At 27.7% G+C, this 57,671-nt stretch carries 54 protein-coding genes and 5 tRNA genes (2 of these 59 cut by a window edge); 27 read left to right on the forward strand and 32 right to left on the reverse strand.

Features of this window, described 5'->3' with window-relative positions:
• From QZ306_RS05760 to QZ306_RS05790, 7 genes are all read right to left on the reverse strand, one after another.
• A protein-coding gene (locus tag QZ306_RS05760; RefSeq protein ID WP_295162044.1) for a BspA family leucine-rich repeat surface protein crosses the window boundary here: on the reverse strand, window positions 1–219 show its start. It extends 291 nt beyond the left edge of the window; the window shows 219 of its 510 coding nt (coding positions 1–219); it begins with the start codon at window positions 217–219; its stop codon lies off the left edge, out of view.
• A gap of 42 nt (window positions 220–261) precedes the next feature.
• Window positions 262–1,104: a segregation/condensation protein A gene (locus tag QZ306_RS05765; protein ID WP_295162045.1), complete on the reverse strand. Its 843-nt coding sequence runs from the start codon at window positions 1,102–1,104 to the stop codon at window positions 262–264.
• A 90-nt stretch (window positions 1,105–1,194) separates the two neighbouring features.
• A complete protein-coding gene (locus QZ306_RS05770; protein WP_295162047.1) occupies window positions 1,195–1,698 on the reverse strand; it encodes a GNAT family N-acetyltransferase in 504 nt (167 codons plus the stop codon).
• Between the two features lie 100 nt (window positions 1,699–1,798).
• Window positions 1,799–2,377 (reverse strand): Holliday junction branch migration protein RuvA, encoded by a 579-nt coding sequence (ruvA, locus tag QZ306_RS05775; RefSeq protein ID WP_295162049.1) that lies wholly within the window; start codon window positions 2,375–2,377, stop codon window positions 1,799–1,801.
• Between the two features lie 13 nt (window positions 2,378–2,390).
• Window positions 2,391–2,600, reverse strand: a complete 210-nt coding sequence (locus QZ306_RS05780; protein WP_295162050.1) for a cation transporter — start codon at window positions 2,598–2,600, stop codon at window positions 2,391–2,393.
• 72 nt (window positions 2,601–2,672) lie between these two features.
• Window positions 2,673–4,448: a HAMP domain-containing sensor histidine kinase gene (locus tag QZ306_RS05785; protein ID WP_295162052.1), complete on the reverse strand. Its 1,776-nt coding sequence runs from the start codon at window positions 4,446–4,448 to the stop codon at window positions 2,673–2,675.
• A gap of 15 nt (window positions 4,449–4,463) precedes the next feature.
• The gene (locus tag QZ306_RS05790; RefSeq protein WP_295162054.1) at window positions 4,464–5,147 is read right to left on the reverse strand and encodes a response regulator transcription factor; all 684 of its coding nucleotides are present in this window, start codon (window positions 5,145–5,147) and stop codon (window positions 4,464–4,466) included.
• Between the two features lie 184 nt (window positions 5,148–5,331).
• Here QZ306_RS05790 and QZ306_RS05795 point away from each other — a divergent pair, with 184 nt between their 5' ends.
• Window positions 5,332–5,754: a metal-dependent transcriptional regulator gene (locus tag QZ306_RS05795; RefSeq protein WP_295162056.1), complete on the forward strand. Its 423-nt coding sequence runs from the start codon at window positions 5,332–5,334 to the stop codon at window positions 5,752–5,754.
• 8 nt (window positions 5,755–5,762) lie between these two features.
• Here the strand turns inward: QZ306_RS05795 and lysA are convergent, their stop codons facing one another.
• The gene (gene lysA, locus QZ306_RS05800) at window positions 5,763–7,001 is read right to left on the reverse strand and encodes a diaminopimelate decarboxylase (protein WP_295162058.1); all 1,239 of its coding nucleotides are present in this window, start codon (window positions 6,999–7,001) and stop codon (window positions 5,763–5,765) included.
• A 502-nt stretch (window positions 7,002–7,503) separates the two neighbouring features.
• On the opposite strand from lysA, the gene QZ306_RS05805 reads away from it, so the two are divergent.
• Window positions 7,504–9,087 carry a helix-turn-helix domain-containing protein gene (locus QZ306_RS05805; protein ID WP_295162059.1) on the forward strand — a complete coding sequence of 528 codons (1,584 nt, stop codon included), beginning with the start codon at window positions 7,504–7,506 and terminating at the stop codon, window positions 9,085–9,087.
• Between the two features lie 32 nt (window positions 9,088–9,119).
• On the opposite strand, the gene QZ306_RS05810 is transcribed toward QZ306_RS05805, so the two are convergent.
• The 3 genes from QZ306_RS05810 to QZ306_RS05820 form a co-directional block, all read right to left on the reverse strand.
• Complete coding sequence (locus QZ306_RS05810; RefSeq protein ID WP_295162061.1) at window positions 9,120–9,734, reverse strand: DUF1318 domain-containing protein; 615 nt, start codon at window positions 9,732–9,734, stop codon at window positions 9,120–9,122.
• A gap of 25 nt (window positions 9,735–9,759) precedes the next feature.
• Window positions 9,760–12,987 carry an AsmA family protein gene (locus QZ306_RS05815; protein WP_295162062.1) on the reverse strand — a complete coding sequence of 1,076 codons (3,228 nt, stop codon included), beginning with the start codon at window positions 12,985–12,987 and terminating at the stop codon, window positions 9,760–9,762.
• 102 nt (window positions 12,988–13,089) lie between these two features.
• Window positions 13,090–14,583, reverse strand: a complete 1,494-nt coding sequence (locus tag QZ306_RS05820) for a peptidase (RefSeq protein WP_295162064.1) — start codon at window positions 14,581–14,583, stop codon at window positions 13,090–13,092.
• A gap of 146 nt (window positions 14,584–14,729) precedes the next feature.
• Between QZ306_RS05820 and QZ306_RS05825 the strand changes: the two genes are divergently transcribed.
• Together QZ306_RS05825 and QZ306_RS05830 are read left to right on the forward strand one after the other, a co-directional pair.
• A tRNA-Tyr gene (locus QZ306_RS05825) sits at window positions 14,730–14,812 on the forward strand.
• A 39-nt stretch (window positions 14,813–14,851) separates the two neighbouring features.
• Complete coding sequence (locus tag QZ306_RS05830; protein WP_295162066.1) at window positions 14,852–15,175, forward strand: STAS domain-containing protein; 324 nt, start codon at window positions 14,852–14,854, stop codon at window positions 15,173–15,175.
• A gap of 31 nt (window positions 15,176–15,206) precedes the next feature.
• Here QZ306_RS05830 and QZ306_RS05835 read toward each other — a convergent pair whose 3' ends face one another.
• Window positions 15,207–16,406, reverse strand: coding sequence for a pyridoxal phosphate-dependent aminotransferase (locus tag QZ306_RS05835; protein ID WP_295162068.1), 1,200 nt, complete (start codon window positions 16,404–16,406; stop codon window positions 15,207–15,209).
• A gap of 117 nt (window positions 16,407–16,523) precedes the next feature.
• Complete coding sequence (locus QZ306_RS05840) at window positions 16,524–17,720, reverse strand: pyridoxal phosphate-dependent aminotransferase (RefSeq protein ID WP_295162070.1); 1,197 nt, start codon at window positions 17,718–17,720, stop codon at window positions 16,524–16,526.
• Window positions 17,721–17,891: 171 nt separating this feature from the next.
• Between QZ306_RS05840 and QZ306_RS05845 the strand changes: the two genes are divergently transcribed.
• From QZ306_RS05845 to QZ306_RS05860, 4 genes are all read left to right on the forward strand, one after another.
• Entirely contained in the window at window positions 17,892–19,496 is a 1,605-nt protein-coding gene (locus tag QZ306_RS05845) for a PEGA domain-containing protein (RefSeq protein WP_295162220.1), read from the forward strand.
• Window positions 19,497–19,588: 92 nt separating this feature from the next.
• Window positions 19,589–20,146 (forward strand): adenylate kinase, encoded by a 558-nt coding sequence (locus QZ306_RS05850; RefSeq protein WP_295162072.1) that lies wholly within the window; start codon window positions 19,589–19,591, stop codon window positions 20,144–20,146.
• A gap of 212 nt (window positions 20,147–20,358) precedes the next feature.
• The gene (nusB, locus tag QZ306_RS05855) at window positions 20,359–20,904 is read left to right on the forward strand and encodes a transcription antitermination factor NusB (protein ID WP_295162074.1); all 546 of its coding nucleotides are present in this window, start codon (window positions 20,359–20,361) and stop codon (window positions 20,902–20,904) included.
• Window positions 20,876–22,768 (forward strand): tetratricopeptide repeat protein, encoded by a 1,893-nt coding sequence (locus QZ306_RS05860; RefSeq protein ID WP_295162076.1) that lies wholly within the window; start codon window positions 20,876–20,878, stop codon window positions 22,766–22,768. Before nusB ends, QZ306_RS05860 begins: the two co-directional genes overlap by 29 nt.
• A gap of 107 nt (window positions 22,769–22,875) precedes the next feature.
• On the opposite strand, the gene QZ306_RS05865 is transcribed toward QZ306_RS05860, so the two are convergent.
• From QZ306_RS05865 to QZ306_RS05880, 4 genes are all read right to left on the reverse strand, one after another.
• Window positions 22,876–22,949: transfer RNA gene (locus tag QZ306_RS05865), tRNA-Glu, on the reverse strand.
• 22 nt (window positions 22,950–22,971) lie between these two features.
• A tRNA-Lys gene (locus tag QZ306_RS05870) sits at window positions 22,972–23,044 on the reverse strand.
• An 85-nt stretch (window positions 23,045–23,129) separates the two neighbouring features.
• Window positions 23,130–23,843, reverse strand: coding sequence for an RluA family pseudouridine synthase (locus QZ306_RS05875; RefSeq protein ID WP_295162078.1), 714 nt, complete (start codon window positions 23,841–23,843; stop codon window positions 23,130–23,132).
• 57 nt (window positions 23,844–23,900) lie between these two features.
• Window positions 23,901–23,973, reverse strand: a tRNA-Phe gene (locus QZ306_RS05880).
• 180 nt (window positions 23,974–24,153) lie between these two features.
• Between QZ306_RS05880 and QZ306_RS05885 the strand changes: the two genes are divergently transcribed.
• A complete protein-coding gene (locus QZ306_RS05885; protein ID WP_295162079.1) occupies window positions 24,154–26,175 on the forward strand; it encodes a Gldg family protein in 2,022 nt (673 codons plus the stop codon).
• A 43-nt stretch (window positions 26,176–26,218) separates the two neighbouring features.
• Here the strand turns inward: QZ306_RS05885 and QZ306_RS05890 are convergent, their stop codons facing one another.
• A complete protein-coding gene (locus QZ306_RS05890; RefSeq protein ID WP_295162081.1) occupies window positions 26,219–27,295 on the reverse strand; it encodes a tetratricopeptide repeat protein in 1,077 nt (358 codons plus the stop codon).
• A gap of 6 nt (window positions 27,296–27,301) precedes the next feature.
• Window positions 27,302–27,961 carry an HAD-IB family hydrolase gene (locus tag QZ306_RS05895; RefSeq protein ID WP_295162083.1) on the reverse strand — a complete coding sequence of 220 codons (660 nt, stop codon included), beginning with the start codon at window positions 27,959–27,961 and terminating at the stop codon, window positions 27,302–27,304.
• Window positions 27,962–28,350: 389 nt separating this feature from the next.
• Between QZ306_RS05895 and def the strand changes: the two genes are divergently transcribed.
• The 5 genes from def (at window position 28,351) to QZ306_RS05920 (ending at window position 32,755) form a co-directional block, all read left to right on the forward strand.
• The gene (gene def / locus QZ306_RS05900; protein ID WP_295162084.1) at window positions 28,351–28,914 is read left to right on the forward strand and encodes a peptide deformylase; all 564 of its coding nucleotides are present in this window, start codon (window positions 28,351–28,353) and stop codon (window positions 28,912–28,914) included.
• A gap of 5 nt (window positions 28,915–28,919) precedes the next feature.
• Complete coding sequence (locus tag QZ306_RS05905; RefSeq protein WP_295162222.1) at window positions 28,920–29,585, forward strand: HAD family hydrolase; 666 nt, start codon at window positions 28,920–28,922, stop codon at window positions 29,583–29,585.
• Window positions 29,586–29,683: 98 nt separating this feature from the next.
• Entirely contained in the window at window positions 29,684–30,910 is a 1,227-nt protein-coding gene (locus QZ306_RS05910; RefSeq protein ID WP_295162086.1) for a M23 family metallopeptidase, read from the forward strand.
• Window positions 30,911–30,952: 42 nt separating this feature from the next.
• Entirely contained in the window at window positions 30,953–31,780 is an 828-nt protein-coding gene (locus tag QZ306_RS05915) for a GGDEF domain-containing protein (protein ID WP_295162088.1), read from the forward strand.
• Between the two features lie 144 nt (window positions 31,781–31,924).
• Window positions 31,925–32,755 carry a class I SAM-dependent methyltransferase gene (locus tag QZ306_RS05920; protein ID WP_295162090.1) on the forward strand — a complete coding sequence of 277 codons (831 nt, stop codon included), beginning with the start codon at window positions 31,925–31,927 and terminating at the stop codon, window positions 32,753–32,755.
• 9 nt (window positions 32,756–32,764) lie between these two features.
• On the opposite strand, the gene QZ306_RS05925 is transcribed toward QZ306_RS05920, so the two are convergent.
• On the reverse strand, window positions 32,765–33,115 hold the full coding sequence (locus tag QZ306_RS05925) for a hypothetical protein (RefSeq protein WP_295162092.1): 351 nt from the start codon (window positions 33,113–33,115) through the stop codon (window positions 32,765–32,767).
• Window positions 33,116–33,271: 156 nt separating this feature from the next.
• On the opposite strand from QZ306_RS05925, the gene QZ306_RS05930 reads away from it, so the two are divergent.
• The 3 genes from QZ306_RS05930 to csrA all read left to right on the forward strand — a co-directional run bounded on the left by QZ306_RS05930 (window position 33,272) and on the right by csrA (window position 35,317).
• Complete coding sequence (locus QZ306_RS05930) at window positions 33,272–34,525, forward strand: flagellar hook-associated protein 3 (RefSeq protein ID WP_295162094.1); 1,254 nt, start codon at window positions 33,272–33,274, stop codon at window positions 34,523–34,525.
• 82 nt (window positions 34,526–34,607) lie between these two features.
• Window positions 34,608–35,066 carry a flagellar assembly protein FliW gene (gene fliW, locus QZ306_RS05935; protein WP_295162095.1) on the forward strand — a complete coding sequence of 153 codons (459 nt, stop codon included), beginning with the start codon at window positions 34,608–34,610 and terminating at the stop codon, window positions 35,064–35,066.
• 5 nt (window positions 35,067–35,071) lie between these two features.
• Entirely contained in the window at window positions 35,072–35,317 is a 246-nt protein-coding gene (gene csrA / locus QZ306_RS05940; protein WP_295162097.1) for a carbon storage regulator CsrA, read from the forward strand.
• A gap of 80 nt (window positions 35,318–35,397) precedes the next feature.
• On the opposite strand, the gene QZ306_RS05945 is transcribed toward csrA, so the two are convergent.
• A complete protein-coding gene (locus tag QZ306_RS05945; protein ID WP_295162099.1) occupies window positions 35,398–36,306 on the reverse strand; it encodes a hypothetical protein in 909 nt (302 codons plus the stop codon).
• A gap of 193 nt (window positions 36,307–36,499) precedes the next feature.
• On the opposite strand from QZ306_RS05945, the gene QZ306_RS05950 reads away from it, so the two are divergent.
• The 5 genes from QZ306_RS05950 (at window position 36,500) to QZ306_RS05970 (ending at window position 42,815) form a co-directional block, all read left to right on the forward strand.
• Window positions 36,500–37,588 carry a cell surface protein gene (locus tag QZ306_RS05950; RefSeq protein WP_295162101.1) on the forward strand — a complete coding sequence of 363 codons (1,089 nt, stop codon included), beginning with the start codon at window positions 36,500–36,502 and terminating at the stop codon, window positions 37,586–37,588.
• Window positions 37,589–37,678: 90 nt separating this feature from the next.
• The gene (locus QZ306_RS05955; protein ID WP_295162103.1) at window positions 37,679–41,077 is read left to right on the forward strand and encodes a DUF4132 domain-containing protein; all 3,399 of its coding nucleotides are present in this window, start codon (window positions 37,679–37,681) and stop codon (window positions 41,075–41,077) included.
• 48 nt (window positions 41,078–41,125) lie between these two features.
• Window positions 41,126–41,899, forward strand: a complete 774-nt coding sequence (locus QZ306_RS05960; RefSeq protein WP_295162105.1) for an EFR1 family ferrodoxin — start codon at window positions 41,126–41,128, stop codon at window positions 41,897–41,899.
• A gap of 132 nt (window positions 41,900–42,031) precedes the next feature.
• Window positions 42,032–42,117 (forward strand) — tRNA-Ser (locus QZ306_RS05965).
• Window positions 42,118–42,134: 17 nt separating this feature from the next.
• Complete coding sequence (locus QZ306_RS05970; RefSeq protein ID WP_295162107.1) at window positions 42,135–42,815, forward strand: flagellar biosynthetic protein FliO; 681 nt, start codon at window positions 42,135–42,137, stop codon at window positions 42,813–42,815.
• 27 nt (window positions 42,816–42,842) lie between these two features.
• Here the strand turns inward: QZ306_RS05970 and QZ306_RS05975 are convergent, their stop codons facing one another.
• Together QZ306_RS05975 and fliS are read right to left on the reverse strand one after the other, a co-directional pair.
• Entirely contained in the window at window positions 42,843–43,577 is a 735-nt protein-coding gene (locus tag QZ306_RS05975; protein WP_295162109.1) for a protein kinase, read from the reverse strand.
• A 7-nt stretch (window positions 43,578–43,584) separates the two neighbouring features.
• Window positions 43,585–44,037 (reverse strand): flagellar export chaperone FliS, encoded by a 453-nt coding sequence (fliS, locus tag QZ306_RS05980; protein ID WP_295162111.1) that lies wholly within the window; start codon window positions 44,035–44,037, stop codon window positions 43,585–43,587.
• A gap of 167 nt (window positions 44,038–44,204) precedes the next feature.
• Between fliS and QZ306_RS05985 the strand changes: the two genes are divergently transcribed.
• From QZ306_RS05985 to QZ306_RS06000, 4 genes are all read left to right on the forward strand, one after another.
• Complete coding sequence (locus QZ306_RS05985; protein ID WP_295162113.1) at window positions 44,205–45,026, forward strand: aldo/keto reductase; 822 nt, start codon at window positions 44,205–44,207, stop codon at window positions 45,024–45,026.
• 87 nt (window positions 45,027–45,113) lie between these two features.
• The gene (locus QZ306_RS05990) at window positions 45,114–45,830 is read left to right on the forward strand and encodes a 5'-methylthioadenosine/adenosylhomocysteine nucleosidase (protein WP_295162115.1); all 717 of its coding nucleotides are present in this window, start codon (window positions 45,114–45,116) and stop codon (window positions 45,828–45,830) included.
• A gap of 96 nt (window positions 45,831–45,926) precedes the next feature.
• The gene (ptsP, locus tag QZ306_RS05995; RefSeq protein ID WP_295162117.1) at window positions 45,927–47,678 is read left to right on the forward strand and encodes a phosphoenolpyruvate--protein phosphotransferase; all 1,752 of its coding nucleotides are present in this window, start codon (window positions 45,927–45,929) and stop codon (window positions 47,676–47,678) included.
• 6 nt (window positions 47,679–47,684) lie between these two features.
• A complete protein-coding gene (locus QZ306_RS06000; RefSeq protein ID WP_295162119.1) occupies window positions 47,685–49,127 on the forward strand; it encodes a hypothetical protein in 1,443 nt (480 codons plus the stop codon).
• Window positions 49,128–49,207: 80 nt separating this feature from the next.
• On the opposite strand, the gene QZ306_RS06005 is transcribed toward QZ306_RS06000, so the two are convergent.
• From QZ306_RS06005 to QZ306_RS06015, 3 genes are all read right to left on the reverse strand, one after another.
• The gene (locus tag QZ306_RS06005; RefSeq protein ID WP_295162121.1) at window positions 49,208–50,071 is read right to left on the reverse strand and encodes a hypothetical protein; all 864 of its coding nucleotides are present in this window, start codon (window positions 50,069–50,071) and stop codon (window positions 49,208–49,210) included.
• Between the two features lie 16 nt (window positions 50,072–50,087).
• On the reverse strand, window positions 50,088–51,500 hold the full coding sequence (locus QZ306_RS06010) for a fibronectin type III domain-containing protein (RefSeq protein ID WP_295162123.1): 1,413 nt from the start codon (window positions 51,498–51,500) through the stop codon (window positions 50,088–50,090).
• Between the two features lie 184 nt (window positions 51,501–51,684).
• Window positions 51,685–52,392, reverse strand: a complete 708-nt coding sequence (locus tag QZ306_RS06015) for a thioesterase family protein (RefSeq protein ID WP_295162125.1) — start codon at window positions 52,390–52,392, stop codon at window positions 51,685–51,687.
• A gap of 117 nt (window positions 52,393–52,509) precedes the next feature.
• Between QZ306_RS06015 and QZ306_RS06020 the strand changes: the two genes are divergently transcribed.
• Window positions 52,510–53,454 carry an alpha/beta hydrolase gene (locus tag QZ306_RS06020; protein WP_295162127.1) on the forward strand — a complete coding sequence of 315 codons (945 nt, stop codon included), beginning with the start codon at window positions 52,510–52,512 and terminating at the stop codon, window positions 53,452–53,454.
• Between the two features lie 15 nt (window positions 53,455–53,469).
• On the opposite strand, the gene pgeF is transcribed toward QZ306_RS06020, so the two are convergent.
• From pgeF to QZ306_RS06050, 6 genes are all read right to left on the reverse strand, one after another.
• The gene (gene pgeF / locus QZ306_RS06025; RefSeq protein ID WP_295162129.1) at window positions 53,470–54,186 is read right to left on the reverse strand and encodes a peptidoglycan editing factor PgeF; all 717 of its coding nucleotides are present in this window, start codon (window positions 54,184–54,186) and stop codon (window positions 53,470–53,472) included.
• Window positions 54,179–54,415 carry a hypothetical protein gene (locus QZ306_RS06030; RefSeq protein ID WP_295162131.1) on the reverse strand — a complete coding sequence of 79 codons (237 nt, stop codon included), beginning with the start codon at window positions 54,413–54,415 and terminating at the stop codon, window positions 54,179–54,181. The genes pgeF and QZ306_RS06030 overlap by 8 nt, the downstream gene beginning before the upstream one ends.
• A 140-nt stretch (window positions 54,416–54,555) precedes the next feature.
• On the reverse strand, window positions 54,556–55,644 hold the full coding sequence (gene leuB, locus QZ306_RS06035) for a 3-isopropylmalate dehydrogenase (protein ID WP_295162133.1): 1,089 nt from the start codon (window positions 55,642–55,644) through the stop codon (window positions 54,556–54,558).
• Between the two features lie 5 nt (window positions 55,645–55,649).
• Entirely contained in the window at window positions 55,650–56,141 is a 492-nt protein-coding gene (gene leuD / locus QZ306_RS06040) for a 3-isopropylmalate dehydratase small subunit (RefSeq protein WP_295162135.1), read from the reverse strand.
• 24 nt (window positions 56,142–56,165) lie between these two features.
• The gene (gene leuC, locus QZ306_RS06045; RefSeq protein ID WP_295162137.1) at window positions 56,166–57,413 is read right to left on the reverse strand and encodes a 3-isopropylmalate dehydratase large subunit; all 1,248 of its coding nucleotides are present in this window, start codon (window positions 57,411–57,413) and stop codon (window positions 56,166–56,168) included.
• Window positions 57,414–57,451: 38 nt separating this feature from the next.
• Window positions 57,452–57,671, reverse strand: the 3' portion of a protein-coding gene (locus QZ306_RS06050; RefSeq protein ID WP_295162139.1) for a 2-isopropylmalate synthase. 1,277 nt of this gene lie beyond the right edge of the window; 220 of the gene's 1,497 nt are visible here — the last part of the coding sequence; the start codon falls outside the window, past its right edge; its stop codon occupies window positions 57,452–57,454.

Here is a 57,671-nt window from a genome sequence, read left to right on the forward strand (position 1 = left end):
TACATTGGAAGTATCCCATTTATCTATACCCGAAAAATCTATTCTTATATTATAATTTTCATATTCATTATAAGATCCGTCAAAACATGCAAAATTAGGCTTCTCAAAAAGCAAAGACATATCATCTATCAAAGAAGTATCAATATATCCTAAATATATATTATTGTTTTCTATAAGACTTCTAAGCTCAATTTTATTTCTTGGTTTATATTTAATCATAATTGACCATACTTTAAAATTTAATTATTATATTTTATATTATTAATTATCTTTTTTATATTCTTTTACAGATTCAGCCATAAAACTGCCGTTTCTTTTAAATACATAAATATCTTTAAACTTCATCTCCTGCTTTAATAAAATTTCTTTTTCTTTTACAAGCTCTAAAATAGCTAAAAAAAATGTAACAAGCTGTCTTTTAGTAACTCCGTCTTTGAAAAGCATAATAAAAGGGAAAAAAGCTGATTCGGATAATTTTATTCTTATCATATCAATGGCATTATCTATATGAAAATTGGACATTCCAGAAAGAACAGCTAAATCTGTTTCAGGCACAAACTGCACTTTAGTAAAAGCATATACCAAATCGTAAAGCCTTATATCCTTCCAAGCTATTTCATTATCATCTGAATCATTATTTTTAAAGAATTTAACTCTCTCTGTATCTTTTCTTTCAAATACAGTATCCGAAGTATCCTGAAGCCTGTCAAGTTCTTCCGAAACAATTTTATATCTTTGAAACTCAAGCATCTGCTCCACAATCTCAAATTTAAGCTTATCCGTAAACTTATCATCATCCATATCATGAGGAAGAAGCATTCTTGATTTATAAAGATGAAACTCTGAAGCAACAACTAAAAAATCGCCCGTAGAATCTAAATTCAAGGCAGCCTGAGACTTAAGATAATCTATAAACTGATCTATAATTTCTAAAATAGAAACTTCATATATGCTCTTTTCGCTTCTTTTAAGCATATCAAAAAGCAAAGATAAAGGTCCCTCATAATCTATGCTTGATAATGAAACTGTAAACTCTTTATAATAGACATTATTATTTTCTGTATTATTTTCTGTTTTTTTCTGAGTATCTATATTATTTTCCATAACAGAATATAATATATTATAAAAATATAAAAATTCAAGTATACAAAGATTTAATTATACTGACAATAAATAAAATATATTAACAGATTTTTATATATTATAAATATAGATACTTTCCTCTATATCTTTTTCACCTATTTTTAAACTATTTTTTTTACCCGAATATTTAAATCCGTTTTTCTCATAAAATTTTTTTGCTTTTTCATTTTTATCAAAAACGCAAAGACATATATTGCTGTATCCCAAATCTTTTATATATTTAACTGCATGCTCTAATAATAAACTTCCTATACCCGAACCCTGATATATAGGGTGAATATAAAGAGATATTATCTCCCCATAGCCTTCCATATTGCTTCTGCTTTTGCCATGAGATATAACCCCTATAGGATTATTATCAATATATGCTATATGCGCTTCTCTTGTTTTATTATTAATGCCGTCTTCAAATTCTCCGCACCAGTCATCTAAATATATTCTTTTCAAATATGAATGCGGTATAATATCTTTATAAGCATCTTTCCAGCATATTGCATGAAGTTTGCTTATATCAAATACATCTTTTATTTCAGCTTTTTTTATAGTTACATCCATTAAATTATGCCTTTTTATATTGCTAATTAATATTAAATAACATAAATTATATATTTGTAATAAGTTATTTTCAATTATTTCTTTTTTATTTATGATGAAATTATAAACTGCTTAAATTTCTTAAAGCATTGCTTATTAAATCTTCCGTACTCATATTATCTTTATTTTCTACTTCAGACAAAGCCTTAATAGCTTCGGCATTTGAAAAACCAAGTGATATAAGAGCTTTTACAACATCGCTTTCATTACCGCTTCCTATTTCAGATGAAGAAACATTAATATCTATTTTTTCTATCTTATCCCTGAGTTCAAATAAAAGCTTCTCAGCCTTTTTTATGCCCATACCTGATACCTTCTTCAAAAGACTAATATCTCTATTAAATAGTATATGCATCAAATCGGTGATAGAGTAAGTGGAAAGTATCTCCATAGCAAGCTTTGGTCCTACACCAGATGCAGACATAAGAATATTAAACATATTTTTTTCTTCTCTGGTAAGAAAACCGTAAAGCATCATAGCATCTTCTCTATGTATAAGCTTAGTATAAAGTCTTATATTATCATCATTTTTTACTTCAAGCTTCTTCGATACTACAATCTCATATCCAATGCCTCCGCAAAGTACAGCAATAATGCCTTCTGATATTATACAAACTTTTCCTTCTATAAAAGCAAACATATTAAATTAAAAACTATAAACTAGGCTCATATTCCAATTCTTTTATAGCTTCAAGCATTTTATCTGTACTTATTCTGCTTTCATCATATTCAACTTGAGCACAGGCATTTTCCAGACTTACATCAACTTTGTTTATACCGTTTAAAGCATTCAATTCTTTGGTAACAGCATTAACGCAATTTTGACATCCCATGCCTTTTATTTTTATAGTTACATTTTTCATTTTAACTCCTTTATTATACTATTCAGTTATTATATACCATACAAGGGTATTATTCAAGTGCTTAATATTAAATTATATCATTTTTATATTTCTGCTGATATTATATACTTCATCTTCATTAAACAAATTAAATACAACGCTCATTTCGGTACCTGTATTCTCTTCGCTTTTTATATTTATATCTGCATTATAATAATTGCAGATATTTTTCACTATTGTAAGACCTAGTCCCGTACCATTCACTTTTAAATATTTATTATTTTTAACTCTAAAAAATCTTTCAAATATTCTATTTAAATACTGAGGAGCTATACCGCATCCTGTATCTTTTACTGTAAATACCGCTTTATTAGAATTATTTTTTAAATATATATTAACCTTTCCTCCGTCATCGGTATATTTTATAGCATTATCAACCAAATTATTAACAACTTCGGTAATCTTTTCTCTATTAGCCATTATAACAGCCGATTCAATATCCAACTGAACATCTATGTTTCTCTGCTCAGCCTTTATTCTATTGCTTTCAAACACATCAAGAATGATATCTTTAATATCTATTTTTTCATCAATAGTTTCCTTCCAATTAGCTTCTATTCTGCTTAATGTAAGCATATCTATAACAAGGTCTTTCATTCTTAAAGCCTCATTATTTATTCTTTTAATAAAATCAGACTGATTCTTTCCTCCTCCTGTGGCTATAAGAAGTTCGGAATATCCTATTATTGAAGTGAGAGGAGTTTTTAATTCATGAGAAGCATTTATAAAGAAATCCTGTTTTTCTATCTCTACTTTTCTTATATCTGTAACATCTTCAAATTTTATTAATGCCGATATATTTTTATTATTGAGTATAGGTATAGTAGTAATTTCTATATCCATAGTATGTTCTTTGATATCAAATTTAGAAAATCTATTTAAATCTATGGCATCATTAATTTTTTCTATTACATCTTCGCTTTTTATAATTTCATTTAATTTTTTTATATTATTATCATATATCTCAAGCAAATCTACAGCATACTGATTAATAAAAAATATTTCTTTATTCTTATTTACGGCTATAATACCCTGTTCTATATTCTCAAGAACATATTTAAGTTTTTCTTTCTCCTTCTGATATCCTGTAATATTTTCATTTAAATTAATTGCAAGCCTGTTAATATCATACAATACTTCATTTATATCATTATATCTTGTAAGATTTTTAGGTGCAATAGATTTATTATTATATATATTATCAAGAGTTTCTTTTATTGTATAGAAAGGTATCATAATATTGCGGCTCATAAGAGGAATAACCAAAGACATAATGATAATAACAACTCCTATTACCATGACAGCAGTAAATAAAAAACTTATTAAATATTTATTAACAGAATCTATAGGTATTGCAATTCTCAAAATATAATCTCTGTTGTCGTCCGCTTTAATTTTTTTGGATACATACATATAAGGTATTTTATGACTGATAGAAGTATTGATTGAAAAAGCAGGCTTATTATCAACGCTGTGAAGTGCCTCTATAACATCGCTTCTGTTAGTATGATTTCCGATAGGATTTTTAGATATATCAGTCATAGTGTCTGCAACCACAACACCGTTAGTAGATATTATGCTTATTCTTAATTCTTCTTTATCCGACTGAAGCACGAACTTTCTGAAAGCATCTTCAGTCTGTATATCATATAAATCTATCTCTTTCTCAAGCATCTCCATAATATTTACTATCATAAACTGACTATACATAATATTATTATACTGCACAGTAAATAGTATACCAATAAACATTAAAGCGCTTGATAATATCAAAATAAGAAGCGAGTTATAAAATATATTCTTAATCATATTTTAATACATTTATTATGCATCTGTTAATTTATATCCCATTCCTCTGACAGTGATAATATTTTCTTTAGTTAAATCAAGTTTCTGTCTGATGGATTTTATATGCATATCAATAGTCCTTGTTTCTATTGCATGCTCACCCCCCCATACCTCTCCAAGCATAGTTTCTCTTTCAACCACATTATTTACATTTTCCATTAAAAGTTTAAGCAAATCAAATTCTTTCTGCGTTAAAACAACCTGCCTTTCTCCAACAAATACATTTCTCTTTTTAACTACAAGTTTTATATCTCCGAAAGTAAGCTCTTCCGTATCTAATCTCGCATCTTTTTTTCTTAAATTAGCTTTTATTCTTGCAAGAAGCTCAAGTACGGAAAAAGGCTTAGGCATATAATCATCGGCGCCTAAATTTAACCCTGTAACAATATTTATTTCACTGGTTTTAGCGGTAAGCATTATAACTTTAATAGGAAGATGTGCATAATCCGTCCTTATAATTTTTAATATTTCAGTACCTTCTATATCTGGAAGCATTATATCTAAAAGCACCAAATTAGGAGTTTGTTTTTTAAGCGCCTCAAGTATATCTCTGCCGTTTGAAAAACATTCTATAGTATATCCTGCCTCTTCAACTGTATATTTAATTAGATCCCTGATATTATTATCATCTTCCACTGAGTAAATAAGTTCTTTATTCATAATAAACGCTGCCAAAAATAATATTTTTTGAAAAAATCAGATATTTTTATATTATTAAGTATAATAAAAAATTAATTTTTGTCAAAATTTTTTATTAATATTTAAAACTGTATAAAATTAATATAGAATAAAAATTATTAATATAAATATTGACTTATAATATTTTTATATTAAAATTATTTATATGAAACAAGAAATAACGCCTATTTTAGAAAATTATTTAGAAACTATCTACAATCTTGAAATGGAAAAAAATTCTAAAGAATCTATCAGAATAACAGATATAGCAGATGTAGCGGGACGCTCTAAAGCAAGCGTTAATACGGCAATTAAAACATTATCAAAATTAGGGCATATTAAGCACGAACATTACGGGGATATAGAACTTACAAATTCTGGAAGAGCCATAGGCAAGGATATTGCGGAAAGACATGCAATATTCTATTATTTTCTGACTAAAGTATTAAATATAGATGAGAAAATAGCGGATAAAGAAGCCTGTCTGATAGAACATGCTATGAGTAAGGATACCGTATATAAGTTTAAAGAATTTCTCTGCGGATACTGTAAAAAAGAAAATATATTTAATAATTCTAAAAAAAATTAAAAAAACTTTTATATCATCTCATTTTCTATCATTTGCTCAAAACTCTGTTTTCTCCGTATAATATAATGTCTGTCTTTATCTACCATAACCTGCGCTATTAAAGGTCTGGAATTATAATTACTTGACATACTAAATCCGTAAGCTCCCGCATCAAGCAAGGCAACATAATCTCCCTCATGAAGTACAAAGCATTCTCTATTATAGGCAAAAAAATCCGAACTTTCGCATATAGGTCCTACAAAATCATAATAGGCTTTATATTCATTTTTTACCAAAGGATATATTTCATTATAAGCGTCGTACATAGCAACTCTCAAATAATCATTCATACCCCCGTCAAGAACGGCATATTTTTTTCCGAACTCTTCTTTAATGTATTCAACTCTCATTATTAAAGCTCCCGATTCGGCTACAAAATATCTTCCGGGCTCTGCTGTTACTTTGAGATTCATATCTTTTAATAAACTAATGCTTTCTTTTTTAAAATTTTCAAAATCAAATCCTAAACTGTTTTTATTATATCTTACTCCGTAGCCTCCTCCTATATCGATATTTGTAATATTAAATCCTATTTCTCTAATTTCATTAATAAAATCTTTCATCACTGAAATAGCCTTATAAAAAGGCTCAGAATCTGTAATTTGAGATCCTATATGCATTGACAGAGATTCTATTTCTATATTATATAAAGACTTTAATAAATCAGAGTTTTCTTTTATTTTTTGAATGCTTATGCCGAATTTATTCCCATGAACTCCTGTAGTTATTTTTTTATGTGTATGCGCATCAATATTCGGATTAACTCTTACAGAACATTTTACTTTCTTTTTTAATTCTTTTGCTGCATTGTTTATTCTCAAAGCTTCTGAAACAGATTCTATATTAAAGCGTCTTATATTAAGTTCTATTGACTTTCTTATCTCTTCTTCGGTTTTGCATATTCCAGAAAAAACTATATCAGAAGCCTTTCCCCCAGCCTTTATATATTTTAAGCTCTCTCCTATAGATACAACATCAGCCCCGATACCCTCATCTGCCATAAGTTTCAGTATTGATAAATTATTCTCAGCCTTAACAGCATAAACTATAAAAATATCTTCCAAAGAAGAAAACACATCTTTAAAAAACCGTATTTTATTTAAAATATCATTCTTAGAATAAATATAAAAAGGACTTCCGTAAGTTTCCGCAATTTCCCTAACAGCAACATCTTCGCACATTAATATATTATCTTTATATGAAATCATTATAAAATATTCTCCTAATTTTTTTAATTATATAATTATTTTTTCTTATAAATTGACATTTCTAATACAGAAACAATTATCTTATTACCATACGCTTTATTATTTCTTATTATAAATATAATTATACATCAATATTATAACAAATCAATAAGTTATGTACAAAAACATTTTAAAAATTATATATTTTTTAGTATTAAACAGATAATAATATTCAATAAAAAAATATTAAATCGAAAAAAACACTTATATAAGATATATAAAATATTTATATAAAACAATAATAATTAACTAAATTTTTACATATATAATAAAAATATATCTAAAAAATTTTATCTTTTTTAATATTTTATACTTAAAAATTTAATAAAAAATGCTTTATTAAATTTGAAATAAAATATATGTAACTTTAATATACAAATTATATTCAATACTCTTGAAATTATAAATAATATTACTTATAATTAGTATAAATAAAAATAATTAAGAATAAGAAAAGAAAAATATGATTGATTTTAATTTAAAAGACATTAGAGAAAAAATTTTAAAGCTGACACAAAGCCAATTTGCAAAAATGCTGGGCGTGCGTCAGGATTATATTTCAAGACTGGAGAGAAATGCCAATAATATAACGCTTGATTTATTAGATAAGCTTGCGGAAAATACAGGACTTACTATTGACGAATTAACAAAATACAAGAAAAATTCATTTGAAAATGAAACGCCTTATCTTTATGAAAACCTTATTAATATTCAGGCTGTAACAGATAAAATTAATGAAGAAATAAACACTATTGATAAAAAAAACAGTGAAAAAATAATTGAAATAGCATCTGATATATATAATAAAATCAATGAAACTTTTAATATTATTGTCTATGGAAGATACAGTTCAGGAAAAACATCATTTATTAATGCAATATTTGATAAAAATATAGATACCAATCCCTACACTGAAGAAGCAAGCAATGATGAATATTATCTTCAAGATGATTCCGATTTATTCAGAATTATTGAATACAAAGAAAATATTCTTAATACTAGAAAATATAATAATCAGAATATGTTTATTTATATGTGCGATATAAATGCATTTTCTCAGGAAGATATTACAAATATAAATGCTCTTTCAAATTTTATAGATGATTTCAACAATATATTTATAATATTTTCAAAAGCTAATATTTTTGATGAAAATGAATTGGAAAGCGTTATTAATAAAAAATTTAATATATTGCAGAATTTTATAGAATCGTCTTGCAATATTAAAAAAATTGATTATTCTCATTTAAGAAAAAGATTCTTTCCTTTCTCCATTAACAATACTAATTTGGTTAAAGATATAAAAGAAGATTTTGCCCAAAATATAAAATATGCCTATTACAGCAGAATACTGACAAATATTAATTTCATAACGGAAATAATCAATAGTAAAAATGAATTCCAAGAAAATGACAAACTGGACATAAATATAAATAAAATAAAAATAGCTGCTAAAGAACAATTCAATGAAATATATATAAATACTTTAAATATAGATAATATAATTAAGGCTATTGACGATAACAATGTATATAGAAAAAAAGATGATATAAAAGTATTATGCAACAGCATTAATTTAAAGCTTGATACCCAGGTTTACAATATGCTTGCAATAACTAAAGATGATTTTAATAATAAAGACAATAATAAAATTAAAAGCAATATTGTAAATGTTTCGCTTGGAATTATACCTAAATTCAATTTACTAAAAAACAGCGGAATGAAAATAATAAATCTTATAGGAGTATCATTATCATTCCTTCCAAGCGTAGTATTTATATTATCAGGATTTATGTCGTTTTCAGGAAATTGGAAAAAAACTCTTTCTAAAAAAGTTATAAAAGCTTATGAAGAAGAAAATACAGTATCAAAATACAATAAAACTATAGATGAATATTTTAATAATTATCTGGCAAATATAAAAGATATAAATATAAAAACAGAAAAAACATTAAAATACTATCAAGATGCTAAGTTCTATAAAAATATAAAAACTATATTAAATAATTTTTACAATTTTATAGAAAATGAAAGAAATAAAATATAATTTATCATTATAAAAATATATACTATATTCTATCAGCCGTTTGTATTATTAGTATAAAATGTCCAAGTATTATCAGGAAGCTGATAATAAGAATTATTTATTAATTTTTGTATATTTCTTCTATATAAAGCAGTTTCAACTTCTTTTATATTAGCCATACTAAGTTTAGGATCTGAAAGTATTAAATATTCTGCTATAGTTCTTCTATCAGTGTTTTCTTTATTAATTATTTCTCTTATATACTTTATTCTCTCTTCGCTGTATGCCGTTTTAGGATTGGAGACATCAAAAGCTATATAAGATAAATACCCTCCGTTATTCTCTCCTATATAATAATTAGTTTTATAAAGATTGATTTCATCTTGATTAAACATACTTCTTATTAAAGCTTCTTTATATCCCTGAGCAAGTTCATCTGAAACATTTGTGCTTACCATAATGAGATTTAAATCATCTTCACCCGACAATGTGGATATTTGATATGCACTTTCATCTATTTGCCTGTACCTTCCCAAAACCTGTGCTTCTATAAGCGTCTTTCCTCCAAGCACACGCATTTCAGGCTCCTGAACCAATACAAGTTTTGAGCAGCTTTCCGAAAATACTGCTGTAATCAATAAAATAAATATAATATAATAAAACTTCATAAAATTATCTCCGTATATATAAACATTATTTTATTCCCTCTAAATATGACACCACATCTGAAAAAGGCATAGGTTCAAGTCCGAATTTATCGCCTTCAAAAGCCACAAGCTGCTGTTTCTGCTGATTAGGCTTATCCAAATTCTGATCTCTGAAATAGAATGTTGTAAATACTTTATTTGCAGATATGCTGAACTCTACGGAATTAGGATCATACCCGAAACGCACTATATTTTCAACTGCAGATATACCTGGGTTAATAGGTTTTATCATCTCTATTAAAAACTTAGAAAACTCTGTAGACATCTTGCTTATTCCTACAAAAAATGTAGCAGGCTTTATATTATTCAAAGGACTTATACCAATGCCTGCAATATCAGCTGTGAGATTAACCAATAATTTTTCATCATTTATTTTTTCTCTGTTTTCAGGCGCAAGCAGATATTTAAAATTTATATCGCTTGCCAAAGCTCTTATATCATACTTTATAGTGCTGGCATTGAAGCTTCCCAAATCCACATTAAGCCAAGGCAAATGTATAGCTCCTCTTCTAGGCGCCGTATTATTCGATATGGAAGCTAAAAATAAATTATCGTCAAATTTTTCTCCGCCTATATAAAGAGATGATTTTAAATCCTGAATAGTTAATCCATGACCTTGAACTTTAACAGAAGAAGAAAAATCCATTATTCTTATGCTGTCATCTATAAAAGGAGGAATTTTTAAATATACTCTTAATTGTTCAAAAAATATATTAGGAACCTGAGCAATGAGAGGAGTATATCTGGCAGCAGTTGATGAAGCTTCATTTTTTGTTGGGGTTAAATCAAAACGATAATCTATATTGGAAGTAAGCCCTTTTAATAATATAGACATTTTATCAGGAGAATCCATATTGGCGGAGAATTTATCGGTTTTGAAAACCCCGTCAGCAATATTATTTTTTAAATTACCGTTTACATTAAACAATCCGCCTATCTCTATTCCAAAAGGCAGATACAAAGTATCCGTATCCAAGCCTAATTCATAATTTAAATCTGCATTTTTTATTATAGGCGTAAAATATCCGTTCAAATACACTTTTAATTTATTAGCGGGACTTTGTAAGCTAAACTCTCTTATATCAGCATATAAATTATTTCCGAAATTAATATCAGCATCAATTTTCATAGCCACATCTTGAAGCTTATATTGTTTTTCTGTTACATAAAATGTACTGAAATTAGTGACAGATGCAAATGTATCTTCTAAAGATAAATTATATCCCAAAGCGCTTGTAATCTTTATATCATCTTCAAAAGGCAGACTCTCTAAAGCTTCGGCAAACTTGTCGGAAAGCCAATTTTTCATTGAATAAGGAGCTATTCTGAATGAAGTTATATTAATAAATCCTTTTTTTAATCCCATACCCTCTAAATCAAGATTGGATCTGAAATTAAGAAAGTTATCTAAATCTAAATTAAACTCGGATACTTTTATATTCTGAGTAAGCAAATCAGCATTTGCAAGAATATTCAATTCAGCATCAGCTGAAGAGGATACCTCTCCATTCAAATTATAAGAAAAATTATTTATTATGCCTTTAATAGATGCATTTATATTATTTATCATTTCTCCGAAAATATTAACATCTAAATTTAATGCTCCTCTGGCTAAACCTCCTGAAAAAACTGCTATAGGAAGAGATTTTATATTTATATTTAAATCCGTAGGCTCATCAAATTTCAAGGCGCCATTTAAAGTTATATCGGAATTAATATATTTTGCAGATATATTATCAATATAAAGAACGGTATCGCTCTTTATATTAGGATCATTGACGGCGGAAGGAACTGCCAAAGCTCCTTTTAAAGATGATAAGAGTCTTAAAGATATATCCGTATTATTAACTCTATATATTTTTAAAGCTGTTACTCTGTCAATAGTAGTTTTATGCTCTAATTTTATATCCTCTCTTGAAATATTATCAGCATTAAGCAAGAATAATATTTTTGTTTCTGAGCTTAGATTATTTACGGCTATAGTGTCACCCATAGCAAAATTTATTTTATCTAATGATATATTAATATTATTAGTCATATTATTTATAGTACCGCCGCTTTTTTCAGCATAAGCATTAATCATTCCTCCCATATTAATACCCAGAGAAGGGACAATCATAGGAACTAATTTATTTATTTTATTTAAATCCAGCTTAGCATAAAGCGTATCTAAGCCTAATTCTATATTGCCTCCTAATATATTATTTGCCGATGCTATTACTTTTAATATTTCATCATTTAAAAGCTCCGATGATAAATTATCTATATATAAGCTTTGATTTTTTATATTATATCTTGCAAGCAGATGAACGGCAGTCTGCATATTATCATATTTTATTCCATTATAGCTAAAATCGGGTTCATCTATTTCAAAATCAAATGTTATTAATATATCATCTTTTTTAGGATATGACACATCTAAATTAAATAAAGGATTATCATTAAATAAAATACTTCTGTCATTATAAGCTAATCCGCCTTTTATAAAACTTTTTAAATAAATATCTTTCAAAACCTCAGGCGCCCTTAATCCCATAACCTGAGACAGAGAAAATCTTTTGCTATGCAAATCCAAATGAATATTATAATTGCTTAAACTTGCAGCTAAGCCGTTATTCGGAATATTTGTTAAAAATGATTTGCTGTCCGCTTTGAATGCTAAATTATTTATTCTTACATTTTCTATTTCAGCTTTTAATTTCAGAAAATCTAATTTAGAAATATCAAAAGGTTCTTTACTTATTTTAGGCTTTGATGGAGGCATATCAGGAAGATTCCAATTTCCGCTTTCATCTGTAAACATATAAACATATAAATTATCAATAGTTAAATCTTTCACATGAAGCTTCAGAAAAAACAGAGAAAAAACAGAGAATTTTAATCTGAAATTATCTATTTTTATATTCTCTTCATTATTGAAATCAGATGAATTATAAAGAGTAATATTGCTCATCTCTATTTTCGGAAATAATAATCCGTATTTAAAATCTCCTATTTCTAATCTCCTATTCATAGACGAATATGCGGTATTTTGAATAATATTTTTTACTCTTTCATTATTAAAATATATTCTTGCGGCAGTTAAAGCCGTAATAAAAATAAAAAGAATTATAAAAAAAATATATATTTTTTTAAACTTCTTTTTTTTCTTATCTTCAGTATTTTCAGTTAATACTTCTGTTTTTTCTCTTTTCTTAAAAATTTTTTTAATCATACGGCATTTTTTATAAATAAGTTTTAAAATATAAAAACAGTATATTGTAAAAAATATTCTTTATCAATATCTAAAAACAGCTGTTATAAATAACTGCTATTTTTATTCTTCATTGGTGTAATAATAATATTCTGAATTATAATCTTCAGGTCTTATAATTATAATATTATTAGTATTATTAAAATTACTTTCCAGATTTTCATCAAATCTTTCTTCAGGTACAGCACCATTATTATTTAAATAATTATTGCTGTAATTATAATAATCCGTTTCATAAGCATCTGAATCATCATAATATCCGTAATTATAATCGCTGCTTATCTCATTTGATATACTCATATTAAATTCATAATTTCTAGCCTTTGATAATCCTTTTTTCCATCCTTCCTTAGTTAAATCTCTTTCAAATATCAGATAGTATCTTCCCTGAGATAAACTTATAATCTGCTCATCATCTGTCTGAGGCATTACAGCTATTTTTCCTAAATAATCATTTGAAATACTTATATTAACAGCCTGAGAATCAATCAAAAAATAAGAAAGCTTAATATTTGATTTTATAGGTATGCTGAAACTGTAATAATCTCTGTCATAAGAATAATCAATGGCTCCTTTATATGTTTGATTAAAATCTATAGTCTGGGCTTCTGAAGGCTTGTTATTAGGTTCATGCTCAATATATTTATCAAAAGGCTTTGCTATTATGCTTAGTCTGTAAGGTATATTATTAACTGTATTTGTAGCAGCTAATATAAAATAATAAGACATATAAGGATATAATATTAATTTATCAATATACTCTCCGTCTCCAGTATTATTAATATCTTTCATAGTTATCCAATTACCGTTCTGATCATAAAGCCTTATACTTGCATCAATGGCTGGAACTCCTGAAAGCTCTATTGAAATTAAATATGTGTTAAACGAACTGTTGGTTATTTTATATGCATCTATTTCCATATTTTTCAAATCTCCTTTTTTTAAAGTAGGATTATAAGACTGACTATAATATCCTTCTATAGTATAGAGTCTGTTATCACTATTAACATCTATTATCTGAGCCGATGAAATTTTATCATTAGGCTCTTTTTCATCATCTTCCTTATAGTCTCTTCTATGCAGTATTAAAGTATAGTCTATATTTTCTTTTACATTTTCTTTAGGCGCTATAGATATATAATACTTATTATCTTCGCTGTTTGAATCATTTTCAAAATATATTCCCTTCATTGTCTGCAGAGAATATTCGTTATTATTAGATGAGTTATTATATGCATTTGTCATATCATCATATTCAGCAGGTTCATTTATTACTTTTATAATATTATTCTTATGATTATACAAAGTCATTATAACAGGGGAATACGACGAATTAGAAATATGAAAATCTATAATCTGAATCTTATCATTTACGGTAAAGTAATAATAATCAGCATTTGTTCCCTCTAATTGCCCTATTATTCCATCTTTGCTGATTTCCTGAGCGGTTTCAAAAGTCTGATTTTCATTTGAAATTTTTTTTTCCAATTTATATTTTGAAGAATTGCATGAAGCTAAATACATTATTGTAATTATTATAAAAATAGTCTTTTTCATTTTATCACCATCATAAAAAATTATATATAAAAATTATACACTATAATATAATAAAAAGATACTTAAAAAATTATTCATAAAATAAAGTCGGCTATTGACATTTTTTTTATCTATGGTATTATATATATACATTTTCAAATTGATATGGGTAGGTGGCCGAGCAGTCAATGGCAGCAGACTGTAAATCTGCCGACGCAAGTCTACGGGGGTGCGAATCCCTCCCTGCCCACATTTTTATGTAATTTATATTAGTAATGAGGGTGTTGCTTTGGCTATAGAATTTAATAACGAATATATATCTATAGTTATAGAGGCTAACCTTTCCTCTCCTGAAGAAATTCAAAAGTTTATAGAAGATTCCAATGAAGCTATCAATATAAGAATGCCTGCTATTGTTCTTGATATGAAAAATGTAAGAGAAATAAACAGTGCAGGAATAGCAAAAATACTTAAATTATACAAAAATCTTCAGTCGCTTAAAGTTAAGCTTTTTATGATTAATTTAGATGATGCTATCAGATCCACTGTTAAAAGTCTTATGATGTTCAGTTTAATAAAATATTTTGATGATGCAAAAGATTTTGAAATATAAAAGATAGCATCATTATTATTTTAATACCGTATTATTTTTCTACTTCCTTTTTATACTTTATCAAACCTTCTTTTAAAATTTTCATAGCTTTTTTCAGATCTTTAGAATCTATCGTATAAGATATTCTAATTTTATCTTTTCCTAAACCCTCAGTTGCATAAAATCCTTCAGCTGGAGCAAACATTACAGTTTCATTGTCAATATTAAAATCCTTAATAAGCCAAACAGCGAAATCTTCGGCATCTTTTACAGGAAGTTTGGCAAGCACATAAAAAGCCCCCTCAGGCTCTCTCATAACTACGCCGTCCATCTTTGTAAGCTCTTCAAAAAGAATTTTTCTTCTGTTATCATATTCTTTTCTTGCCTCATCAAAATAATGCTCAGGCAAATCATATAATGCGCATGCTCCTATCATTTCTAAAGTAGCCACAGATAATCTAACCTGACATTCTCTAAATACGGCATCCATAAACTCTTTATTCTTACTTATTACGCAGCCTATTCTGGCTCCGCATGCAGAAAATCTTTTTGATATTGAATCAATTATAACAACATTATCTGCAATATCTCTATAATTACCAAAACTTATAGCCTTTCTGTCTCCATAAACAAATTCTCTGTAAACCTCATCGCTTATAACAAAAAAACCGTACTTTTCAGATAAATAGGCAATATCATCCAATTCTCTTTTAGTATATACGGTACCAGTAGGATTTGAAGGATTTGAAAATAAATATCCTTTAGTTTTAGAAGTTATATGTTTTTCAATCTCATCTCTGCTTGGAAGATGAAAGCCGTCTTTTGCATGTGTTCTTATGGTATTCTTTTTAATATTCAAAATATCATAAAAGTTATTATAATTAGCGTAATAGGGCTCAGATACAAGCATTTCGTCATTTTCGTCAAATATAGCAATTAAGCTAAGCAATAATCCTTCGCTTGCCCCACTGGTTATTATTATTTCATCTTCTTCATAATGTAAGCCTAATCTGTCATAGTATTCCTGAATTTTACAAATAAGATTTTTATTTCCCCTAGAATGCTCGTACTTAATAGTTTTTTCACTATAGTTAGAAATAGCCTCTAAAAATACTTTCGGCGTTTCAATATCAGGCTGACCTATATTAAGATGATATATTTTTACTCCCCTTTTTACTGCTTCTTCTGCATAAGGATTTAATTTCCTTATAGGAGAACTTTTTAACTTATGAACTCTTTTAGATAAATGCATTATACTACTCCAATTATTAATATTTATCAATTTTTTACAATAGAACTATTTAAAATATAAAAGGACTATAAGGTAAATTATAGCCCATTTAATAACGCTGTTTTTTATTTAAGACTATTATTTATCTATTTCTTTATACTTTATTAAAGCCTCCCTAAGTATATGCATAGATTTCTTCAAATCATTTGAATCTAAGGCATAAGAAATTCTAACTTCATCTTTGCCTAATCCCTCGCTTGCATAAAAACCTTCACCAGGAGCAAGCATTATAGTTTCTCCGTCAACATTAAAATCTTTTAAAAGCCATATTATAAAATTTTCAGCATTTTTAACAGGAAGTTTAGCAAGCACATAAAAAGCCCCCTCAGGCTCTTTGGCAACAACATCTTCCATAGATGCTAGCTCTTCAAATATGATTTTTCTTCTATGATCATACTCTTTTAAAGCCCCGTCAAAATAATGCTCAGGCAAATCATATAAAGCGGCGGCTCCTATCATGTCAAGTGTAGGAAGACATAATCTAGCCTGACATTCTCTAAATATTGCCGTCATTAATTTTTTATTCTTGCTTATAAGACACCCTATTCTTGCTCCGCATGCGGAAAATCTTTTTGATATGGAATCTATAATAATAACATGCTCTTCCATATTTTTATAAGAAGAAAAACTAATAGCTTTTCTGTCTCCGTAAACGAACTCTCTGTAAACCTCATCGCTTATAATATATAAGTCATATTTCTTAGCAAGATAAGCAATATCGTCTAATTCCCTTTTAGTATATACAACTCCAGTGGGATTGGAAGGATTGGCAAGCATAAATGCTTTAGTTTTAGAAGTTATATGCTTTTCTATTTCCTCAAGGCTTGGAAGATGGAAACCGTCTTCAGCATAAGTTCTTACGGCATTATATTTAATATCATAAATATCATAAAAACTTTTATAATTGGCATATAAGGGCTCAGATACCAATATTTCATCGCCGTCGTCAAAGATAGCAAGCATAGCAAAAGATATAGCCTCAGAACCTCCGCTTGTAATAACTATATCCTCTTCCTCATAATGAGTTCCTAATTTATCATAATATGATTGAATTTTATTAATAAGCTGTTTCATACCCCTTGAATGTTCATATTTAAGGGTTTTGCCTTTGTATTTAGATATAGCTTCAAAAAATATTTCAGGAGTTTCAATATCAGGCTGACCTACATTAAGATGATATATTTTTACGCCTCTTTTTGCAGCATCTTCTGCATAAGGATTTAGCTTTCTTACAGGCGAAACCTTTAATCTCTGAATTCTTTTAGATATATCCATAATGATTCTCCATGAATTATTATATACAGTAATTTGAGCTAATTAACTATATATGAAACAGAAAAAATTGTCAATATATTTATATTAATTATTAATAAATAAATTATAAAATATTGATAAAAGATGCTTTTTAATATAAAATCAATGAAAATAAAAACAAAAATAAAAGATATGCAGCATACAAAAATATTTATATTATCAGCAATATTAATTCTATTTATATATTTGCCGCTTTGCCCATTCGGAGGAAAGCCTATTACAATAGAAAAAGTAAGACCATATTACAGAATAGAGGAAAAAGCAAAAGTAGATATTTATATATATACCAATATAGGAGATAATACAAACTATAATTATTTATGTTTTGCCGTAGCCGATTCGGTTGCAAATCAAATAGAATATAATAAAACATTAAGACTTCAATCTGAAACAAATTATGTAATTAAGCCTGTAGATTTTGAAAGGGCATATAACTATAAAGTATTTCAATTTACAAATATAAGATATACAAGCAAAACTGAAGACGGAACCAATATAACTATTATAACAAATTATGAAAACATAGTTTATACCAATTGGGGAGAGGTTAGAAGCAATGTAAAATTAATAACGCCTGAAACTGAAGGTTTTGTATTAAAAACAAATGAAATGATACTTAATTACAACGGAACTAATGTAATATTGCTTGGTACTAACGATTTTATTCAAAAAGCTGATATAGGAAATACTTATTATGAATATTTCGGAGATGATATAAAGAAATATGTATTTACAAGAAATTCAGATATAGCCGTATTCGGAACTATAGAGTATAAAAGACCAAATATAGATATCATAACATATATAGCCTATATAAAGGATAGAAAAATAACATCATATTCCATAACTATACCCGAAGCAAAAATCGATGAACAAATGCCAAATTATGCTTTGGAAATAGCCAATAGAATAAGCTATTTAGATAAAACTGGAGTTATAGCAATAGATGTAAAACCTGAAGATGCATTTGTTTATGTAGATGATGTATTAATAGGAAAAAGCGGAGAGAGGCTTTATGTACCTGCTTTAACAACCAACAGCCATAGATTTACAATAAAAAAAGATCATTATGAAACTATAGATACTATGCTCTCTTTCACAAAACCGAATGAAAATGTAATGCTTAATTTTACTTTAGATGAGTTAACCAACAGCGCAAGAGTTCAGATAAATATACCGGGCGAAGAATCAAGTTCTGTAATTATTAATGGTAAAAAGGAAACTCCTACAAATGTAATAAACAGATATTTCGGATTTGGAACTTATTCAATAAAAATAACAAATATAAATTATATGGACTATTATGGTACATTTACAGTAAACAGAACAAACTCTTTAAATTTAACGCCTAATATGAAAAGATTTAAAGAGCCGACATTAGCTGATAAAATATTTAAAAATTATGAAAGAAACACAAAAATATTTTTAGGTCTTACAATAGTAAGCACAATATTTACTGTGGGAACATATATTTATTCTGAAGAATTATTAGATTCTACTATGCTTAATTACTATAACAAGTATCAAAACAATCCTCAGAGACCTCCTATAGATTTAAGAAATTATGATACGGCTAGAAATATATATATAGCTGGAATGGCAGTAACTGCAGCTTTTGCCTTAACTGCAGGAATATATTATATGCTTTGGATAAATGAAAGAAATTTTTCGGTGGAAGAACTTTCATTTAATGCAGGTTTTAACGGTGCTAATATTATGTATTCATGGAGGTGGTAATAATTAATAAAGAATATTATTTTTTAATATATTTGACAAAACATTATTATTGATTATACTACTAGTAACAATATAATTTTAGGAGTTATAATATGCTTAATATAATTTTTATAGGGGCTCCCGGTGTGGGTAAAGGAACTCAGTCTGCATTAATAGAAAAAGATTATTTGGTAGCTCATATTGCCACAGGCGATATGCTTAGAGAAAATATATCAAACAGAACGGAATTAGGTAAAACGGCTAAATCGTACATGGATAAAGGAGAATTAGTTCCAGACAGCTTAGTTATAGACATGCTTAAAGATAGAATAAAAAAAGATGATTGTAAAAAAGGCTTCATGCTGGACGGTTTTCCCAGAACGATGGATCAGGCAAAAGAGCTTTCATCTATATTAGACAGTTTGAATTATAAAATAAGCGCCGTAATAGATATATTTGCACCTGAAGAAATAGTAATAGATAGATTATTAAAAAGAGGACGCGCCGATGATAATGAGGAGACTATAAAAAACAGATTAAAAGTATTTGAAAATCAAAGCAAGCCCGTATTGGATTATTACAGCGATAAAGCTAAAATAATAAAAATAGAAAGCGTAGGAACTCCTGAAGAGGTGTATGCAAAAATCAAAAAAGAATTAGATATGCTATGATAAAAATTGTTTTTCAGATGATACATAATTTTTATAATTAATATAATCAGTATTTAAAAATTAAAATATTTTTATTAGGCTGCAGTGTATCTGCAGCATTTTTATTTATAAAAATCACACCGTAATTATTATATGCCAAATTATTTTTATGATATATATTCCGAAAATATAAAAAAATAATATTATCAAAATTGTTAATTTGCAGGTTTTGTATGCAGGAAGAAAAATATATAAATAATATCAATGAAGCTGAAAACATAGAAGCAGGTCCTAGAAAGGCTGTTAAGAAAAAAATGATAATAAAATCAAAAAATAAAGAGGAAATTAAAGATTTAGACTTTTCATCCTACGGAGCAAGAAGAAGGTCTAGAATATATGCTGTTATGTCTCTATATTCTTATGAAATAAATGACAGAAAAGAAAGCATAAACGAAATTTTAAATTTTGATTATGATAAAAAAATACCTGAAAATATATTCGCATTCGCTAAAAGTTTGACAGAAGGAACTATAAATAATTTGGATAGAATAGATAGATTAATAGAAAAATATTCCAATAATTGGGATATAAAAAGAATACAATATGTTGATAAATCTATTATCAGAATGTCAATATATTCGTTAATATTTTTGAAAGATATACCAAAATCTGTCGTTATAGACGAAGCGGTGGAAATTTCAAAAATTTTCAGCGATAAAGATTCTTATAAATTTGTAAATGGGATTTTAGATGGTATACAAGAAGAAGACATACGATAAAAGACTGGCAAAATATAAAAATATACAAATGATAGTTTTTATATTGTCAATAGGCACTTTGGGATTAATTGCTATAATATCATTAAATGCGGCAATAATACAAGGTAAAGTAAAATTAAACTATCAAGTTATAGACGATTATACATTAGCAAAAGAATATTATAAAAATAAAGATTATAATAAGGCTAAATCAATATTAAAAAAAGAAATCAGAAATACTATAGATCCTAAAAAACAATATGAAGCAAATATACTTCTTGGAAAAATATATAATGAAACAGAAGAATATGATGCAGCAATAAAAATATTTAATACTATGACAAATTCATTATTTTTAGATGAAAAATTAAAACATAATCTTGGAATTTCATATTTAGAGAAAGAAATGTATGACGAGGCATTAATATCATTAGAAACTTCATTGTCAATAAACACTAATTATATACCTAGCCTTCTTACTTTAGGAAGATTCTATATGGATAGAAATTTACCTCGCTTAGCTAAAGGATATTATGAAAGAGTTTTAAATCTGGAAGAAAATGACGAAGCATTATTTTATGTAGGATTAATAGCGCTTAATGAAGGATTTCAAGGCGTAGCTTATGATGCATTAACTAAATTGGTAAGAAGAAATAAAGGAGAATATGCAGATAAAGCGGCTACAATACTTGGAGATATATATGTAATATCTGGAGATACAGAAAGCGCTATAAAAATGTATTTAAAAAGTTTGATAAACTCCGACACAAAAAACGATTCTATTAAAAGGCTTGTAAAAATATATGAGCATGTTGAGGATTATGACGGAATAAAAAAGGTGTATGAACAGATATTGGAGCAAAATCCCAATAGCATAGATACAATACTTGCATTAGGAGAATTATATGAAAAAGAAAACGCCTATGACAGATCTATTAAATACTATTTAAAATTGGTAAAAATGAAAGATTATCCTAACATTTATGAGGCTACAGGCCTTCTTGCCAATGCATACTATAAAGGTAGTATGTTAAAAGAATCTGAAGCTAATTATAAAAAAATCATAATGGCAAACAATAAAGATGATTTGTATAAAACTGCATTGGAAAGACTCGGAGATATAACATACAGACAAAAAAACTTTTTATCATCTCTCAGATATTACAGAGAAATATATGCTATGGAAACAAATAATACTATATTTATGCCTAGACTTGGAGAGCTGGAATTATATTACGGAAATTCCGATAAAGGAATAAAATTATTAGAAAAGTCTATTGCCTATGAAATAGGAAATGCTTTTCCAAGCAGAACGCTTGCTATTTACTATGAAAGTATAGGAAATAATAACGAAGCTTTAAAATATTATGATTATACTCTTTCTAAATTTCCTAAAGACAGAGAAAGCATATACAGAGCAGGAATGCTTTACTATAAAACAAGAGATTATGAAAGATCAAAAGAATCATTGCTTATAGCTGCTAATGATGAGAATAACACCACTTTAGTAAGAGAAAATGCATGGAAAACACTAGCCTCTATGATGGAAGAAACACGTTCATACAATGAAGCTTCTATTTATTATAGTCAGTTAGTGGAAATGTCTCCTAATGTTGAAAACTATATACTTTACGGATCATTCTCTTATAGAAGACTTCAGTATAATGATGCCGTATATGCATATAATGAAGCATTAAATATAGCATCTTCAAAAAGAGATATGTTTGATATTAATTTAGCTTTAGGCAAATGCTATTATAGAATGAATGAACTTGATAATGCGGAAGAAAGTTACAGGAATGCATTAAGCTATAACGGAAGTGACTGGCAGGCTAAAGACGGATTAAGAAATGTTTTAACTAAAAAAGAACTTATGCATAAATAAAAAGATTTCAAAAGCATTAAAAATTATATTATATAAGTTTAAGTAATTATAAAGTAATATATTTGAAAAAATAAAAGCCGCATACTTAAATATGCGGCAATATTACGAACCGGTGACGGGTTTCGAACCCGCGTATGCAGGAATGAAAATCCTGTGTGTTAAGCCTCTTCACCACACCGGCATTATTAATAAATTTAATAATATGAGCCAAGAAGGGTTCGAACCTTCGACAACCGCCTTAAAAGGGCGATGCTCTACCGACTGAGCTATTGGCCCGCTTATTTTTTACATTTATTTAAATGTTCTTAAATAATACCATATAATTATTTTTTGTCAAGCATAAAATATTTTTTTTTCATAATTATAAAAACATATTCCAAGGATTATAATTAGGCAAATCGGCATCAATGAAAATTTCTTCATCTCTGGTGGGATGAGGAAACTTAAGACTTTTAGCAAATAATGCCAAAGGCATATCATCTCTGTCATATCTTATATAATTTCCGTATTTTCTGTCACCGTATATGGTATGCCCGATATTTGCAAGCTGTACTCTTATTTGATGAAATCTGCCTGTTTCAAGATATATCTTAATCAAGCTCATATTTTTAATAATATCCTCTTTTAAAACATTGTATTTAAGTTTAGCTAATTTAGAGTTTTTTGTATTTTCAAAAACTACCTGAGCAATATTTCCTAATTTATTTTTCTTTTTTATAAGATAGTTTTCAAGTTCTCCTTCCCTATCTAAAAGTATTCCGTTTACAATGGCATAATAAGTCTTATCAAATTTTCTATCTCTTATAGCTTCGCTTAATCTTGACGCCGCTTTTGAAGTTTTAGCAAAAACCATAGCTCCAGATACAGGTCTGTCAAGTCTATGCACAAGTCCTAAAAATACATTTCCTCTTTTATTATATTTTATTTTTATATAATCTTTCACGCTGTCAAAAAAAGAAACATCTCCTGTAATATCTCCCTGCGAAGGCACATTAGGAGGCTTTACAGCAGCTATTATATGATTATCTTCATAAAGCAGATTTATATAGTCTTTAATTTCTCTTTCCATATACATAATAATTTAAAAAAGTTTATATTCCGATTTGAAAAACAAGAAAGAAGTAAGCAGATATGCCGAGTCAGGGAATCGAACCCTAGACACAAGGATTTTCAGTCCTTTGCTCTACCTACTGAGCTAACTCGGCAAGTGAAAATTATTATAGCATACAATAAAAAAAAGTCAATAAGCCGAATAAAAATTATTACAAAAAATAATTAATTAGGTTTATATAAATATATTTTGACAAATAAAATTATTAATATATAATAATACCGTTTTTTAATTTAAGTAAAATATATAAATTTTATATGCAGGTAATTATAACATGACAAAACAAAAAGATAATATAATAACATTTTTATTAATTGCTGTAATTATAATATTGATAAATGCTGTAATAAATCAATTCACTCCAATGATAGATCTAACTAAAGATAAATTGTATTCGCTTAGCAGAGAAAGTAAAAACTTAGTAAAAAATTTAAAAGAACCTATGAGCATAAAATTTTTTGTTACACCCAATTTGCCTCCTCCTTTTTCCTCATATGAGAAATATATAAAAGATTTATTTGAGGAATATAAAACAGCGGGAGGCAAAAATATAAGTTTTGAAGTAATAGATGCCTCCAAGCATTCCGACTTAGCATATAAATACAGAATAAATCCGACTCAGATAAATGTACTTGAAAAAGATCAGACTCAAACAAAAATTGCCTATATGGGACTTTCATTCATATACGGCGATTCTATAGAAACCATACCATTTGTACAGTCAACCGAAGGTTTGGAATATAATATAGATACGGTTATAAGAAAGATGGCGGATAAAAATGATAAGCTTGCAAGATTAGAAAATAATTTAAATGTTTATTATATATCATCTCCTGAAATATACGATCTGCTTCAGATAGGAGCAATTGAAATTATACCAGATTCTATTATGCATGCTGTAGCTGAGGCAAACAGAGATTTGATGAACAAAGTAAAATTTATTAATGTGGATATGTCTAATCCATCTAAAGAAGATAATGAATTATTAAAAAAACTTAATGTGGAAAAAATTGAATGGGACGATATAAAAGATAATAACGGAAATATAGCTGTAAATAAAGGAAGCGCTTATTTTTCATTAATTTTAGAAAACGGAGATGATATCAGAAAACTTTCAACATCATATATATTATACGGAGCTTTTGATAATATAAAAGATGAAATATCTAAAAATATAGACAGTATGTTAGGGCTTAAACCTACCATAGGATATTTGCAAGGTCATGATGAGGCAGACTATATAACAATACCGCTTCAATTTGGAGGAAATCCAAATGACGCTTATAACAGCGTCAGCGAATATGCATCGGAAATACAGCAGAATTACAATTTTGAATCTGTAGATATTTCATTAAATGATATACCTTCTAATATAGATGCTTTAATAGTTCTCGGAAGCAAAACGGAATTTACAGATTATGAGTTATATAATTTAGATCAATTCATTATGAAAGGAAAACCCGTACTTTTTATGCTTAACGGAGTTGAAATAAATCAAAATGATCCTAATGCGCAGATGTACGGACCAGAACTTATACAAGTTACAAACAGATTAAATGAGATACTTCCGAATTACGGATTTGCAATAGCAACTAATATGATATTTGATGATAATTCGTATAAGGCTCAAATACAGCAGGGAATGCCAGAACAAAAAATGTATTATATACCTTTGATAGCTGCAGAAAATATTAATGAAAAAAATGATATAACCAAAAGCATTAACTTGCTTCTTACCCCCATAACATCAGAAATCATAATAAATACAAATAATAATATAAAAATAACTCCTTTAGTATATACGAGTGAAAAAAGCTGGACTGAAAGTGAAAACTTCGCCTCTTCTATGACAGGAATGCCTAATGAAAATGAAAAATTATCAAAAAAGTTATTAGCGGCTTTATTTGAAGGCAAAATGAACAGCGCTTTTGAAGGAAAAAATATCGCAGCATCAAATAATATTAATAATATCAATAGAATTAACTCTACCACAAGCGGAAGAGTTATGGTGGTAGGTTCTTATGAAATGGCAAAAAACAGCGCTTATGCAGCTAATAAAATTTTTCTTATGAACTTAGTTGATTATATGGCTGGAGATACAGGACTTATGAGCATAAGAAGGAAAGGAGCAATATTTAATCCTCCTTATCAGATTCCTGAAACAGTTAAACTGTTTGTAAGAGTAATAAATATAGTTATGCTTCCTGCAGCAATTATAATATTCGGACTTATGCTATGGAATTCGGATAAAAAAAGAAGGCAGAAAATATTTGAAAAGTTTAATGATAATAAATAATTTCAGACTTAATTATATTTTTAAATTATTAAAATTAATATATTTATTTAATATATAAACTATTAATAACTTCTTTTGCAAACGATATAAGTCTATCGCTTACGGAAACAGTTGAAGAAATTGTAAGTATTATAGCTTCTTCACCCTTACTTGACAATGCTATTGCATTAAAGAAATCATTTTTATTTATTTTTGATATGAATATAAACTCGGCAAATAAATCACTATGCTTCTCTCTTGTTCTTACAGATATTGGAGTAATTACAGAATAAAGCTCCCCTCTTCTGCCTCTAAACCCAGAAAAAAGCTCTTTTACGGCATCTTCATTATATTTTTTGTTGCTGTAGCTTATTATTATTGATATTCTGCTATCATGGCTTTCTATTTTTAATACAGAACCTTCTATAGAAGCATTAAAATTTTCAGGAACAAGCAAATGAAATCTGTCAGGATTTGCCTGTATTGATACAAATTTATCAATATAGAATTCTGAGCTTTCTTTTAAATATTTTATATTGTTAATTCTGTTTATAATATTCGCATCATTTCTCTTTACAGTTAATGCCCTATACAAAATATCTATAGCATCATCATATCTGTACATAGCTCTGTATGCTACAGACATATTAATCATAGACAAAACATCTTCATTATCTATTGACACAGCCTTTTTATACATATCTATAGCCTTATCATATTTACCTTCTATTGAAAGTATAACACCATACTGTCCGTAGATGCTGGAATCGGCATTTCCTATGTATATTAATTTTTCTATTATATTTTCAGCTTCATTATATCTGCAGCAACTTATAAGAGCATCTATTTTACTTTCAAGCAAATCTTTATCATCTTTAATAAAATTAAGCGCATTATCTAAAAGTTCTATTACGGATTTATAATCTTCTTCCTCATAGTATATATCAGCTAAAACTAAATATCCGTACTTATAATTGTTATCCTTTTTTATTAATTCCAAAGCAAGTTTTTTAGCCAGTAACATATTATTTATATCTATCAATTTATTAATTTTATCTGCAACTATATCATTGCTTTCTTTTATAATTTCTTTAATATCTTCATCTGTATATGAACTATTTATATACTCATTAATCAGCATAATATATTATCTCCAATTAACTATAGTAAAGCCTTTATCCTTGTTTTTTAAAGCATAATCTTTTAATCTTTTATCAGGATTAACGCATACTTTAATGTCGGCAAAATCAAAAAGATATAAATCACTTATAGAATCGCTGTACGCTATATTTTTATCGCTGTGCTTGGGAAAGAAATGCTCTGTAAATAATCTGTATCTTTTAGCAAAACCATAGCAGTTTTTTCCGTACATATATCCTGTATATTTTCCTCTGAAAGTCCATAATTCTGTACCCATACATCTGTCAAAACCTAAATTTTCTGCTATATATTTAGCATAAATTTCAAAGCTTGCCGTAACCATAATTAATGTATAGCCTTGATTTTTTAATCTGCTTATCTCTTCCAAAGCATCTTTATAGTAAAATGAAGGAATTACATAATCTGCAAATTCTTTGCATACGGCATCTCCGAATTCTATATCTATATTTGTAAATATATGTGCTATTTTGTATTTTATGCTTTCATTATTTATTATCCTTAAACAAAACAGTAAAAAATAAGGTATTAAAGCTATATAGTGTATTATACTGCTTGGATTTTTTTTTAAATAGAATATCATAAAAGGAAGTATGGAGTCTTTATTCAGAATAGTTTTATCCAAATCAAAATAAGCAACTTTCATCATAAAATTTATTCTACTATAAAAAAAATCATTTGTCAAAGGAATTTAATAATTTTTATTATTAAAAAAATTATGCATACATAAAAACAAAATCTATTGACTATAAATAAAAAATTTAATATTATATATAAAAATTGAGTATGTTTGAGTTTTTAAGTGATAAACTGGAAGCCAACAACTTTAAATGGGTTTATTGCAGGCAGCAACAAAACAGTTTTTATCAGCAATACTTTTATAAAAATTGCGAGCCTCTGACATTCTTTAGAATGGCAGAGACTTCAAGCGAACAATTTTTATCAGCAATACTTTTATAAAAATTGCGGGCCTCTGACATTCTTTAGAATGGCAGAGACTTCAAGCGAACAATTTTTATTAGCAATAAGGAGAATAATATGCTTAGAGAATTAATTATATACGGAGATGAAAGACTGAAGCAGGTATCTGAAAAAATAGAAAAAATTGATGAAGAAATACTTACTCTGATAGAAGATATGTTTGAAACTATGTATAAAGAAAGAGGAGTTGGACTTGCAGCAGTTCAGGTAGGCATATTAAAAAGATTGATAGTTATATCAGTACCAGATTTCGACGATGAAAAAAAACCAGATTTCAAATTAGCATTAATAAATCCGGAAATAATATGGCATGGAGAAGAAAAGGAGATTTTGGAGGAAGGATGCCTATCATTTCCTGAAATAAGAGATGATGTTGCAAGATATAAGCAAATAAAAGTTAAATATATTGATAAAGAAGGAAATGAACAGATATTAGAAGCCGAAGACTATACAGCAAAGGTATTGCAGCATGAAATAGATCATACTAACGGCATATCTTTTATAGACAGATTGGAATCATATCAGAAAAGAAGATTAAAAAGAGAATTAAAAGAATTAAGAAATAATACCGTAAGAGGAATAAAAAAAATTAAAAACAGAGAAGCATTAAAGAATAGTTAATGAATATGATAAAAAATATAATATTTGATTTAGACGGAACATTGGCGGATTCTATATACGATATATATAACTGTGTAAATGCCGCACTAAAATATTTCAATTTACAAACAATTTTAATTGAAGATGCCCGCAGTTTTGTAGGAAACGGAGCAAAGAAGCTTATAAACAAAGCCGTTAATAAATATTCAGACAATAAAAATATTGAAGATAAAGTATATGATTTTTATATAAAATATTATGAAGAGCATTGCATTGACAGTACAAAGCTTTATGAAGGAGCAGATGAAACTTTAAAATTATTTTATAATAATTATATTAATATGTTTATTATAAGCAATAAGCCTAATAAAATGGCGCTGAAAACTTTAGAAAAACTCAATATATTAAAATATTTTAAAGCCGTTATAGGCGGCGATATTTATCCATACTATAAGCCTGATGTTAATATTTGGCATGTAATAAAAAAAGATTATCACTTAAAAGAAAATGAAACTATTATGGTTGGAGACGGAATTGCCGATTATGAATTTGCAAATAATTCCAATATAAAATGCTTTCTCGCACTATACGGAATTACAGATAAAAATATTTTATTAGATTTAAAAAATAATTATTATTTAAATTCATTCAAAGATATTGCCGATTATGTTAAAGCAATAAATAAATTTTAATATAAAAAAAATTACATACTTGACAATACTGTAAAATATTTGTATATTAGAACTAGTCATTTATTAGTAATTAAAGTATTAATTTAGCAGCGGCAATTATGAAAAATAATAAATTTAAGTACACAAAAATAAGAAACACCAACAGTATATTTTCAAAAATAGAAGATATACTATTTAATATAAAATCAAAATTAATAAAAAAATCAGAAGTGTACGGAATAAGAACAACTTATATTCATTCTGCAAGATATGCAGACAATAAAAAAGGAAATATATTTTTAGGAATAATTAAAAATTTTTCATTGATTGTTTTATCATTATCTTTATTTATTTTTTTAGCTAATTTTTTAATAATAAATATGCGCCAGACCTATACAAAAGATAAATTATATTCTAATATGGCGTATAATAAAATATTAGATGAAATATCGCCTGAGCAAATAAGCTATAATACTTCAAGCATATCGGAACTGCCTACAGTAACCTCTGCCGTAACATTAGAAAATGCAACGGATATATTTTATAACGCAATAACTTCCGATGATACTTTAGTATGCGACGGTACTATAAGTATGAAATATGATGAGTATACGATAGAGGAAGGCGATAATCTTACAATAATATCCAGAAAAATAGGTGCCAATTTAGACACATTAGTAAGCGTAAATAAAATAAGCAATGCCAATAAATTAAGACCCAATGAAAAAATTTTAATACCTAACCGCAACGGATTATTATATACAATGAAGAAAAATGAAACAATAAAAGATATTGCGGAAAGATATGATGTTTCTTTAAGCAGAATTTTATCTTTTAATAAAATAAGCAGCTTGGAAGAAATAGAAGAAGGAAGCGAAATATTTCTTCCGGGAGCTAAATATACTTTAGATGAAAGAATAGATAAATTCGGACAAATGTTCAGTTTACCTACCACTATAACTAGAATAAGCAGTGTATTCGGATATAGGATTCACCCTATAACAGGAGTAAGAACAAAACATATGGGAGTGGATATACCTGGAAGAATAAATACACCCGTATATGCAGCCAGAAAAGGAAAGGTAGTATTTGCAGGATACAGCGGAGGATACGGAAATTTAGTAATAGTCCGTCATGATAAAGGGTACACTACATATTATGCGCATCTCAATTCCATAAGCACAAGTGTAGGAGCCACTGTAGGTGTAGGGGTGATGATTGGAAGAATGGGAAATACGGGAAGATCTACGGCAAGTCATTTGCATTTTGAAGTAAGAAGAAACGGAGTAGCATTAAACCCTGCAGATTTTATACCTATAAAGAAATTCTTAAGAGGAAGAAGATAATTTTAATATTTTATATCCTTATTTTTGTATAATGTTTTCATTATGAATGATATCGTTAAAGTGATAAATATATTAAATGAAATACCAGAACCGTTTTCTGTAGACGGAATAATAAAAACTTTTGAGGCTAATTCAAAAAAAATTATAAAAAGTTTTGCGGTTTATTTTAATAAAGACAATACGGAAGAATCCAGACTATGGTATGTATCTGAAAATAAATCTGTTATAAGCAAAAAAGGAAATAATAAAAAATATACCCTATCTGCAAGAGGCAATAAATTCGGTTCTATAATAGTAAATACAGATAAAAATAAAAATGATATATTAATACTAATTAATTATCTGTCAATAGTATTATACAGTGAAAAATTATCTTTTCTGGCAAATAGAGATAAACTTACAGGACTATATAATAGAGGCTATATAATAAAATATATTCAGGAAAAAGAAACTTTAGATGAAATATATTCTATAGTAATAATAGATTTAGATAAATTCAAACATTACAATGATACTTACGGGCATAATATAGGAGATCATATATTAAAATTAGCATCAAAAACAATGAAAGAATCTTTAAAAGATATAAAAAGCAAATCTGTATTGGCTAGATATGGAGGAGAAGAGTTTATAGCAGTATTTGATATACATAATAAAAACGATATTTTTAATGCAATGGAGAAAATAAGAAAAGCCATATCGAATACGGATTTTTCTACTGAAGAATATTCACTGAAAGCAACCGCATCATTAGGCGGTGCAATAAAAGAAAAAAATACTGCTATGGAGGCATTTATAAATAAAGCAGACCAATCTCTTTATAATGCAAAAGAAACTGGAAGAAATAAATCAGTAATACTGGACCTTTAAAGTAGTTATAATAATTAAATAAGTCACTTTTATTTAGCTTTAGAAAATATAAAGCTAAATAAAAGCGGGAGATTATTTATGAAAAATACTATATATTACAACCGTTTACACAAAGTATAGTAAAAAAACAACAAAGGCATACAAATGAAAAATAATAAAAAATCTGAAATTAAAAAATTGAAATTAAAAACTCATAAAAAACTTTTATTAGTAAAAACGGACAGCGAAGAAGATAAAAAAAAACTGGAAATAATAAGGGACATACTTATCAGTGACAGCAATAAAGATAAAGCGGATTTACATAATTATTTTCTAAATAATAAAGAAGAAGCCGTTTTTAAACATCTTCCATTTTTTGATATATATGAAAGACATTTTTCTAAATATAGGGGTAAAGATATTAATATGATGGAAATAGGAGTTGGAAGCGGCGGAGCTGTAAAGATGTGGAGAGAATATTTTAAAAATGATACAAACGCCAAAGTAAATATATATGCAATAGATAAAAACCCTAAATGCAGACAATTTGAACAGGATAATATAAAAATATTTATAGGCTCTCAAGAAGACAGGAAGTTCTTAAAAGAAGTAAAAAAAGAAATACCTAAACTGGATATACTTATAGATGACGGCGGACATAGAATGAATCAGCAGATAACATCATTTGAAGAGATGTATGAACATATAAAAGATGAAGGGCTTTATCTATGCGAAGATGTTTACACATCATATTGGACTAATTTCGGAGGAGGATATAAAAATCCCAATTCATTTATAGAATATACAAAAAACTTAATAGATCATCTTAATGCATATTGGGCCTCCGAAGATGATGATTTATATCCGAATAATTTTACCGACAATACCTACTCTATTCACTATTATGACGGAATTGTAATTATAGAGAAGAAAAAAAGAGATACAAGATATAATGATATATGCCAGCAGGCCATTATAGGAAAAACTAAAGAATAATATAGAAAATTATCTGCATTTTCTATATGCTGCAATATAAGCAAAGCTGTCAAAATATTTCATAATTTTTTCATCGGTATTATATTCGTTATCTCCAAGCAAATAATCACATAAAACTTCTCTTAATCTTGTAAACTCTTTTATGCTGTGTTTTTTATACTGCGCTTCTATGGTTAAATCAATTAATTCTAAAGCTCTGTAAGCCGCATTTTTAGAATATTCAATATTATTTTTATTTTTAAATTTTACGGCTCTGTAAACTTCGCTTCCTATATTAGCCATTTGCTCAGATAAGCTTAAATTTCTCCATCTTCCGTCAGCAAATAAAATATAATCATAATATTTTTTACAGACTTGCATTATGATAATAAAATATAAAAACTAATGTATGACTTATATATTTAAATATAAAATTTTATTAGAATCAATAAAAAATAATAAAAGAATATGAAATTATTACGAAAATAATAACGATATAATAATCATTTCTATATTAAAAACAGGAGATAAATAATTATGAGAGTTACAGAACAATCCCAATTAAACGGAACAGTTAGATCAATAAGAATGAATAAAAGCGAAATGACAGATTCGCAGACAAGATTATCAACAGGTCAAAGGGTTCAGTACCCTCATCAAAATGTTACGGCAACCATTAATTCCATTTATTACAGAACCAGAATGTCATCTGTTGATGCATATCAGAATAATATAATTGACGGCAGAGAAAGATTAAATGTAGCACATGATTCTATGTCGGCAATAACCGAAGCTTTAAATAGAGCAAGAGATTTAGCTGTGCAGGGAGCAAACAGCACATACGGAGCCGATGACAGGGCAAAAATGGCTATGGAAGTTGAAGAAATGATTGAAAGAATATACGATATATCAAAAACTCAAAGCAAAGGCGAGTTTATATTCTCAGGCACAAGTATTAAAACAGCTCCTTTCATGGCATTTTACGGTCATGATGAAAGAGCAGGACGCTCCATAGTAAAATCCGTAATATATGAAGGCGACGGAAATCCTCAAAACAGAGAAATAGAAAACGGTCAGATTATAAATGTAGCTACTCCAGGAAATTATGCTTTTTGGGGAACAGATATGGAAATAATATCAACATCAGATTCTTCAGCTTATATTGCAGCAGAAGATCAGGATATTATGATAGATGATATGGTAATAAATATTAAACAGGGAGATAATATTGAAGCTGTAGTTCAAAGAATAAATGATGCAAACGGAAATGTAAGCGCAAGCATAGGAGATTTAAGAGGGGGGCAGAAAGTTATACAATTAAAAAGTGGAACTCCTCATAAGATACTATTGCAGGACTTAGCAGGCGGAACGGTGCTTCAGGATATAGGATTGGTGAGAATAGGAGCTGCAAACAATCCTGAAAACAACTATGAGCCTAGCGCCTTAGTAACTGGAAAAAGCATATTTGAAAGTTTAATATATTTAAGAGATGCAATGCTTAATGATGATGTGGGCTCTATAGGTGGCGAAGCTTTAGGTTATATAGACAGTTCTTTAGATAATGTTTTAACTGTACAGGCAAATGCATCTTCCAAAACTACAAGGCTTGATATGGGCTACAATAGTTTTGAAGATCAAAAATTGGCAATTCAAGAGGCTTTAGCTAAAAATGAAAATATAGATTATGCCGAAGAAATTATTAATTTTAATATGTGGCAGTATGCTCATAATGCTTCTTTGCAAACCGCAGGAAAATTATTAGGCAGAACTCTTATGGATTATTTAAGATAATAAAATTATAATTATATTTTAATAAAAACTATAATAATTATCAGAACAAGTATGATATATTAAAAAATAAGGAAATAATTTTATGCAAAAAATCGAATCTAGAATATTAGGAAAAATCGAAGTTTCTGAAAATTCATTATATCATTTAAACGGAACAATATTAGCTTTTGAAAATTATGATGAGTTCTACCTTCTTAACATGGATAAAGAAGGAACTTTTAAAATACTTCAGTCTAAAGATGATAAAGATGTATGCTTTATACTTATAGATCCGTTTTTAATATTTAAAAATTATGAACCTGATGTGCATGATGATGATATTAAATATTTAGGTATAGAAAATAAGGAGGATTTATATCTTCTTACAATTATAAGTATTCCTAACAGTGATTTTAAATCTATGAGTGCCAATTTGATAGCTCCTGTAGTTTTCAATATAAAAAATCATAAAGCAAAACAATGTACTGTTTCAGGAGATAAATATACAACCAGACATTCTATTCTTTTAGAAGACAGTAATAATACAGAAGAAAGGAGTTAGTAAAAATGCTTGTACTTTCTAGAAAAATTAATCAAAGCATAGTAATAGGCGATAATATAGAAATAATGCTGGTTGATATAAGAGGAGATCAAATTAAGCTTGGAATTAATGCGCCTAAAAATGTAAAAATATTCAGAAAAGAAGTTTATGAGGAAATAGAAAGCCAAAATTTAGAAGCGTCAAAAGAAGCTACAGCTGATAAATTAAATATTTTAAACAATTTTGTCAAAAATAAATTTGGAAAAAAATAAATTAAGCTATATCAAATATCATTATAAAATTATTTATTATTAATATTTCAATAAAAAAGATTTCTTAAAATTGAATTATTTTAATTGCTAAAAGGATTAATCAGACAGCCTTTTCTTATTAAGTTAATAGGCGTTAAAATTATATATGATATAAAAAAGTTTAATAATGATATTATAACGGAAAATATCAGAAGCATATTATAAGTATCTAATATTTTATTAATAAAATTATATATGTAAACTGGTATTTCAACTTTCAAAAATATCTTTATAAATATTAAAAATGTGTTTATTATTAAAGATAAGGCAAATATTATAATAATGCCCTTCCAAGCATGAGAAATATCGGCTGGACTAAGCTCCATATGAGAAGCAATAGATACGGATAAATATAAAAATATCCAAAAGGCTATGCTTTTAAATGGGCAATTATCTATAACATTATTTATTATATTGGTAAAAATATTATAAGCATAAGCAAACATATTGTAAATACCGAAGCATATCATTGATAAAATATCAGAATTAAAGATAATCCTGTTTTCAGGTAAATGCATAGTAAATATATCTTTTTCTAATTCTGGAGCTAATAATGCAAAAAGAAAATAAACTATAAGGGTACCTACTATAATAGGAGCTACCCCTATAAAAAAATTACCCATTTGCTGATACCAGCTTCTGGAATCATAGCTATGAAGCACATAACCTATAGTATCCGATTTTGTATTAAAAAGTTTTATATCATTAATTTTATGTCTGAATATTAAGCAGAATAATGCATGCGAAAGCTCATGTATAGGAGTTCCTATCCAGCCCGTTATATAAACTTCTGTTTTAGAGCCTAATGTTTTTGCAAATATCCTTCTTGTAATAGAAGACACAGCATATAAAACAAAGCCGAATATTATAATACTTCCGAATAATCTGAATAAATCTATTATGGTTTTAGACAAAATAATAACAATAAAATAAAGAAAATCTTTTATCATATTATACTCATAATTAATTTATCGGAAGAAAACGCTTTACAGTTAATATAAAAATCTATATTAACAGACACTTGAAAAAATAGAATTTTTAATATAAACTGCACAAATAATTTTTATAAAAAATATAATTACTATTACATCTATTAAATAATATTTGTTTTGTAAATATAATTATAGTAATAGCGGAGAAAAAATGAAAAAAATAATATTTATAATGATGTTGGTATTAACTTCTTCGGCATTTGCGATAGACGACAGAGTAGATAAAGACAATATGCATAATTTAATAGAGGGCGTTACATACACAAGATTTGGTTCTGACAGAGTAGGTACAATATATGATTTTGCCCCGCTTATGAATCATAATACTTCATTTAAACTAGGCGTTTCAATACTAGATCTATCTCATATAGTTGATAATACTTATATAAATGAGGTTACTAAAAAAAGAAGGTTAGCGTTTCTTCCTAAAGGATTTGTAGGATTAAGCTATGGAATATTCGGTTTCGGATATCAATTCGGCTTATATAATGATCTTAGTGAAAAAAACTCCCCTATTGCTCACAGCCATTCATTTTCATTTGGCTTAGCAATGGATAAATACAGATTATCTCTGCCTTTTTCATTTTCTTTTGGAGATAAATCATATCATGGAGGACATTTATCTCTAAGCACTACGCCTAAATTTTCATTTATGTTCCGAAGCGGTTTATTAGATGAATTTACAATCTCACTGCATTACGGTATCCAGCTTTCAAGCGTTACAAACTCTGTAGGAGGCATAAATATTGCGCCTATGGTTGTCGGAGGATCATTATACGGAAATATTATGCTTACAAGATTTGATAATTTCCCTGTTCAAATAGGATTGCCTGTAAAATTAGCATTTTATTACGGTATAGGAGCAAGATGGGCTACCATAGATGCAGGATATGCCGAAGATATCAATATTAACTATCTGTATGGAGATAATGGGGAAAGAGCAACCGACAGCATGTATTTTTATGTTATACTTCCAGCAAAATTTGAAGCTAAATTAGGCGCTATATATACTTATATTATGCCCAGACTTATGTTTGAAGGAGAACTGTATAAAACCGACATAGAATATAATCTGCATTACGGAATTGAAGGAGAGATGCAGATTACATTAATAGAAAATTTAACATTCGGACTTACAGCTTATGCGGAAGGTCAGGGAATAATGAAGAAAAGCGCCGACTTCCAAATAAATAATGCATTCGGCGGAGGTTTAGATGTATGGGGTATTTGGAGATATTAGTTAAAAGTTAATAGTTTTTTATTAATATTAAAAATTATGATATTTTAATAAAAATTATATAGAATAAAATAAAAAATTAAGAGATTAATTATGGATTTAGAAAAAAAACTTGAAAAATATTATGAAAACTCTCCTATAATAGATGATATGAAAACCTGCGAAGCAAAAAAAGATGTGAGCAAGATAAAAAAATATCAATACGGACGTTTTTATTTAGACAGTGAATTTTTAAAAGATTACTATTCTATAGAAGATGATAAATTAAAAGAAAGATATCAGTATTTTATAAAGATAATTCTTCATGGATCATATAAATCCAATATAGAAGGATATAGATTTGTTATTTTTGATTTAATAATAAATAAAAACTTTCAAAATTCTTTGCGGTATATTTCTTATAATCGCAATCAAGATTATAAAGATTTACACAGACTTGCATCATATGAAAAACACTTATACAAACTATTTGAAGATTTAAATAAATACTTCAATAAAGAGTTTAATGATTATATAAATAAGTATATAGATATTATTCTTAATAAAGATAGTAAAAATATATTTAAAGTAATGGACAGAGATGCGATTATACCTTTGATTGCAATATGCTCCGTTATAAATAATAACAATGAAGATAAATATGTAAATGCTGTTGTAAAATCATTTGATGTACTTCCTAATATTTATGATGCTTTGAATGCTGTAGCTGCGGTTATAGATAAAAATGAACTTATAAAAAATAAGTTCTTAGAAGTATTAAATAATCATAGAGAATATATTATCAATATGAATATTTCTTTAGGAAATTATATAAGAGAAAAAGATTATAATAATACAGATAAGATTGATAAATTCTATAAAAAAATAAATTATCCTAGTTATTTTGCATTTATAGCTAAATATTTTGAAGATTATTACAAATATGATTTTTTTTCCATATCAAGAAGCCTGTATTTGGAAAATAAAAAAGATTTTTATATAATATATAATCTAATTTCAGAAAATATTGAGGATAATGCAACCAAAACAATATTTATAGTGTTTACTTCTATTTTAGCCGAGCATAATGATAGCAATAATATAGATTTGGAAAATTTCAGAAAGTCGGTAAATGTATTAAAAAATATAGTAAAATTCTTTAAAGAAAATACGAGACCTGATCTTACATCTACTGAAAAAATAGAAGAAATATTTGATAAAAATAAAAATAAAAACTTCAATAAACTTATAAAATACTATACAGACAAGAAAAATGTAAATAATATCTGCCACAAAAGAGATACACATCCTGATATCAGTTTTGATTCAAAGCTTCTTTATATTTACTGTTTATTTAATTATGAAAATGATGAAATAAAAGATTTCAAAAAATTAGCTATAGGTGTTTTAAAATATCTTCCAGTTCAATTAGGAATAAGAAAATATATAGAAGTTCAGTCAGCTATGGGAAAGAAAACCCTAAAAGAAATTATTGATTCGCTTTTGGAATATGAAGAATTAAATATAACTTTAAAAGAAATTCTACTTTCATACTATTATAATTATGCAGGGGATTTATCTGGTTATTATTATGATTCTGAACCTCCTCAGGCATACAGAGAACTTAAATGTATAGATGAAAACAATAATATAGTTGTAAAGAATGTAAAAGACGAGTTATTTAAAAGCTATTTTGAAGATATAAAAAATATCTTAAATGATAATAATTTTATAATAGATAATATATCAAATAATAAAAACACGGCATTAGATTTATTAAAAACTATGTATAATAAATTTAATTATAAAGATTATAATTTAGTTTATACTATACTTGAAAGCACAAAAAAAGCGGAGGTAAAAAGATACTGCTTAAAGCTTATTTCGGATAATGAAGATATAACAAGAGAATATGCTGAAAATATGTCTGAAAAAGCCAGAGCTTCTGATTTGAAAGGAGCTTTAAAAAATATAATAAAAAATTGGAATATCAAAAAATACGGAGATAGTTTTTTAAACATTGATGCAGCTTTGGATTTTGTTAATAAATACTACAATACTAATTATGAAAAAAATATTAAATTTTTAGAAAGCATTCATTTAACAAATATTTTATACAGCAATGGACAAGCTGCTGACGAAAAAATTTTCAAATATATTATTATGGAATATATGAATTTGATAGAACCTTCAAGATTAAAAGACTGCGATATGCTTATTGAAATGCTTGACGGTGATTCATTTACAAATGCTTTGGAATTATTATATACATATTGGAAAGATTCTAATTATGAAGCTTCAAAGAAAAATATTTTAATACCATATCTTTTATATTCAGACGATTTAAAAATAGATAAAGTTTATCCTATTATAAAAGAATTTGCCAAAAGTTCCCGTACTGTTATGGCTGGTTTCATTGTAAAATGCATAGCCTTAAACGGAAAAAGCTATGCATTAATATTGGTGGATAATCTAACTAGAAAAGCACCTACAGCAAAAATAAAAGAAATCGCTAATGAAACTATGCAGAATGCGGCATATATGCTTAATATGACTGCAGACGAGCTTTCAGACAGAATAATACCTAATTTCGGATTTAATAAAAAAGGAGAAAGAGTTTTAAGCTACGGCGGAAACTCAGGAAGAACATTCACATTATCTATAAATAATAATCTTGAACTCACAATTACAGATAATGGAAAACAAAAAATAATAAAATCGCTTCCTTCCCCTAACAGCAACGATGATAAAACAGAGGCTGATAATGCCAAAAAAGAATATAAAATACTTAAAAAAGAGATAAAAACTTTAATGCAGAGTCAGAAAATAAGGCTTCAAAAAGTATTAATGAACGGCAGAAAATGGACTTATAATAATTTTAAAACCGTATTTATTGAAAATCCTATAATGAATCTATTTGCATTAAAGCTTATTTGGGGTGTTTATGATGAATGCGGTAATTTAATAGAAAGCTTCAGGTATATGGAAGACGGCACTTTTAATACCGCCGATGAAGAAGAATATACTTTAAAAGAAAACAGTTTAATAACTTTAGTACACCCTTCAGAATTAGATGAATATACTAAAAACAAATGGAAAAATCAGTTATCCGACTATGAAATAGTACAGATTATAGAACAGCTTGATTTTAAATATGAAGCTATTACAGAAACAGATATTTACAAAGATAAAATATATTCCCTTAATTCTAAAAAAGTAAAAGCGGGCGTTTTAATGTCATTGGCAAGTAAATATGATATGATCAGAGGCGAAACCTTAGACGCAGGCACTTTCTGCAACTATATATTGAAAGATGCTTATATGAATATATCAGTACACATTACATTTGATTATATGTATTTCGGAATGGAAGCTAATGAAGAAGTGGAGTTTTGGGATATTGAGTTTTATGAAATAAATGACGGTATTGAAACTTTAATCAATCCTTTAAAAGTAAGCAGAAGATTTGCTTCTTCAATTTACGGTATAGTAAAAAGCGTTATTTCAGATTAATTTTATATTATTGCTAAATCAGAAACTATTTTTAAGCAAAGGATATATATGACAGGAATATATTTCAGCGGCACAGGAAACAGCAAATATTGTATTGAATATTTTTTAAGCAAATATTCAAAAAATCAATATAATATATTTTCTATAGAAGAGATTAATAATAAAAATATAATCAATAATATTAATGATGATTATATTATTATTGCCTACCCTATTTATTACAGCAATATGCCTAGAATATTAATAGAATTTATAAACAACAATAAAATTTTTTTTAATAACAAAAAAATTTTTATAATAGTTACTATGTCTATGTTCAGCGGAGACGGAGCTGGAATATTAGCTAGAATACTAAAAAAATACAATGCCGATATAATAGGTTCGCTGCATCTAAAAATGCCTGATAATATAAGCGATATAAAATATTTATGTTCTAAAACAGAAAAGAATATTAATATAATAAATAAAACCAAAATAAAAATAGATAAAGCCGTAGAATTACTTAATTTAGGAAAAGCTCCGAAAGACGGATTAACATTTATAAGTTTTTTACTCGGATTATTATTACAAAGATTATTTTTAGGAAATAGAATTTATAAATATAAAGATAAGTTAAAAATAAATGAAACTTTATGCATAGGCTGTAAAAAATGCATTAATATATGCCCTATGCATAATATTTATATTAATCATAATAATAAGGCAAAAAACAAAAATAACTGTACTTTATGTTATAGATGTATAAACGAATGTACATCAAAAGCTATTACTATGCTTGGAAAAAATGTTTTTAAGCAGTATAAAATAAATGACTGTCTGTAGTATTTAATAAAATAAAAAAATATTATTTAATTTATAATAAAAAACAGATAATATATTTACATAATAATTAATTTTAATATAAACTTGACTAAAAATAATATTTATGTTATCATAATACAAATATGTAATTTTGGAGAGATGCCCGAGAGGCCGAAGGGAACAGTTTGCTAAACTGTCGTAGGCAACCCCTACCGCGGGTTCGAATCCCGCTCTCTCCGCATTCATCGGTTCATATATGATTAAAAAACTTTCTATTATATTCTTAATTATTACTGCGGCGGCTTTTCCGCAGGAAGAAAATACAGAAACTAATCAAACAGCTAATAATGAAGCTGTTCAGAATACGGAAACTAATTTTTTTAATATGCCTTTGAATAATACCAATAATGCAGATGAACCTGCAATATTACAGGATATCAAAAATATTCAAAACAGAGCAGAAATAAATAGCGGCTGGATGTTTATAAGAGCTGTAATCGGATTTATAGTTACATTAGCAGGTATATACATATTATTTATATACTTAAAAACTAAATCCAAAAAAATATCGGGGTCTGCAGATATAATTAAAGTTCTTGCCACTACTCCCGTTGCATCCAATAGATATATATCCATTGTGGAAATTATTGAAGATATGTATTTAGTTTCTATTTCAGACCATAATGTTAATTTGCTTTCAAAAATAGAAGATAAAGAAACTAAAGATCAAATAAAAATGATGTATATCAATTCTAAAAACAATGTAATAGACGACAGCTTTAAAAACATACTAAATCAGACATTATCAGTATTAAAACAGCCTAAAATAAAAGAAAAAGATCCTCTTAAAACTACTTCTGAAATAAAAGAAAGACTTCATAATCTGAATTCCGATAATGTATCAGCTTCAAGTAAAGAAGATAATAAAAAAGTATGATAAATACATACTATCTAATGAATATATTTAATATTTTATCATATTAGTTTGATTATAATTTATTAAAATATAAGAATGAAGTCTGCCGTCATTTCCTTTATAAACATTCATATTGATTGGATCTACCTCCCATACTCTGTCTACAACAAAGTTATAATAGTAGCTTCCGGGTTCAGGTCTTAAAGTTATTACCCATAAATTATTTGAATAAATCATAGGATATCTTAAGCTGTCAAAACCTAATTTATCTGAGGTAAACATAACTTCTTTTGCAGTGTTATTACTGTAAAAAAATGTAACAGTGCCGTCAGAATTATAAATAGGATTCTTTTCATAAAAACCTATATCATTAGTTAAAACAAAATAGCTTACAGCCTGATTATTATCATCATATTCCGTATTTGTATTAACAGGATCATTAATCCAAACACCATTAACTCTGTATCTGTAGAAATATTGTCCCTTTTTTAAGGGAGACTGCCAAAGATAATAATAAACTCCGTAAGAACTTTTTATAAGCGGTATGCTGTCCTCCCAATTATTAAAATCACCCGATACTTCAACCGAATCATAATTTTCAGCAAAAGTAAACAATATTCCGTCATTTATGATCCTAGGAGGCATAACATCTTGTATATTATAATACCTCAAAATTTCCAGTCTGTTCATTCTAGCTTCATATTGTTCTATAGTTTCAGTATCTTTATCCTGACAGGACATAAAAAATATAGAAAAAATTAATAATATGCTTATTTTTCTCATAGTTTTATTAACCCGTTATATTTAATTTACTTTCACTGTCATCTTTTTTAGCCTGAGATGAAATTTTATTATCAGTATTTCCTTTAGACATCTGCTCTTCAACGCTTTCCCAAGCAGTTTTAAGTTCTTTAAGATATCTTATTACTTCCAATAAAGGAGGTTTGGTTTTTGATATATTTCCTTCTGTAAGCTTTTGATTCATATATGTGTATATAGAGGCTAATCTATTGGCTATATCTCCAGCCTCATAGTTAAGAGAAGATAAAAGTTCATAAATAATTTCCTGAGCCTTTAATATATTATTATGAGCTTCTTCCTCTCCATGCTTTTTATCTATAGCGGCGCATGAAGTTTCTAAAAATTTAATTGCTCCGTCATAAAGCATCACAATAAGCCTATTTTGAGAAGCGGTGCTTACATCAACCTTTTTATATTTTTCATAACCGTTATTAGCTGCCAATTGCATACCCCCATACATTATTATGTTAATTGTTAAATATTATCGGAAAATGGTAAAAACAATAAAACATTTTTTAATATATAAAACAAATAAAAAAATATAGATGTAATAATATCTATTATAACATATAATAAAATTAATACTATAAAATAATTAAGGAATAAATTATGATTAAAGTAAAACTGAATAACGGTATAGAAATGCCTATATTAGGTCTTGGAGTATATAATATTACAGATAAGGAAGAGCTGTATAATACGGTTAAATGGGCAATAGATGCTGGATACAGAAAATTTGACACAGCGCAATTCTATAATAATGAAAAAGAACTTGGAGAGGCTATAAGAAAAACTGGAATAAAAAGAGAAGAGGTATTTATCACTACAAAAATATGGAATACAAAACAGGGATACAATTCTGCTAAAAGATCATTTGAAGAAAGCTTAGAAAAATTAAATACCGACTATGCAGATTTAGTTCTTATACATTGGCCTGGACAAAAAAAAGACAGATATTTAGACACCTACAGAGCATTAGAAAATATATATCAGAATCAAAAGGCAAGAGCAATAGGATTAAGCAATTTTGAAATAAAACATTTAAAAGATATATTCGCTCACTGCAATATAGCTCCTGCAGTAAATCAGATAGAAAGGCATCCGAATTTGCCTAGAAATGAGCTTATAGATTTCTGTAAACATCATAATATAATTGCGGAAGCTTGGTCGCCTCTTGGAAGAGGAAAATTACTTAATAATAAAATAATAAACCATATAGCAGGCAAATATGATAAAACAGCGGCTCAGATAATACTAAGATGGGATATAGAAAAAAATATATCTGTAATACCTAAATCGGTTAATAAAAATAGAATAGAAGAAAATATAAATATATTTGATTTTGAATTAGATAAAGATGATATAGGAAAAATTAATGCATTAGAAAACGGAAAAAGAATAGGACCTGATCCTTCGGTTTTTGATTTTTAATATTTATAATAAAAAAGTTTATAAAAATATACTTTTAATGTATAATAGTTTAAATTACTTTAATTATTTTTTTAAGGAGATTATTTTATGCCGGAAATTAAAAGAATTGCCATAATAGGAGCTATGGATTCTGAAATAACTAATTTTAAGGGTATGATTGAAAATATAGAAGAAGTTGAAGCAGCTGATATTACATATTATAAAGGCATATTATGCAAAAAAAATATAGTTCTTCTGAAATCTGGTATCGGAAAAGTTAATGCCGCTGTTGCAGCAACTATAGCCATAGAAAAATTTAATGCAGAAAAAATAATATTTACAGGAGTTGCAGGTTCTGGAAATCCAGATTATGATATATCGGATATAGTTATTTCAAAAGACTTAATTGAACATGATTTTGATACAAGCGATTTAGACGGAGATGAACTTACGGTATTAGTAAAAGGATATGATAAAAATTACTATCCTGCCGATTCTTATTTAATAAAATTAGCAAAAGAATCAGCTGAAAAAGTTATAAAAGAAAATAAAATATATGTGGACACAATAGCCACAGGAGATCAATTTATAGGTAATAATCAAAAAGTTAAAGAAATACATAATAAATTCAAAGCCGGAGCTATAGAGATGGAGGGGGCAGCTGTGGCTCATGCAGCTTTAATGCATAAGATACCTTTTGTTGTAATACGTTCATTATCTGATAAAGCCGATAGTGACGCTGCAATAGATTTTCCTAAATTTGTTGTAAAATCTGCACAAAATTCTATGAAAATAGTTGTAGAAATGCTTGAAAATATGCAGTAATATATATCTTTTATTTTATATATATTACTATTGAAAATATTTTATATTCATAATATAATAATCTTAATTACAAATTAACATAATATCGGAGAATATATGTCTGATAAAAGAACGATATTAAATGGAAACGGAGTCGGAGATGATATGGCTATAGGAAACTCTTTTCTATATGTCCCTTCATTAAGCACTCCGATATATAAAATAGAAGAATCCGACATTGATAAAGAATATAAAAGATTTGATGAAGCTTTGGAAAAATCTGTAAAAGAAATAGAACAATTACAAATAAATGCGGACAATAATATAAAAAATATTATGTCAGCGCATATACTGATGCTTCAGGATAAAGTTATAATAAAGCAGGTAAAAGAAGAAGTAAGAGAAAAACTATGCAATATAGAACATATTTATGACAGCATAATTTCAGGATATTTGGACAAATTATCGTCAATAAGCAATAAAATGCTTTCAGAAAGAAGCTATGATATTGCTGATATAAAATCAAGACTGATAAGAAATATGATACAGCCTAATTTTATAAACTATTCCAATGTTCCGAAAAACAGTATAGTAATAGCAAAAACTTTAACTCCAAGCGATGTATTAAAGTTCAACGGCATAGGAGTATTAGGATTTATAATAGAAAGCGGAGGATATACTTCGCATGCGGCAATACTTGCAAAATCATTTTCAATTACAACAATATTCAACATAGCCGATATATCAAGCAAAATAAAAAACGGAAAAAAAATAATAGTAGACTGCAAAAGCAATATAGTGATAATGAATCCTAATGAAAAAGATATTTATAATTATACTATATTAACTGAAAATTTAAAAAAATCAAAAGAAAAAGATATATTAGACGCTAAAGAAAAGGCTTTAACAAAAGATAATATTGAAATAAAAATAAATGCAAATATAGACATACCTGAAGAAACAGAAAATTTATTAAAATATTCAATAGACTCTATAGGCTTATACAGAACGGAATTTTTATATATATTTTCAGGAGAAGAAGCTGTATATAAATTGCCTGAAGAAGAAACACAATTTGAAGTATATAAAAATATAGCATCAAAAATAAAAGGCAAAGTAATAATAAGAACTTTAGATATAGGCGGTGATAAAATATCATCTGCTTTGGGATTAGACTTTAAAGAAGATAATCCTTTCTTAGGCTGGCGTGCTATAAGATTCTGCCTGCAAAATAAAAAATTATTTAAAGATCAGATAAAAGCGCTTCTTAGGGCTTCTTATTACGGCAATATAGAAATAATGATTCCTATGATAAGTACTTTGGAAGAAATTACTGAAACTAAAAACTTTATAGAAGATATAAAAAAAGAATTAAGAAAAGAAAATCAAAATTTTAATGAAAATATAAAAATAGGTGTTTTAATAGAAACCCCGTCAGCAGCTGCAATTATAGATTTAATAGTAAAGGAGGCAGATTTTATATCAATAGGCTCTAATGATTTGGTTCAGTACATAATGGCATGCGACAGAACTAATGAAAAATTAATGTACTTATACAATCCTATAGACATATCCGTATTAAGAACTCTAAAAAGAGTAATAAAAACCGCATATGAAAATAATAAGCCTATTACATTATGCGGAGAAATGGGGAGTGTACCGATGTATACGCCTGTTTTACTTGGGCTTGGAATAAGGGAGCTTTCTATGTCTGTAACTTCTATTGCTAAAGTAAAAAATATTATTAGAAATATAAGCATACAGGAATGCGAAAATCTGGTAAGCGAAATGCTTGACAAATGCAGCAATGATTTTTCCAAATCAATTTTAGACAGTTTTTTAAAAAAAATAAATATGCAAAAGGTATAAAAAGTTATGAACAAAAAATTATTGAGTATTGTCATATTAATATCCGTTATAATTCTAAGTTCCTGCAAAGCGGCAAATTCAATGAATGAATACAGAAAACTAAAAACTATAGAAAATACGGAAGATTACGGACCTTTAATAGACTTTCTAAAAACACTGCCTAAAACAGAAAAAGAAAATTCTCAGTCTCCATATAATGAATTAACAACATTCATTACTGGAAGAAATCAGATATTATCGTCAAATTATAAAGAAGGATTTGAAACTCTTGCAAGATTTATATTCACCTACCCTTCAAGCTATTATGAGAGCGAGGCTTCCTATTTATTTGGTCAGGCATTGATATATATGGTTGAAAATGATCCTCTGTATATAGAAGAATTTTATACTAAATTATTGTATGAGGGTATAGTTGAAGGAGAGGAAAACAATAATGATAATGTTGCAAACTTAAACGATTCTTTAAAAAAAATATACAGCCAAATGGGAATTATTGTAAAAGACGGACAATACTCTTTTAACGGATATACATTTGACAGAATACTTCAAGATGAAGAAAGCGTATTTCCTTTAAAAGATTTTGCCTATTATTTCAGCATAAGACATAGATTCTCTAATATAATAAATGAAAATGATAAATCTAAATTCATCACAAACATAACATATATAAAAAGATTCTCAGACAGATACAGAACCAGCATATTACAAGACAGCATATTAAATAATAAATCATATTTTCCTGACAATCTTCCTTTTACTTTAACTGCAAATGAAAAGAAAAATTATGAGGATATGAAAAAAACTATAGAAAAAAGAATAGAAGATATAAGACCTCAATTTGAAGATGAATACTATGTAATAGGAAACGGCATAATAATAAGAGACAGAATACCAGCTGTTGCATCAGGAACAGAAAAAGAACTATATAAATTATATAATTATGATTTTGTAACTGTATTAAATAAAACTAATGTATATAATGCTAAAGAAAGAGAGAGAGAAGATTGGGCTTTAGTAAAATATGATACATACTACGGACCTATAATAGGATGGAGCTATTTAAGATATATGACAAATAATATACAGAATATGGAAGATGCATTTAATAATTATAAGTCGGCTATGAACTCATATAAAAATTATGATTATCTGAAAGCATCAGATTTTTTCTCTTATATACTGAATAATCCTAATACAAATTATTTGACAGATAAATCGGTTTATTTTCTATGGAAAGTTAATAATAAAATAGGAGAATTGGTAAGTTCTAAAAATAATCCTTACTATAAATATGTATTGGATTATCCTAAATATTTTTATTATAATACTAATAATAATGTGCTTCAAAGCTCTACTTTATTATATAACTATCTGGTAAAAATACTGCCTACTAATCCATACAGATTTGTTATAAGCGGAGACAGCGAAGCGGAATACAGCGTAGATTAATAAAATAATTTTATTTAATATTTATTTTTTATAATTACTTAATTTATACAAGCATATAAATATAATCAAATATATGAAGCTTATGAAATGAATACTTGTTCTTCATAATATTCTTTAGCCATAGAATAAAACTCAGCAGCCTTCTCATAATTTCCTTCTATAAATTCAATATTTCCCAAATGAAAATAATCGCTTGAATTAGGATTTTCTTTTATTTTTTTGCTGTATTTAGCTTTGCTTTCTTCCAAGTTAGGATAATTATCTTTTAAGCTTTTGCTTCTGAGATTTTTAAGAGCAAGAATTTCTGGAGTGTCTGCAGGATACATAGCTAAAGCCTGCAGATACATATTTTCCGCTTTTTTATAATCTTTAATCTCATGAAGACAAACACCGTAATAATGATAATCATTATGATCAGCCAATTTATTATCCACTAATATTTTATAAAAATTCATAGCTTCTTTATAAAGACCATTTCTAAAAAAATAATTAGCCATATAAACTAAAGCAACCCTATCTTTATTATTTATTTTAAGTACATTCTTAGCCGCTTCTAATCCCTTATCCTCCTCTTTAAGAACAGTGCATAATGATAAAAACTCATAATAAGGATTAAGATCAGATGAACTGTACAAGGTAATGCCCTTTCTATAAAGTTCAAAAGCATCTTCAAGTTTGCATTCTTTTTTTGCTATAGTTCCCAAAATAAAATATGCTTCAGCCGCCATCCAATATTCTAGGAAAGTGTTTAAAAATATTTTAGCATGCTCATAATCGCTGTTTTCAAATAGAGAAACTGCAACCTGTAAATATGCTCTCATATCATCTGAAGTGCTTAATCTCATACTTCTTTTCAAAGCCTCAATAGCTTCTTCATTTACTCCTTTCTTTAATAACTCTTCGGCAAGATTGCTTAATTTCATTGCTTTAGTATTAGTAGACACAATAATACTCCTTTTTTTAATAAACTGGTCTTACATAAACTTCTTTAGAATAACCGCTCTCTATATTTCCGCCCTCTCCTCCTATAGCAGTAATGGTAAAATAATAAACTTCACCTTCATTTAAGCCTTCCACAACATATTCGCTTTGATTTCCTATTACTATAGGCTTATATTGAGTATCATTATAAATACCCGACTTAGTACCGTAGTAAATTTTATATCCCGTTATATTTTCATGAGAACCCTCCCATTTAAGCATAACAGAACTGCCGTTTACAGCAGAGGCATTTAAATTAATAGGTATTAAAGGCTCTTTTGCATAATGATAAACTATAGAAACATTATTTAATACAGGCGTAATATTTCTATCAACATTGCTCTTTAATACAGATCTTATTTGAATATATCTAGACCTGCCGTCTTTTATTGTATTTGTATTATATTTCAAAGGCTGCCAATCTATATTTAAATCATTAGGAGCAAAATAATAATCTGAAGTTCTATAATATAAATCTATATAGCTTCCGTTAGTAAAATTACCAGCATAATTAATAGAATCTATAAATGTATTTTTATTTTGAAAATCTATAACCTTGCTTATTACCTCTCCATCTATAGTATATCCGTATAAATTAAAATTCTGCTTATAATGAGGCGTAAAATAGAAAGCGTCTAAAGCTCCTATAAAACCCTGCCCCAAATATAAAGGATCTAATTTTATATTCTCAAATTCTATAATATAAGGAGAACCTGAGGCATCTCCTGTACTTGTTAAATATATTATCTGATCTTCAAGTCCGTCTATATATTTTACCAATTTTCCTGTAGAAGCATCAAAACTTACGCTATGATGTCTCCATTCATTTTCTTTCAAATATTCTCCTTCGGACAATATTACATTTGTATAAACTCCGTTATATGAAAATAAATTATTGAATTGCCAAACCAACCTGCCGTTAATAATATTTGCCCTTACACCCGAGTATTTTGTAGCTCCATTATCATTATATATGGTAGTTTTTGACAATACCTGAGAGTTCATTCTTATTCTATAAGGATTTAAGAAAAACTCCAAAGTAAAACTTGTCATCGTATCATAAAAATTATGCATATTATCGCCTAAATAATAATTTATTTTTACATACGACCTAATATTGGGAAATAATATTGCATCTCCTCCATTGGTGCCTGATATATATCTGATATCTTTACTATACATAATACCATGCAGAATACTGGAATCAAATACTGAAGTTCCAGATAAATAATTAATATATATATCATTATTGTTTAATACAAAACTGCCCGATGCATTATTTAAAGTTGTATAATAAATATTATTTGTATCGGAAAATACATCATAAACGGCGGCATTTAAATTAGCCGTAAAATATAAAACAAACGCTATAAAAAAAACTATATAACGCACATTCAAGTCCTAATTATTATATTTCTTTAATAATTATTCGGATATTTTTTAAATTTCATTATCAAAAATATAACAAAATATTATCACACTATAAATTAATATATCATAATAATATTGCAGCTATATATAAGTAAAACTAACAAAAAAAGATTTGTTATAATTTTTTTTGAAAATCAAAAACATATTATAAGCTATAGGAAAACTCTATCAAAGCATAAGTTTTATTATCTTCGCTGTCAAACTTCAATAAAACTTTATTATCAAAATCAGATTTTTTTACAACTATTATATCTCCCAATGCGGCAGGCATTCTGTATTCTATTCTTATTCTTTTATAATAATCTTCCGCATAATACAAAGCCATATCTATATATCTTGCATTATTAACATGATTATTATCATCTATGCAATATTTTCTTACTTTAAATCTGTCAGTTTCCTTAAGTAAATTATTATCAAATTTTATTTTTCTGGACATATAATTCATTTCCTGCTTTTTATCAAATTTAAAATTTTCTATAAATGAAGACGGAAGTCTAATCAAAGCTCCGCTTAATAGATCTACAAATCCGCCTACAGCATAGCAAACAGCAAGTTCATTATCATTTTCATCATATATAAAAGTATTTCTATATCCGTAAGCCTCATTACATTCATATACATAAGTGCGTACTATTACTTTATCTCCGTATTTTGGAAGCTTATATATATCAACTTGTCTTGACACTAAAAACATACTTATATTATTTTCATTAAAATATTTTGTAAGCTCTGTATTGGAATCTAATTGAAAAAAAGAACAGTCCTGCATCATATCAAATACGGATGAGGTTTTAAGAAATCCGTTTTTATCAATTTGGCTTGTACCTACAATAGTTTTCATCTCATACATAAATGATATACCTTTTATTTAATTTTTAATTGATATTATAATACTAAAAATATAATTGTCAAAAAATTAATAATAATATTGCATTTTATATATAATACATTATAATCAGTAAAATATATGAAAGATTTTTTTGAAGAATTTGTAAATATAAACGGAATAAAACAATATTTTATTCATTATTTCAGAAAATCCGATACAACTGTAATATTTCTGCATGGAGGTCCTGCTCAGTCTGAAGCTCATTTTCTTTATAAAACCGAAAATGAAAACAATAATTACAATTTAGTATATTATGATCAAAGAGGAACAGGAAAAACTTATATAAAAAATAAATCATCAGGCAATGAAATTACAATAGAAATTTTAATTGATGACTTAAAAGAAACTATTAATTATATCAGAAATAAATACAAATCAAAATATATAATACTGCTTGGACATTCTTGGGGAAGCGTACTTGGAATAGAATTTATAAAAAAATACAGTAATGAAGTTTCCGCTTATATAGGCATAGGTCAGGTTGTGGATATTAAAAAAGGCGAGAGAATAGCCTATGAACATTGCTTAAATATAGTCAGGCAATCAGAAAATAAAAAATATATAAATAAAATGAATGCATTAAAAGATTATCCGTATTGCATAAATAAAGATAATGCATATAAATTATTAGGAATATTCAGAAACATACAAATAAAATACAGATTGGCGGGATACAATAAGGGTGTCTTAAAACTGCTTAATATAATATTCAAAAGCCCTATATTTTCTATAAATGATCTTTTTGCACCTATACTATCTTTAAAAGCAAATAAAAATTTATTAAACTATTTAATAGATTACAGTACTTATAATTTTCTTAATTTTGATATACCTATATTTTTTATATGCGGTATGAATGATTGGCAGGTACCAAGCGTATTAGCAAAAGAATATATTGATAAAATAAATGCCACAGATAAAGACTGCTTTTTTATTCAGAATGCAGGACATTTATTAAATATTGAAAATACAAAAGATTATTTAGCTGCATTAAATATAATATCAGACAGAATAAAATATTAACTAAAATATTATATATTATAATAAAACAGCAAGCGTAAGCATTCTTCCTATCTGAACACCGTCTCTTCTATATGAATAAAACTCTTTATCGTGTGTATTAAAACCTGATATTTCAATATTATTCTCAGAGATCCCCAAAGAAAGCATTTGATCTTTTATTTCCAAACCATTATCAATATGCCACCTATTATTAATTATACTCTTATTCTTAAAATAAATAGCCACTTCATCTCCTACTTCATAATCTTTTAATGCTATATAAGGAGCAATATAAGCATACATTTTATCAGGACAGGCATTATATTCTTTTATCATTAAATTAATAGTTTTTGCCGTAATGTTCTGAGCTGTTCCCTTCCAGCCTGAATGAATAGCCGCCATAGATTTAGTTTTACCGCAGTATATAATAACAGGAGCGCAATCAGCCGTCTGTACAACTAAAGGAGTATTCTTAAGATTGGTTATAAGGGCATCTGTATTTTCAACAGCTTTTTCTCTTCCGCCGAATAATTTAATATTATTTTCATCTATTTTTACTATATTTTCCTTATGAACCTGATGCATAAATATGGATTTATTTATGTCTAAATTAATATAATTAAAAAACTCTTCTTCTTTATTTTTTCTGTATTCTAAAGTTACATTTTCAGCTTCAATATCAGTGCCTTTAGACAATACGGCTATATATATTTTTTTACTGTTGTTTTCGGAAGGATAAAAAACATTAAGCATTCTTCAGTCTTTTAATCTCTTCTTCTAACTCTTTTACTTTAGCTGTCAATTCTTTAGTCTCATTTCTGGACTGCTCCATAATATTTTCATATAAAACAAAAAATTTTTTAGCATAGTCTAACTTCTGTTTTAATTGGCTTATCTCTTCTTTATAAACATCTATTTTAGAAGAAAGCAGTTTATTATCTTCCTGAAGTTCCAAAATAATATCATTATCTGTATATTCCACTTTTCTACAAGTCCTATAATTATAAAATATATAATATCTATTATGTACATTATAAATAAATTGTCAAGTATTATTATATAATAATACAAAAATTATAAAACTTATAAATGATAATCTTAAAAACTAATTCTAATTACATATTATATATTAGATACTATTATATCACCCATTTCAGAACATTTAACCTGCTTATATAAGCGAGCCGTCATATTATATTTCGGCATAATATCAGAGGTTCTATATCCTTCATCAAGAGCCCTGTAAACAGCATTTTCAATATCTTCAGCTTCTTTAATTCCATCAAAAGAATATCTGAACATCATAGCAAGAGAAAGTATAGTGCCGATAGGATTCGCCAAATCTCTGCCTGCAATATCTGGAGCCGAACCATGAATAGGTTCATACATTCCAAAAGCATTGCCGCAAAGACTTGCAGAAGGTGCCATACCTATAGAACCGCTTATAATACTTGCCTCGTCGGAAAGTATATCGCCGAACATATTTTCGGTAACTATAACACCGAATTGAGACGGATTAGAAACTATCTGCATAGCTGCATTATCAACATACATATCATTATACTGAATATCGCTGTATTCTTTTGATAAATCATTCATAATTTCACGCCATAATCTTGAAGTATGAAGAACATTAGCTTTATCAACCGAAGTCAAAGATTTTTTTAATTTTCTAGCAATATCAAAAGCCATTTTTCCTATTCTTATTATATCTGTTTCGCTATAAAGCATAATATCCGAAGCCTGTCTTACTCCGTTAGTAATTTCAATTTTATGATCTCCGAAATATATTCCTCCTGTAAGCTCTCTTACAATGATAAAATCTATCATATCTTTACATATACTTTCTTTAAGAGGAGAAGCATATTCTAAAGATTTTAATATTTTTGTAGGTCTTATATTAGCATAAAGATTAAGTTCTTTTCTAAGCTTTAATAATCCTTTTTCTGGTCTGTTTTCTAAAGCTACACTATCCCATTTAGGTCCTCCTACAGAACCAAGCAGTATGGAATCGGATTTTTTGCATTTTTCCAAATTTTCATCTGTAAGAGGAACTCCATATTTATCAATAGAAACGCCCCCCATATCAACATATTCTAAATTAAACTTATGAGAATATTTTACGGCTACCTTATTCAGCACATCAACAGCTCTGTCAATTATTTCAGGACCAACTCCGTCTCCTTTAATAACAGCAATATTTTTTTTCATAACTATTATCCCCTATAATTTTTTATAGAATTTAAAAGCCCGTTAGAATTAATTATTTTTTTAATAAACTCTGGAAAAGGCTCGGCTTTATAACTTTCATTTTTTGTTATATTTGTTATTATGCCGTTATCAAAATCAACTTCAACATAATCGCCGTCATCTATTTTTTTACTCGCCTCATCGCATTCCAATATGGCAAGCCCTATATTAATAGAATTTCTATAAAATATTCTAGCAAAAGAAGATGCTATGACACAGGATATACCAGACTCTTTAATTGCAATTGGAGCATGTTCTCTTGACGACCCGCATCCGAAATTATATCCTCCTGCAATTATATCTCCTGATTTTACTTTATTTACAAAATCCCTATCAATATCTTCCATACAATGCGCCGCCAATTCTTTATGATCAGCGGTATTTAAATATCTGGCTGGAATAATAACATCAGTATCAACATTATCTCCGTATTTATGAACTAAACCCTTAGCTTTCATATTATTCTCCAAATCATATAATTTTTATTTAGGCTCTGTTATATATCCCGTCAAAGCACTGTATGCGGCGGTGGCGGGACTAGCTAAATATACTTTAGAAGTTTTATCTCCCATTCTTCCTACAAAGTTTCTATTAGTTGTAGCAACGGCAACTTCATCATGCGCAAGTATTCCCATATATCCTCCTAAACAAGGTCCGCAAGTCGGAGTAGATACTGCGCAGCCTGCATCAATAAATATATCTATATAGCCTAATTTTATGCATTCTTTATAAACTTTCTGAGTAGCAGGAATAATTATGCATCTTACATTTTTAGCTATTTTATTTCCTTTTAGAATATCGGCGGCTATTGCCATATCTGATAATCTGCCGTTTGTGCATGAACCTATAACCACCTGATCTACTTTTATATCTTTTAATTCTTTAGCCTCTTTCGTATTTTCAGGCAAATGAGGACACGCAACAGTAGGCTCTATTGCAGATAAATCAATATCATATTCTTTTTCATAAACGGCATCATCGTCTGCATTAAAAACAGTATAATCTCTTTTTACTATTGTATTTAAATACTCTACCGTTTGATTATCAACTTCAAATATTCCGTTTTTCGCTCCAGCCTCTATAGCCATATTGCAAATACAAGCCCTATCATCCATATTAAGAGATGAAACGCCTTCTCCCCTAAACTCCATAGATTTATATAAAGCTCCGTCAACACCTATCATACCGATAATATAAAGTATAACATCTTTTCCAGATACATTATTTTTTAATTTGCCTTTAAGATTAAATTTAACAGCAGAAGGGACTTTAAACCAAACCTCTCCTGTGGCCATAGCGCAAGCCATATCGGTGCTTCCAACACCTGTGGAGAAAGCTCCGAAAGCTCCGTAAGTACAGGTATGAGAATCTGCCCCTATTATAAGTTCTCCAGGTGCAACCAAGCCTTTTTCAGGTAAAAGAGCATGCTCAACTCCCATATCGCCTACATCGTAATAATGAATAATATTATGTTTATCTGCAAAATCTCTGCACTGCCTGCATTGCTCTGCGGCTTTAATATCTTTATTCGGAGCAAAATGATCCATAACCAAAGCTATTTTTTCATTATCAAATACATCAGTAAAACCAAATTTTTCAAATTCATTAATTGCAACAGGGCTTGTTATATCATTTCCTAAAACTAAATCTGTTTTAACCATGATAAGCCTGCCTGCCTCAACCCTATCAACATCTGCATGCGCCGCTAAAATTTTCTGAGTAATAGTCATATTTATATCCTTAAAATTGTATAAGCTTAAAAAAATTATTATAATTTATTTAAACCATTAACATAAGCCCTTAAACTGGCTTCAATAATATCGGTACTTACAGCTCTTCCTATCACTGTTTTATTATCGGAAGCCAATCTTACACTAACCTCTCCCAAAGCATCTTCTCCTTCCGTAATGGCATTGATACTATAATTAACTAATTTAGCCTTATTAGAAGTAATTGAATCTATAGCCCCGAAAGCAGCGTCAATAGGT

Origin of the sequence: uncultured Brachyspira sp. (assembly GCF_910588665.1) — a bacterium.
In the GTDB taxonomy this organism is placed as follows: domain Bacteria; phylum Spirochaetota; class Brachyspiria; order Brachyspirales; family Brachyspiraceae; genus Brachyspira.

What these genes read in the sequence shown, in the direction of transcription:
- QZ306_RS05820 (WP_295162064.1), bottom strand. Translation starts at nt 14,583, where the DNA reads ATGAAAAAGACTATTTTTATAATAATTACAATAATGTATTTAGCTTCA.
- ptsP (WP_295162117.1), top strand. Translation starts at nt 45,927, where the DNA reads ATGTCTGATAAAAGAACGATATTAAATGGAAACGGAGTCGGAGATGAT.
- leuC (WP_295162137.1), bottom strand. Translation starts at nt 57,413, where the DNA reads ATGACTATTACTCAGAAAATTTTAGCGGCGCATGCAGATGTTGATAGG.
- QZ306_RS05815 (WP_295162062.1), bottom strand. Translation starts at nt 12,987, where the DNA reads ATGATTAAAAAAATTTTTAAGAAAAGAGAAAAAACAGAAGTATTAACT.
- nusB (WP_295162074.1), top strand. Translation starts at nt 20,359, where the DNA reads ATGCAGGAAGAAAAATATATAAATAATATCAATGAAGCTGAAAACATA.
- QZ306_RS05770 (WP_295162047.1), bottom strand. Translation starts at nt 1,698, where the DNA reads ATGGATGTAACTATAAAAAAAGCTGAAATAAAAGATGTATTTGATATA.
- QZ306_RS05930 (WP_295162094.1), top strand. Translation starts at nt 33,272, where the DNA reads ATGAGAGTTACAGAACAATCCCAATTAAACGGAACAGTTAGATCAATA.
- QZ306_RS05795 (WP_295162056.1), top strand. Translation starts at nt 5,332, where the DNA reads ATGAAACAAGAAATAACGCCTATTTTAGAAAATTATTTAGAAACTATC.
- leuD (WP_295162135.1), bottom strand. Translation starts at nt 56,141, where the DNA reads ATGAAAGCTAAGGGTTTAGTTCATAAATACGGAGATAATGTTGATACT.
- QZ306_RS05920 (WP_295162090.1), top strand. Translation starts at nt 31,925, where the DNA reads ATGAAAAATAATAAAAAATCTGAAATTAAAAAATTGAAATTAAAAACT.
- fliW (WP_295162095.1), top strand. Translation starts at nt 34,608, where the DNA reads ATGCAAAAAATCGAATCTAGAATATTAGGAAAAATCGAAGTTTCTGAA.
- QZ306_RS05910 (WP_295162086.1), top strand. Translation starts at nt 29,684, where the DNA reads ATGAAAAATAATAAATTTAAGTACACAAAAATAAGAAACACCAACAGT.
- QZ306_RS05960 (WP_295162105.1), top strand. Translation starts at nt 41,126, where the DNA reads ATGACAGGAATATATTTCAGCGGCACAGGAAACAGCAAATATTGTATT.
- QZ306_RS05890 (WP_295162081.1), bottom strand. Translation starts at nt 27,295, where the DNA reads ATGCTGATTAATGAGTATATAAATAGTTCATATACAGATGAAGATATT.
- ruvA (WP_295162049.1), bottom strand. Translation starts at nt 2,377, where the DNA reads ATGTTTGCTTTTATAGAAGGAAAAGTTTGTATAATATCAGAAGGCATT.
- lysA (WP_295162058.1), bottom strand. Translation starts at nt 7,001, where the DNA reads ATGATTTCATATAAAGATAATATATTAATGTGCGAAGATGTTGCTGTT.
- QZ306_RS05915 (WP_295162088.1), top strand. Translation starts at nt 30,953, where the DNA reads ATGAATGATATCGTTAAAGTGATAAATATATTAAATGAAATACCAGAA.
- QZ306_RS05835 (WP_295162068.1), bottom strand. Translation starts at nt 16,406, where the DNA reads ATGCATTTATCTAAAAGAGTTCATAAGTTAAAAAGTTCTCCTATAAGG.
- QZ306_RS05975 (WP_295162109.1), bottom strand. Translation starts at nt 43,577, where the DNA reads ATGAGAAAAATAAGCATATTATTAATTTTTTCTATATTTTTTATGTCC.
- QZ306_RS05785 (WP_295162052.1), bottom strand. Translation starts at nt 4,448, where the DNA reads ATGATTAAGAATATATTTTATAACTCGCTTCTTATTTTGATATTATCA.
- QZ306_RS06000 (WP_295162119.1), top strand. Translation starts at nt 47,685, where the DNA reads ATGAACAAAAAATTATTGAGTATTGTCATATTAATATCCGTTATAATT.
- QZ306_RS05850 (WP_295162072.1), top strand. Translation starts at nt 19,589, where the DNA reads ATGCTTAATATAATTTTTATAGGGGCTCCCGGTGTGGGTAAAGGAACT.
- QZ306_RS05985 (WP_295162113.1), top strand. Translation starts at nt 44,205, where the DNA reads ATGATTAAAGTAAAACTGAATAACGGTATAGAAATGCCTATATTAGGT.
- QZ306_RS05925 (WP_295162092.1), bottom strand. Translation starts at nt 33,115, where the DNA reads ATGCAAGTCTGTAAAAAATATTATGATTATATTTTATTTGCTGACGGA.
- csrA (WP_295162097.1), top strand. Translation starts at nt 35,072, where the DNA reads ATGCTTGTACTTTCTAGAAAAATTAATCAAAGCATAGTAATAGGCGAT.
- QZ306_RS05990 (WP_295162115.1), top strand. Translation starts at nt 45,114, where the DNA reads ATGCCGGAAATTAAAAGAATTGCCATAATAGGAGCTATGGATTCTGAA.
- QZ306_RS05765 (WP_295162045.1), bottom strand. Translation starts at nt 1,104, where the DNA reads ATGGAAAATAATATAGATACTCAGAAAAAAACAGAAAATAATACAGAA.
- QZ306_RS05945 (WP_295162099.1), bottom strand. Translation starts at nt 36,306, where the DNA reads ATGATAAAAGATTTTCTTTATTTTATTGTTATTATTTTGTCTAAAACC.
- leuB (WP_295162133.1), bottom strand. Translation starts at nt 55,644, where the DNA reads ATGAAAAAAAATATTGCTGTTATTAAAGGAGACGGAGTTGGTCCTGAA.
- QZ306_RS05970 (WP_295162107.1), top strand. Translation starts at nt 42,135, where the DNA reads ATGATTAAAAAACTTTCTATTATATTCTTAATTATTACTGCGGCGGCT.
- QZ306_RS05805 (WP_295162059.1), top strand. Translation starts at nt 7,504, where the DNA reads ATGATTGATTTTAATTTAAAAGACATTAGAGAAAAAATTTTAAAGCTG.
- QZ306_RS05905 (WP_295162222.1), top strand. Translation starts at nt 28,920, where the DNA reads ATGATAAAAAATATAATATTTGATTTAGACGGAACATTGGCGGATTCT.
- QZ306_RS05875 (WP_295162078.1), bottom strand. Translation starts at nt 23,843, where the DNA reads ATGTATATGGAAAGAGAAATTAAAGACTATATAAATCTGCTTTATGAA.
- QZ306_RS06020 (WP_295162127.1), top strand. Translation starts at nt 52,510, where the DNA reads ATGAAAGATTTTTTTGAAGAATTTGTAAATATAAACGGAATAAAACAA.
- QZ306_RS05780 (WP_295162050.1), bottom strand. Translation starts at nt 2,600, where the DNA reads ATGAAAAATGTAACTATAAAAATAAAAGGCATGGGATGTCAAAATTGC.
- QZ306_RS05950 (WP_295162101.1), top strand. Translation starts at nt 36,500, where the DNA reads ATGAAAAAAATAATATTTATAATGATGTTGGTATTAACTTCTTCGGCA.
- pgeF (WP_295162129.1), bottom strand. Translation starts at nt 54,186, where the DNA reads ATGCTTAATGTTTTTTATCCTTCCGAAAACAACAGTAAAAAAATATAT.
- QZ306_RS05885 (WP_295162079.1), top strand. Translation starts at nt 24,154, where the DNA reads ATGACAAAACAAAAAGATAATATAATAACATTTTTATTAATTGCTGTA.
- QZ306_RS05860 (WP_295162076.1), top strand. Translation starts at nt 20,876, where the DNA reads ATGGTATACAAGAAGAAGACATACGATAAAAGACTGGCAAAATATAAA.
- QZ306_RS05955 (WP_295162103.1), top strand. Translation starts at nt 37,679, where the DNA reads ATGGATTTAGAAAAAAAACTTGAAAAATATTATGAAAACTCTCCTATA.
- QZ306_RS05895 (WP_295162083.1), bottom strand. Translation starts at nt 27,961, where the DNA reads ATGATGAAAGTTGCTTATTTTGATTTGGATAAAACTATTCTGAATAAA.
- QZ306_RS05845 (WP_295162220.1), top strand. Translation starts at nt 17,892, where the DNA reads ATGCAGCATACAAAAATATTTATATTATCAGCAATATTAATTCTATTT.
- QZ306_RS05790 (WP_295162054.1), bottom strand. Translation starts at nt 5,147, where the DNA reads ATGAATAAAGAACTTATTTACTCAGTGGAAGATGATAATAATATCAGG.
- QZ306_RS05840 (WP_295162070.1), bottom strand. Translation starts at nt 17,720, where the DNA reads ATGGATATATCTAAAAGAATTCAGAGATTAAAGGTTTCGCCTGTAAGA.
- def (WP_295162084.1), top strand. Translation starts at nt 28,351, where the DNA reads ATGCTTAGAGAATTAATTATATACGGAGATGAAAGACTGAAGCAGGTA.
- QZ306_RS05810 (WP_295162061.1), bottom strand. Translation starts at nt 9,734, where the DNA reads ATGAAGTTTTATTATATTATATTTATTTTATTGATTACAGCAGTATTT.
- QZ306_RS06015 (WP_295162125.1), bottom strand. Translation starts at nt 52,392, where the DNA reads ATGTATGAGATGAAAACTATTGTAGGTACAAGCCAAATTGATAAAAAC.